This window comes from Fodinibius sp. Rm-B-1B1-1, assembly GCF_038594945.1.
Classification (GTDB): Bacteria; Bacteroidota; Rhodothermia; order Balneolales; family Balneolaceae; genus Fodinibius; species Fodinibius alkaliphilus.
The window spans coordinates 576717-634387 of sequence record NZ_JBCFYD010000001.1 but is presented as its reverse complement, the minus strand read 5'-3'; the positions used below and the strand labels follow the sequence as shown (position 1 = coordinate 634387).

Annotated in this window: 57 protein-coding genes (1 of these 57 only partly in view); 27 read left to right on the top strand and 30 right to left on the bottom strand. The window is 41.4% G+C overall.

Going from position 1 to position 57671, the window contains the following annotated elements; translation table 11 throughout:
• The first annotated feature begins 182 nt into the window (after positions 1–182).
• From AAFH98_RS02895 to AAFH98_RS02875, 5 genes are read left to right on the top strand one after another with little or no spacing between them, the layout of a single operon-like run.
• Positions 183–2918 carry an Npt1/Npt2 family nucleotide transporter gene (locus AAFH98_RS02895; RefSeq protein WP_342521169.1) on the top strand — a complete coding sequence of 912 codons (2736 nt, stop codon included), beginning with the start codon at positions 183–185 and terminating at the stop codon, positions 2916–2918.
• The gene (locus tag AAFH98_RS02890; protein WP_342521168.1) at positions 2918–4192 is read left to right on the top strand and encodes a BamA/TamA family outer membrane protein; all 1275 of its coding nucleotides are present in this window, start codon (positions 2918–2920) and stop codon (positions 4190–4192) included. The genes AAFH98_RS02895 and AAFH98_RS02890 overlap by 1 nt, the downstream gene beginning before the upstream one ends.
• Positions 4193–4196: 4 nt before the next feature.
• Complete coding sequence (locus tag AAFH98_RS02885; protein WP_342521167.1) at positions 4197–5873, top strand: hypothetical protein; 1677 nt, start codon at positions 4197–4199, stop codon at positions 5871–5873.
• A 12-nt stretch (positions 5874–5885) separates the two neighbouring features.
• Positions 5886–7040: a metallophosphoesterase gene (locus tag AAFH98_RS02880; protein WP_342521166.1), complete on the top strand. Its 1155-nt coding sequence runs from the start codon at positions 5886–5888 to the stop codon at positions 7038–7040.
• A 22-nt stretch (positions 7041–7062) separates the two neighbouring features.
• Positions 7063–7548: a GbsR/MarR family transcriptional regulator gene (locus AAFH98_RS02875; RefSeq protein ID WP_342521165.1), complete on the top strand. Its 486-nt coding sequence runs from the start codon at positions 7063–7065 to the stop codon at positions 7546–7548.
• A gap of 7 nt (positions 7549–7555) precedes the next feature.
• On the opposite strand, the gene lexA is transcribed toward AAFH98_RS02875, so the two are convergent.
• Positions 7556–8203: a transcriptional repressor LexA gene (gene lexA, locus AAFH98_RS02870; protein WP_342521164.1), complete on the bottom strand. Its 648-nt coding sequence runs from the start codon at positions 8201–8203 to the stop codon at positions 7556–7558.
• Positions 8204–8464: 261 nt separating this feature from the next.
• Between lexA and AAFH98_RS02865 the strand changes: the two genes are divergently transcribed.
• Together AAFH98_RS02865 and AAFH98_RS02860 are read left to right on the top strand one after the other, a co-directional pair.
• Entirely contained in the window at positions 8465–9613 is a 1149-nt protein-coding gene (locus AAFH98_RS02865; protein ID WP_342521163.1) for a sensor histidine kinase, read from the top strand.
• Positions 9614–9734: 121 nt separating this feature from the next.
• Positions 9735–10673 (top strand): NADP-dependent oxidoreductase, encoded by a 939-nt coding sequence (locus AAFH98_RS02860; protein ID WP_342521162.1) that lies wholly within the window; start codon positions 9735–9737, stop codon positions 10671–10673.
• Positions 10674–10780: 107 nt separating this feature from the next.
• Here AAFH98_RS02860 and AAFH98_RS02855 read toward each other — a convergent pair whose 3' ends face one another.
• From AAFH98_RS02855 to AAFH98_RS02835, 5 genes are all read right to left on the bottom strand, one after another.
• Complete coding sequence (locus AAFH98_RS02855; RefSeq protein ID WP_342521161.1) at positions 10781–11146, bottom strand: DoxX family protein; 366 nt, start codon at positions 11144–11146, stop codon at positions 10781–10783.
• 45 nt (positions 11147–11191) lie between these two features.
• Positions 11192–11686 (bottom strand): VOC family protein, encoded by a 495-nt coding sequence (locus AAFH98_RS02850; RefSeq protein WP_342521160.1) that lies wholly within the window; start codon positions 11684–11686, stop codon positions 11192–11194.
• 150 nt (positions 11687–11836) lie between these two features.
• Complete coding sequence (locus tag AAFH98_RS02845; protein ID WP_342521159.1) at positions 11837–12430, bottom strand: YceI family protein; 594 nt, start codon at positions 12428–12430, stop codon at positions 11837–11839.
• 18 nt (positions 12431–12448) lie between these two features.
• A complete protein-coding gene (locus AAFH98_RS02840; protein ID WP_342521158.1) occupies positions 12449–13303 on the bottom strand; it encodes an SDR family oxidoreductase in 855 nt (284 codons plus the stop codon).
• Positions 13304–13334: 31 nt separating this feature from the next.
• The gene (locus AAFH98_RS02835) at positions 13335–13889 is read right to left on the bottom strand and encodes an NAD(P)-binding domain-containing protein (RefSeq protein WP_342521157.1); all 555 of its coding nucleotides are present in this window, start codon (positions 13887–13889) and stop codon (positions 13335–13337) included.
• 191 nt (positions 13890–14080) lie between these two features.
• On the opposite strand from AAFH98_RS02835, the gene AAFH98_RS02830 reads away from it, so the two are divergent.
• On the top strand, positions 14081–14368 hold the full coding sequence (locus AAFH98_RS02830) for a GNAT family N-acetyltransferase (RefSeq protein WP_342521156.1): 288 nt from the start codon (positions 14081–14083) through the stop codon (positions 14366–14368).
• A gap of 292 nt (positions 14369–14660) precedes the next feature.
• On the opposite strand, the gene AAFH98_RS02825 is transcribed toward AAFH98_RS02830, so the two are convergent.
• Entirely contained in the window at positions 14661–15236 is a 576-nt protein-coding gene (locus AAFH98_RS02825; protein WP_342521155.1) for a Crp/Fnr family transcriptional regulator, read from the bottom strand.
• Between the two features lie 281 nt (positions 15237–15517).
• Here AAFH98_RS02825 and agaR point away from each other — a divergent pair, with 281 nt between their 5' ends.
• Entirely contained in the window at positions 15518–16282 is a 765-nt protein-coding gene (agaR, locus tag AAFH98_RS02820; protein ID WP_342521154.1) for a transcriptional repressor AgaR, read from the top strand.
• Positions 16283–16289: 7 nt separating this feature from the next.
• On the opposite strand, the gene AAFH98_RS02815 is transcribed toward agaR, so the two are convergent.
• Genes AAFH98_RS02815 through AAFH98_RS02790 form a run of 6 tightly spaced genes read right to left on the bottom strand, consistent with a single transcriptional unit; the run spans position 16290 to position 23002 of the window.
• Positions 16290–18080, bottom strand: coding sequence for a sodium:solute symporter family protein (locus AAFH98_RS02815; RefSeq protein ID WP_342521153.1), 1791 nt, complete (start codon positions 18078–18080; stop codon positions 16290–16292).
• 22 nt (positions 18081–18102) lie between these two features.
• On the bottom strand, positions 18103–19104 hold the full coding sequence (locus tag AAFH98_RS02810; protein WP_342521152.1) for an amidohydrolase family protein: 1002 nt from the start codon (positions 19102–19104) through the stop codon (positions 18103–18105).
• A 4-nt stretch (positions 19105–19108) separates the two neighbouring features.
• Positions 19109–19930, bottom strand: coding sequence for a class II fructose-bisphosphate aldolase (locus tag AAFH98_RS02805; protein WP_342521151.1), 822 nt, complete (start codon positions 19928–19930; stop codon positions 19109–19111).
• A complete protein-coding gene (locus tag AAFH98_RS02800) occupies positions 19914–20888 on the bottom strand; it encodes a carbohydrate kinase family protein (protein WP_342521150.1) in 975 nt (324 codons plus the stop codon). The genes AAFH98_RS02805 and AAFH98_RS02800 overlap by 17 nt, the downstream gene beginning before the upstream one ends.
• 1 nt (position 20889) lies before the next feature.
• The gene (locus AAFH98_RS02795) at positions 20890–21813 is read right to left on the bottom strand and encodes a 1-phosphofructokinase family hexose kinase (RefSeq protein WP_342521149.1); all 924 of its coding nucleotides are present in this window, start codon (positions 21811–21813) and stop codon (positions 20890–20892) included.
• 1 nt (position 21814) lies between these two features.
• Positions 21815–23002, bottom strand: a complete 1188-nt coding sequence (locus AAFH98_RS02790; protein WP_342521148.1) for an SIS domain-containing protein — start codon at positions 23000–23002, stop codon at positions 21815–21817.
• 229 nt (positions 23003–23231) lie between these two features.
• Here AAFH98_RS02790 and AAFH98_RS02785 point away from each other — a divergent pair, with 229 nt between their 5' ends.
• Genes AAFH98_RS02785 through AAFH98_RS02775 form a run of 3 tightly spaced genes read left to right on the top strand, consistent with a single transcriptional unit; the run spans position 23232 to position 29053 of the window.
• A complete protein-coding gene (locus AAFH98_RS02785) occupies positions 23232–26147 on the top strand; it encodes a SusC/RagA family TonB-linked outer membrane protein (RefSeq protein ID WP_342521147.1) in 2916 nt (971 codons plus the stop codon).
• A gap of 49 nt (positions 26148–26196) precedes the next feature.
• Positions 26197–27699: a RagB/SusD family nutrient uptake outer membrane protein gene (locus AAFH98_RS02780; RefSeq protein ID WP_342521145.1), complete on the top strand. Its 1503-nt coding sequence runs from the start codon at positions 26197–26199 to the stop codon at positions 27697–27699.
• Positions 27700–27718: 19 nt separating this feature from the next.
• Positions 27719–29053, top strand: a complete 1335-nt coding sequence (locus AAFH98_RS02775; protein WP_342521144.1) for a Gfo/Idh/MocA family protein — start codon at positions 27719–27721, stop codon at positions 29051–29053.
• A gap of 165 nt (positions 29054–29218) precedes the next feature.
• Here the strand turns inward: AAFH98_RS02775 and AAFH98_RS02770 are convergent, their stop codons facing one another.
• The 16 genes from AAFH98_RS02770 to AAFH98_RS02695 all read right to left on the bottom strand — a co-directional run bounded on the left by AAFH98_RS02770 (position 29219) and on the right by AAFH98_RS02695 (position 44594).
• Positions 29219–30454 carry a hypothetical protein gene (locus AAFH98_RS02770; protein ID WP_342521143.1) on the bottom strand — a complete coding sequence of 412 codons (1236 nt, stop codon included), beginning with the start codon at positions 30452–30454 and terminating at the stop codon, positions 29219–29221.
• 7 nt (positions 30455–30461) lie between these two features.
• On the bottom strand, positions 30462–32273 hold the full coding sequence (locus tag AAFH98_RS02765; RefSeq protein ID WP_342521142.1) for a hypothetical protein: 1812 nt from the start codon (positions 32271–32273) through the stop codon (positions 30462–30464).
• Between the two features lie 66 nt (positions 32274–32339).
• Positions 32340–33059: an iron-sulfur cluster repair di-iron protein gene (ric, locus tag AAFH98_RS02760; RefSeq protein WP_342521141.1), complete on the bottom strand. Its 720-nt coding sequence runs from the start codon at positions 33057–33059 to the stop codon at positions 32340–32342.
• Positions 33060–33079: 20 nt separating this feature from the next.
• Entirely contained in the window at positions 33080–34153 is a 1074-nt protein-coding gene (locus AAFH98_RS02755) for a COX15/CtaA family protein (protein ID WP_342521140.1), read from the bottom strand.
• Between the two features lies 1 nt (position 34154).
• Complete coding sequence (gene hemN / locus AAFH98_RS02750; RefSeq protein ID WP_342521139.1) at positions 34155–35519, bottom strand: oxygen-independent coproporphyrinogen III oxidase; 1365 nt, start codon at positions 35517–35519, stop codon at positions 34155–34157.
• 90 nt (positions 35520–35609) lie between these two features.
• On the bottom strand, positions 35610–36062 hold the full coding sequence (locus AAFH98_RS02745) for an RrF2 family transcriptional regulator (protein ID WP_342521138.1): 453 nt from the start codon (positions 36060–36062) through the stop codon (positions 35610–35612).
• Between the two features lie 129 nt (positions 36063–36191).
• Entirely contained in the window at positions 36192–36647 is a 456-nt protein-coding gene (locus AAFH98_RS02740) for a plastocyanin/azurin family copper-binding protein (protein ID WP_342521137.1), read from the bottom strand.
• 33 nt (positions 36648–36680) lie between these two features.
• On the bottom strand, positions 36681–37157 hold the full coding sequence (locus tag AAFH98_RS02735; RefSeq protein ID WP_342521136.1) for a cupredoxin domain-containing protein: 477 nt from the start codon (positions 37155–37157) through the stop codon (positions 36681–36683).
• Entirely contained in the window at positions 37154–37765 is a 612-nt protein-coding gene (locus AAFH98_RS02730) for an SCO family protein (RefSeq protein WP_342521135.1), read from the bottom strand. Before AAFH98_RS02730 ends, AAFH98_RS02735 begins: the two co-directional genes overlap by 4 nt.
• Positions 37765–38559 carry a formylglycine-generating enzyme family protein gene (locus AAFH98_RS02725; RefSeq protein WP_342521134.1) on the bottom strand — a complete coding sequence of 265 codons (795 nt, stop codon included), beginning with the start codon at positions 38557–38559 and terminating at the stop codon, positions 37765–37767. Before AAFH98_RS02725 ends, AAFH98_RS02730 begins: the two co-directional genes overlap by 1 nt.
• Before the next feature lie 34 nt (positions 38560–38593).
• Positions 38594–39727, bottom strand: a complete 1134-nt coding sequence (locus AAFH98_RS02720) for a multicopper oxidase domain-containing protein (protein ID WP_342521133.1) — start codon at positions 39725–39727, stop codon at positions 38594–38596.
• 219 nt (positions 39728–39946) lie between these two features.
• The gene (locus tag AAFH98_RS02715; RefSeq protein WP_342521132.1) at positions 39947–40696 is read right to left on the bottom strand and encodes a DUF2249 domain-containing protein; all 750 of its coding nucleotides are present in this window, start codon (positions 40694–40696) and stop codon (positions 39947–39949) included.
• 121 nt (positions 40697–40817) lie between these two features.
• A complete protein-coding gene (locus AAFH98_RS02710; RefSeq protein WP_342521131.1) occupies positions 40818–41642 on the bottom strand; it encodes a phosphosulfolactate synthase in 825 nt (274 codons plus the stop codon).
• Between the two features lie 63 nt (positions 41643–41705).
• Positions 41706–43073, bottom strand: a complete 1368-nt coding sequence (locus AAFH98_RS02705; protein WP_342521130.1) for an MmgE/PrpD family protein — start codon at positions 43071–43073, stop codon at positions 41706–41708.
• A 105-nt stretch (positions 43074–43178) separates the two neighbouring features.
• Positions 43179–43814, bottom strand: coding sequence for a helix-turn-helix transcriptional regulator (locus tag AAFH98_RS02700; RefSeq protein ID WP_342521129.1), 636 nt, complete (start codon positions 43812–43814; stop codon positions 43179–43181).
• A gap of 30 nt (positions 43815–43844) precedes the next feature.
• Positions 43845–44594 (bottom strand): hypothetical protein, encoded by a 750-nt coding sequence (locus tag AAFH98_RS02695; RefSeq protein ID WP_342521128.1) that lies wholly within the window; start codon positions 44592–44594, stop codon positions 43845–43847.
• A gap of 161 nt (positions 44595–44755) precedes the next feature.
• On the opposite strand from AAFH98_RS02695, the gene AAFH98_RS02690 reads away from it, so the two are divergent.
• The 13 genes from AAFH98_RS02690 (at position 44756) to AAFH98_RS02630 (ending at position 53831) form a co-directional block, all read left to right on the top strand.
• Positions 44756–45112: a ferredoxin family protein gene (locus tag AAFH98_RS02690; protein ID WP_342521127.1), complete on the top strand. Its 357-nt coding sequence runs from the start codon at positions 44756–44758 to the stop codon at positions 45110–45112.
• Between the two features lie 70 nt (positions 45113–45182).
• Positions 45183–45509, top strand: coding sequence for a metal-sulfur cluster assembly factor (locus AAFH98_RS02685; RefSeq protein WP_342521126.1), 327 nt, complete (start codon positions 45183–45185; stop codon positions 45507–45509).
• A gap of 21 nt (positions 45510–45530) precedes the next feature.
• Complete coding sequence (locus AAFH98_RS02680; RefSeq protein WP_342521125.1) at positions 45531–46652, top strand: hypothetical protein; 1122 nt, start codon at positions 45531–45533, stop codon at positions 46650–46652.
• 72 nt (positions 46653–46724) lie between these two features.
• The gene (locus AAFH98_RS02675; RefSeq protein WP_342521124.1) at positions 46725–48155 is read left to right on the top strand and encodes a cbb3-type cytochrome c oxidase subunit I; all 1431 of its coding nucleotides are present in this window, start codon (positions 46725–46727) and stop codon (positions 48153–48155) included.
• A 14-nt stretch (positions 48156–48169) separates the two neighbouring features.
• Positions 48170–49186, top strand: a complete 1017-nt coding sequence (locus AAFH98_RS02670) for a cbb3-type cytochrome c oxidase subunit II (protein ID WP_342521123.1) — start codon at positions 48170–48172, stop codon at positions 49184–49186.
• Between the two features lie 3 nt (positions 49187–49189).
• The gene (locus AAFH98_RS02665; protein WP_342521122.1) at positions 49190–49414 is read left to right on the top strand and encodes a hypothetical protein; all 225 of its coding nucleotides are present in this window, start codon (positions 49190–49192) and stop codon (positions 49412–49414) included.
• Positions 49415–49425: 11 nt separating this feature from the next.
• A complete protein-coding gene (locus AAFH98_RS02660) occupies positions 49426–50253 on the top strand; it encodes a c-type cytochrome (protein WP_342521121.1) in 828 nt (275 codons plus the stop codon).
• A 156-nt stretch (positions 50254–50409) separates the two neighbouring features.
• Positions 50410–50793: a group III truncated hemoglobin gene (locus AAFH98_RS02655; RefSeq protein ID WP_342521120.1), complete on the top strand. Its 384-nt coding sequence runs from the start codon at positions 50410–50412 to the stop codon at positions 50791–50793.
• 20 nt (positions 50794–50813) lie between these two features.
• A complete protein-coding gene (locus tag AAFH98_RS02650; RefSeq protein WP_342521119.1) occupies positions 50814–50996 on the top strand; it encodes an acetyltransferase in 183 nt (60 codons plus the stop codon).
• Positions 50993–51202, top strand: coding sequence for a DUF3565 domain-containing protein (locus tag AAFH98_RS02645; RefSeq protein ID WP_342521118.1), 210 nt, complete (start codon positions 50993–50995; stop codon positions 51200–51202). The genes AAFH98_RS02650 and AAFH98_RS02645 overlap by 4 nt, the downstream gene beginning before the upstream one ends.
• Positions 51203–51309: 107 nt before the next feature.
• Positions 51310–51648 carry a hypothetical protein gene (locus AAFH98_RS02640; protein WP_342521117.1) on the top strand — a complete coding sequence of 113 codons (339 nt, stop codon included), beginning with the start codon at positions 51310–51312 and terminating at the stop codon, positions 51646–51648.
• Between the two features lies 1 nt (position 51649).
• Positions 51650–52057 carry a hypothetical protein gene (locus tag AAFH98_RS02635; RefSeq protein WP_342521116.1) on the top strand — a complete coding sequence of 136 codons (408 nt, stop codon included), beginning with the start codon at positions 51650–51652 and terminating at the stop codon, positions 52055–52057.
• Positions 52058–53576: 1519 nt separating this feature from the next.
• Positions 53577–53831, top strand: coding sequence for a hypothetical protein (locus AAFH98_RS02630; protein WP_342521115.1), 255 nt, complete (start codon positions 53577–53579; stop codon positions 53829–53831).
• A 327-nt stretch (positions 53832–54158) separates the two neighbouring features.
• Here the strand turns inward: AAFH98_RS02630 and AAFH98_RS02625 are convergent, their stop codons facing one another.
• Entirely contained in the window at positions 54159–54932 is a 774-nt protein-coding gene (locus tag AAFH98_RS02625; RefSeq protein WP_342521114.1) for a phospholipase D family protein, read from the bottom strand.
• A gap of 206 nt (positions 54933–55138) precedes the next feature.
• Here AAFH98_RS02625 and AAFH98_RS02620 point away from each other — a divergent pair, with 206 nt between their 5' ends.
• Together AAFH98_RS02620 and AAFH98_RS02615 are read left to right on the top strand one after the other, a co-directional pair.
• A complete protein-coding gene (locus AAFH98_RS02620) occupies positions 55139–56761 on the top strand; it encodes a type I restriction-modification system subunit M (RefSeq protein WP_342521113.1) in 1623 nt (540 codons plus the stop codon).
• Positions 56754–57671, top strand: the 5' portion of a protein-coding gene (locus AAFH98_RS02615; RefSeq protein WP_342521112.1) for a restriction endonuclease subunit S. Its footprint extends 348 nt past the window's final position; only the first 918 of its 1266 coding nucleotides appear in the window; it begins with the start codon at positions 56754–56756; its stop codon lies off the right edge, out of view. The genes AAFH98_RS02620 and AAFH98_RS02615 overlap by 8 nt, the downstream gene beginning before the upstream one ends.

Sequence of the window (57671 nt, the reverse complement as noted above, 5' to 3'; positions counted from 1 at the left end):
AATATCCTAAATACCGTTGCTCAAGTTTTTGTAAAGCCTTACCTGATATACGGGTAGGGCTTTTATTATGCTGATAGGTAATACAAAACAACAGTATAAAGGAATACTATTAACTTTGTTTAGTGTTTTATAAACAAAGTTAATAGCTTTGGTCTTTACGAACTTAGAATTCCATTGTCAGTATGAGTATCGGAAACATCGGGAAGGATTTTAGGGCGCTCTTTACGCTTGAGCCTGAAATTAAAACACAAGCCCTATTAATGTTTGTGTACAATTTTGTACTGCTTAATACGCTGTACTTGCTCAAGCCAGTGCGTGATAGCCTATTTCTTGAGCAAGTGGGTGCATACAACCTACCGTTTGTATTTATGTTAACAGCTATAGCCGTTATTCCTATTTCTATTGGCTATTCACGTCTTTCCAAGCGGCACTCTGTGGGATGGGTCGTGTCAGCTATAACGCTTTTTTTAGCTGCTAATCTTATCGTGATTTGGTTCTTCATAGAAATGAGTAGTGCCTGGCTGTATTACGGTTTCTATATCTGGGTTAGTATTTACAGCGTATTGATCACCTCCCAGTTCTGGTTATTTGCCAATACCATTTTTAACTCAGTGCAATCCAAAAAGATTTTTGGCTTTTTAAGTCTTGGGGCTATTGCAGGGGGCTTCACGGGTGGAGAGCTAACAGCTGTATTCATTAACCAATTGGCATTGCGCCCCGAATCTCTGTTGTTAATCTCTGCTATTACGATGATTGTAACGATCCCAATGGTGTGGGTTATTCTGAAAAATAATAGCAAGAAAGGTGCCTTGGAGATAGACAAAGAGGATTATTCTAAGGTTGATGAATCAGTGTCTGTAAATCCGCTGAAAGAGATCTTGTCACATAATCATTTGCTGTTAATTGTGGCTCTTATCGCAGTTACGGTGATGGTAACAACACTGATTGACTACCAGTTTAAAACGGTGGCCGAGGCTGCTTTTACAACCGAAGCGGCTTTAACCAGTTTTATGGGAAAGTTTTACGGCCGGGTTAGCCTGATAGCGTTGCTCATCCAGTTATTTATAGGGACGATATTCACAAAAAAATATGGCGTTTCCGGTTCTCTGTTATTATTGCCTTTGGCCTTGTTGATTAGCGCCGGGGGTATGTTGCTTATACCGGGATTAGTGGCCGGTACTATGAGTCGTGGCATAGATCAAACGCTCAAGCATTCTATTGACCGTACGGGCCGCGAACTTCTGTTTGTCCCGCTGCCACGAAAGCTCAAAAACAGGGTCAAAGTATTTATTGATCTATTTGTAGATCACGGGGCGCAAGGCATAACGGGAATACTGCTCCTGGGATTGACGTTTGGTCTTAACTTAAATGTTCAGGGCATTTCAGTTGTCGTCATCATATTGTTGGTTGCTTGGGTTGTTATCGCCAAAATGGCGGGCAACTCGTATATTGATGTCTATCGAAATAATCTAAAAAGAAAAATTGGTCGCAAATGGGAAAAGCATAATAAGTCGAAAAGGGTGCCCGAAAAAACATCCGCAGAAACAATAAGGGAACTTCTCAAAAGTGATCACGAAGAGGATATTCTTTGGGCATTCGAAGCGATAATGAGCAAAGATGTACAGGTAAATTCGGATCTGTTGGTAGACCATGTTCATCATCCCGATAGTAAAGTGCGAATAAAACTGTTGGAGATGCTTCGCCGGAAAGGAAGGGGGGATTTTGTAGATGAGGTCATTGAATTGGTGTATGACGATAATCCTGATGTACGAATTGAGGCCCTGCGATATGTATATCAGTTTTATGAAGGAGAGGTCAGGGAAAAGCTTGAGGTAGGATTGCACCACGAAGATGCCCGAATTAGAGCGGTTGCTATAGGATTAATTGCCGAAGATGGAGAGCATAGTGAATATGAATTGATAACGGATGAGTTACTGCGAGAGGCCTTATCATTTGAGGGTGATTATGCTCATGAGCTTCGTAAACAAGCTGCTAAGGTTCTGGGAGTGGTATATAATTATGACCGAGCTCATTTTATTAAGCAGTTGCTCAATAATGAGCACCCATCAGTAGTGAAGCAGGCTATCAAAAGTGCTGGGAAGACGCAGGATCGCCGATTTGTTCATGATTTATTGTTGTTAATGGGAAATGGGATCTATCGCAAAACAGTAGAAAAAGCACTTAAAAAATACGGCAGTCGTATTTACGGAACGATGTACGACCACATGGTTGATAATTATTTGCCCAATTCCACGCGCCGGTATATACCTTGGTTATTTTCCCAAACAGTGACGGAAGATTCTTGGGATATACTAAAAATGAGTTTAAAATTCTGTTCTATTCCTATCCGTCATGGAGTTATTAAAGCCATGGTGCGTATGCGAAAGGAACGGGATGATCTGCGAGTATCTGATGAAATCATTTCTCAAAATGTGATTAGGGAAATCGGTCGATACTCAAAATTGGTAAAAGCACACGAAGTCCATCAGAAGAGCAGAGTTCCCCTTACAGAGAATGCGAATGAGATTCTTGAATACGAGGTAGACCAAACCTTTGAAAATATTTTTCGTCTGCTAAGTCTCAATAATGATATCAATGATATTGAAAATGCTTACAAGGCTATTGTAGGAAATGATGCAAACCTGAAAGCTAATGCTATTGAGTTTATTGAAAACCTTATCTCATGGGATATCCGGAAGGTATTGATTCCAATTTTGGAGGCCTACAATACGGGTCGCATTCCAGATAATAATTTTAATAGTTCGATAAATAGTGCTGAAAAAGCAATGCATTTTTTCCGTGAGATCTGCCATCCAGAGCTTGAAGAAGAGTTGGAGCACAAGGGCTTTTCAAAGATTTCAGTATCTGAAGAGCAACGCCCGGATCATGTAAAAATACCTCTTAGGTCAGAAAGATAATGAGTTTGTTAAGTACATATCATTTGATCAGAGGTAAGGAATGGGCGGTAATTCTTCTGCTGGCTATGGGGTTACTTTATCCGTTAAGTGCTTTTCCGCAATCAACGACGACTTCCAAGGCAGGTGATGAAAATCCCAATAAAGAACCTTATAAAACGGAACGAGGTATTGGCTATCATATTTTGGCATCCCCCTCGTATCTTCTGCATTGGGTTACGCGCCCTGTAGGATATGCTATAAAATATGCCGAGGATGAATATCCCCACTGGTTTGAGGGAAAACGCGGGCCGTATGGCTTCCTGCCACTGATTGAAATTGGAGGAGAGCAGGGCTTTGCTGCGGGAGTATTGCTTTATCACGATCACCTTTTTTTAAAAGATCACCGAGCCCGGGCAGAGATTTTATTTGGCTCACAGGTATATAATGAGTTTGACCTTCAGTATGATATGCCTGTAAAAGGGATACCGGAAGGTATATTGTCCTTGGAGGTAAGGTACGAAAATGATCCCGAACGCGCGTATTATCAAAATAATAATGATGAAGATTTAAGCTATGCCAGTGAATTTGGCAGTATTGATGTACAGTATAACCAGCGATTAAATAGCTGGTTGCACGCTGAGGTAAATCTTGGATATCGAGATCGAACAATTAAAACGAGTACTTATGAAGATGATTTTGATGAGCGGATTCCTTCTTCACTGCTTGGTAACACGCAGCTATTTTCGGTGGGTAGCAACTGGACGTTTAATTACAAGAATGGGCAAAAGCGCACAGTAAGTGGGACGCAGTATGAGGCAGGAGCAAGCTGGACACAGTCAACTACAAACGCCAATCTAAAATTTTTAGAATATCGAGGAGAGGTACACCACTTTTTGCCGGTGCCTATTTTGCCCAAAACACGCCGGGTAGGTGTAAAAGTGCAGTTACGGAAGCAAGAAAATATCGGATCGACCGATATCCCATTTTATGAGTTAGCCTCCCTTGGGGGTACGCGCGATCTGCGAGGCTTCCCAAGTAATCGGTTTCGAGGGCACGGTACGGTATTGGTGACAGCCGAATATCGTTACCCGATCTGGGATTTTATGGATATAGTCGTTTTTACCGATCAGGGGCAGCCGTTCATTGAATACAGCGATATTGCACTAAGTGACTTTCGTTCTTCTTATGGGTTTGGGTTTCATCTGCTTTCGCAACAAGGACTCGCTTTTCGATCAGAATTTGCATTCAGTAACGAAGGTGGGCGATTTATAATTAGTATAACGCCTAATTTTTAGTGTAATGATAAAGAGATCTACCTTATATATTAGTTGGCTTGTGATGTTGGTAGCGGGGGGGGCTATGCAGGGATGTTCAACCACAAAACCGTATGCCGAGAGTGCGATTAAAACCTTTGATCCTGATACGTCCCATATCGAGATGCCGCCGGAACAACCACAATACCAGTATTGGGATCGCATCGATAATACTATTTTCCATCAGCTTGAAAAGCCGTTAAACCTGAACCGGGTTGGACGCTGGTTGGGAATAAGTAACAAGCGTCAGGCCGATAATATCAATAAGTTGGATGAGGTTCCCGAGTCGAGCTGGTACACGTATCGGCATTATCACCAAGAGATGTCGCCAGAAGAGTTGGCAACGGGGCCCAGTACCGAGGCTCCTGATACGGACGGGAAATGGACAATTTTTAAAGCTAAGCTCGAAGGAGCCAATTCTGGATTTTTTATTAAGGATGAAAACGGAAATCGGTATCTCATAAAGTTTGACGGCTACGACTATCCCGAGCTTACCACGGCGGCTGATGCAATATCAACCAAGGTTTTCTACGCTGCGGGCTATACGGTTCCTGAATCCATAATTACTTATTTTGATCCCAATAAAGTGACTATTGGCGAAGGTGTGACAGTAGAAGAAAACGGAAAAAAACGAGTTATGACAATGGACGACTATCGTGAAATTGTTAAAGGTCGTCCCCAAAATGAAGATGGAAAAGTTCGAGCATTGGCCAGTAAATTTGTAGATGGTATTCCCCTTGGGCCGTGGAGTTTCGAAGGAACGCTAAAAGAAGATCCCAACGATCGGGTAGCGCATGAGCATCGGCGTGAGTTACGAGGTATGCGTGTGATTAGTTCGTGGCTTAATGACACCGACCGGCGCGATGCCAACACCATGGCGGTCTATAATGATGAGGGCTATATTGACCATTACGTGCAGGATTTTGGTAACACGTTGGGAGCAAATGGAACGTCTATTCATCAGCCTATTCAGGGGCAGGCTTATTTAATTGATCCCCGTTATATGTTGGTATCCGCATTTTCAATGGGTGGTTATGTAATGCCCTGGGAACAGATTGAGCCGGAAGTCCCGTATCCTGCGGTGGGTTATTTTCGCGCGGATGTATTTAAACCCGGGCGTTGGGTTCCCACGCATCCGCTCCCCCCCTTTGAGAATATGACACTTCGTGATGCGTTTTGGGGAGCTAAACAGGTTATGAGTTTTTCAGATGAAGATATACAAGCCATCGTAGCAACGGGCGAATACTCTAATCCTAAAGCCGAAGAATATGTTGCTCAAATATTGATGGAACGTCGTGATAAAATAGGACGCTACTGGTTTGCGAAGATTAATCCCCTGGATAAGTTTGAGGTCTTCGTAGACGGAGATGAGCTTCGATTCTCTTTTAGGGATTTGAGTGTGGATGGCAAACTTGTTGAGGAGTCGGATCATCAATACGAAATAAAGGTTAGATCAGAGAATCGTTCACTGTCAGTCATTGAAACGTTTAGCGAGCCGAAAATGATTGTAGAGCTCAACGGAGACATTTTTACGGATGATGTATTGCACTTTGACATAACAACGCTTGGTAAAGAGCTTGTCGGGAATAATAAAAGGGTCACCGTGTATATTGAATTGAAAGATGGAAATAGCCGGGTAGTAGGAATTGAACGTGAAGAATAAGAAATCAAAACAATGAAGAAATTATTATCCATATTTATAGTTATGGCTTTTGTTGGTGGATGTGTTTCCACAAAGCCTCCATCGGTGGATGAAGTGCCTGTAGTAGAGCAAAGTAGACAGCCTGATGAAAGTGAACGAATATATTCTGTGTTCTTAGTAGGGGATGCGGGTGATTCTTCACTCGATCCGCTCGAACCAAGTTTAGCTATTCTGCGCGAGCAGCTTCAAGAAGCGGGCGAACAGAGTGCGGTAATCTTTTTAGGGGACAACGTGTATCCACATGGTTTGCCACCAGAAGGTCACCGGAGACGGACAGAATCGGAAATGTTTTTGCAGGCACAGTTTAAAACGGTAGAAAATTATGCGGGACAAGTTGTGTTTTTGGCCGGAAATCACGACTGGAAATCAAGCAGCCGAGAGGGCTTGGAATATCTTCAACGACAAGAACGTTTTGTAGAAGAGTCACTAAATCGAGGTAATGTGTTTCTCCCGGATAATGGGCAACCAGGTCCGGCCGTGGTAAAAGCGGGTAACGAAAAGTTGAACTTATCTATTGTTGTGTTGGATACGCAGTGGTGGTTGCATCCCCATAAAAAACCGGGCGCTGAAACCGATAGTGCTTTTGAGGCATCGAGCAAGCAGGCGATCCAAAAATTGCGTGCAGCAGTGACGGATGAGGAGGTTGATCAGGTGCTGGTAGCAGGGCATCATCCAATATACTCGAATGGAACGAATGGCGGTAAATTTCCGCTAAAAACACATTTAGTTCCACCAGTAGGAGGATCCCTATATGTATTGTATCGCAATCTTGTAGGTACGGCACAGGATATTAGCTCAGGGAATTATGGTAAATTTAAAGCGCAATTAGCGTCCGTTTTTATGGAGCGAGATCCCCTCATTTATGCCTCAGGACATGATCACAACCTGCAATATATTACTTTTGGGGATAAGCGACGTAACCAATATTATATCGTCAGTGGATCAGCATCGGTTAGCAGTTATGTACGAACACCGGAGTCTCCCAACTTTGGTATCCAGCAAAAAGGTTTTGGGGTATTGCATTATTATAAAAACAGTATTTGGGTAGAATTTTGGAATGAAAAGGGTAATCGGCTTTTTGAACAACAAGTGAGTGTTCAGCCGAAGAATATTCCAGTAGCTAAATAATATAAATTTCGAGGTTAGGGTAATGGCAGAATTAGAATTGGATGACAAATTGTACAAGGAAAAGAAAGCGTTTGTAGATGAAGCGAGCCTTATTTTTGAGGAGCAAGGGCATTCTCGTATCAGCGGACAAATTTTGGCTTGGCTGCATGTTTGTAAGCCTGAGGCGCAATCATTCAATGACTTGGTAGAACACTTGAATGTAAGTAAGGCTTCTATCAGTAATATGACACGATTGCTTTTGCAGGCTGGATTTATTGAAAAGGTTCGGATGCCGGGCGAACGGCAGACCTATTTTAAGCTGGTTGATCATGCCTGGTGCAAGGTGATGGAACGACAGATTGAGATTATGAGTGAATTGCGCAATATTTCAGCAAAATATATTGAACTACTGAAAGCTGAGGGAGAGGACGATGTTGGCCGGTTAAGTGAGATGCACGACTTTTATGAGTTTGTTACCGATCATTTTCCCGAATCCATAGAGGCGTACAAAAAGAGTTGTGAAGGCTAAGCCCGCTTTACCCCGTTCGAAATATTAATCCCCAGTTGCCATTCTTTTTCCAGGCCTTTCCCACCAGGGTACCAAATACCTGAACCTCTTCCCATTCGTCAGGAGTAATATGAATGGGGTCGTAGTCCGGATTTTCGGGCTGAAGAACTATACGGTCTTTTTTCTTACGGATGGTTTTTAGGGTGGTTTCTCCATTGTATAAGATAGCTCCAATTTCGCCGTCCCGGGGTTCACGTGGGTCGATAATAATGTAGTCACCATCACTGATATCGGCATCGATCATACTGTCGCCATCTACGATAAGGGCAAAGTAGTGATCTGATTTGGCGGGATGTATTTCGACCGGAAGGTGCCCGAGATTTTCGCTAATAGCTTGATGCATGCCCCCGGCTGCAATACGTCCTTTTACAGGGATGCCGGGATCGATACCCGGTATTTGTTTGCGTTTAGAGGGATGAATGACATATTTACCCCAATCCACTTTCTGCAGATAATTTTTTTGTACCAGGGAGTTAATCTGCTGGGTTACGCTATTGGGAGAGGCGTATCCGAATTCGTCTTGAATATTGGCAAAGGTCGGGAACTGGTCATGATCTTTAATATGATCAATGATGTAGTCCCAAAGTTGTGTCTGTTTTTTAGTCAGTGATCTCATAAGGCAAGAGTATAATAATTTACATATAAAATTACATATATAAATTTTATAGCTAAGGTTTTGGTGTTAACCACGAAGAGAAGGTGGGCAGAGATAAAAAGAGCAGTTCATTAGTGGAGTGATCAACGAGAGATATGGGAGGATAAATTGTTGGCATGTTTGTTGTAGTAACGAAAGTGGTTAAAAGGAATTCACAATTTGTGTGCATTTGATAGTGCGCAAATGAAAAATCCATTCAACAATAAAATTGCTTTAGGAAAAATGAGAAAGATACAACAAGTAATAGGGGAAAAGCTCGACAATACGATTCAGACTTTGCAAAACGATGAGCCAATGACCGAAGAAGTTCGAAAAGAGCTTGTGGAACAACTTGAGACCACAAAAAGTGCTTTCAATAAATTACAAACATGGACTGATCTATCGCAAAAGTTTGCTGATATCGGACTTTGGGAGCATGATATGAAGAATAATGAGCTGATATGGTCAGATGAAACATTTCGAATATGGGGATATGAACCCGACGAAATTGTTCCATCTGATGCTATCTTTACCGAACGTATTCATCCCGAAGACCGTGATAAAGTACGAAAGAAGTTTCAGCAGTCGCTGGAAAATAATTCCGAATACCACACTACATACCGGCTTCTTTTTCCTGATGGAAAGATAAAGTTTGTTGAGGCTCATGCTGTTCATATCCAGGAAGAGGGACAGCCAGTTCTTACCATTGGAACGAATCAAAATATAACAGAGCACGAAATTGAAAAGCAGGAGATCGAAGAAATGCTGGAGTCGAATCAGGTTATTTTGGATGAGATTCACCACCGGGTAAAAAACAATCTTGCTGTGGTAGCGGGTATGTTACAGTTGCAGTGGCTTCAAGAAGATGATCCGGTTGTGACCGAAAAATTGCAGGACAGTGCAACACGCATTAAAACTATTGCAGGGATTCATCAGCATCTGTATCAGTCGGATAATTTTGGCAATATAGCATTAGGAGAAAATCTGGAAAAACTTGCCGAAGATTTAATTGAAACAATGCGGCCAAATGGTCAGATTGAGCTGAAAACACATTGTGATGAAATATATATGGATTTTGAGCGCACTCTACCCTGTTCGCTCATTGTAAATGAACTGGTTACCAATGCACTAAAGTATGCTTTTGAAGATCAGCAGCCGGGAACGATTACTATCGGCTTGGAGAGATTGGGTGACAAGGTAGAATTAGTGGTTAAGGATAATGGGAAAGGACTACCAGAGGATGTTGATGAAAAGAAAAATTCGTTGGGAATGCGGTTGATTAAAACCTTAAGTACTCAGCTTAACGGAGATTACGGATTTGAATCAGATGGAGAGGGAACAACTTTTACGATTACCTTTAGTCAACATGCAGAGTATAGCAAGACGGCATAGGAGGTTTCGGCAAGTACGAATACTAAGTGATATAATCATCTCCGCTTTTGTTGAAACGCGTTTCCAGAAATAGACGTTTTAATAGCCTTAATACAAAATGAAAAGTATTTCGAGGTTATTAATGAACGCATCATATTTTGAAGAATTTGGAGAACTGGATAATATTCAAACGGGAACGCTAAAAACACCCGAGCCGGGAGAAGGAGAAGTACTCGTTCGGGTGGAGGCAGCCGGGGTCAATCCGGTGGATGCAGCTGTTGCTCGTGGTATGTTGAATGAAGTAATTCCTGCCCAATTTCCTGCTATTCCCGGTTGGGATATGGCCGGTGTTGTCGAAGAATGTAGCTATGCCGCGCGACGTTTTGAGGAAGGCGATGAAGTGTATGCTTATGCGCGACGGCCTACTGTTCAACACGGAACGTTTGCTGAGTATGTGGCTATTCCGGAAAGTTATCTTGCGGAACGCCCCCAACAGGTTTCAATGGAAGCGTCTGGAGGGATTCCATTAGTGGGATTAACGGCGTATCAGTCTTTGTTCCAGTTTGGAAACCTTCAAGAAAATGATACCCTGCTGATCTTAGGTGGATCAGGTGGTGTTGGTACGATGGGTATTCAGCTGGCTAAGACGGTTGGAGCGACGGTTATTGGTGTAGCAGGTGAAGATAATCAGGATTACATGAAACAGCTTGGTGCCGACAAGACTATTGATTACAGTGCCGGTGATGTTGGTGAGGTGGTTAATGAGATTGCACCTGATGGCATTGACTTTATTTTTCACTGTTCTCGCGGTGACTCACTGAAACAATCCATAGGGAGCCTAAAAAGTGGCGGACAGTTAATATCGATTACCAACCGAAATCCAGATATTCCTGATGATATTGACTTTCGGTATGTATTTGTTGAGCCTAATGCCAAGCAGTTGAAACATATCCAAGAGTTGACTGATGAGGGCAAAATTAGTGTACCGGTTTCCAAAACCTTTGATCTTAATGAGGTGGATAGTGCGCTGCAAGAAATTGAATCGTTGCATTCCAGAGGAAAAACAGTAATTACGCCCTAAAATAAGTGGCGATTTGATAGAATAAAAAAGGCCGACCGGATTATCCGGCGGCCTTTTTTGTTTGCACATGCTACCTTGAGGGGTAACAATGTTGACAAATAAGAGTGCTAATTCACTTGGTTCAGCTTATATCGACTTACATAAGAAACAGCCAATACACCAAACAAGGCAATGGGGGTAAGAATAGCGGAGAATGGATCGCCAGTTGAGGCATGAGCAATAGCCGCAGAAATCATGTTGATGGTAAAGCCGGCATAAACCCATTCTTTAAGTCGTTTTGCAGTGGGAATAAGCAGAAGGATTACTCCTGCAATTTTTGCAATTCCAAGCTCAATGCGAAAATAATCGGGAAAGCCGAGGTGATCGAAAGTTTGGGCCATATCGGGATTCACAAAATACATGATCCCGCTAAAAAGCATCATGGCACTAAAAATTCCGGTTGTTATCCAATAAAGTATGTTCAGTTTTTTCATTAAGAAAAGATAAATCTAATCGTTAGTTAAGGTTAGTGATTGTTGTTAGTTGTTAAGTTCTTGTAAAAGGTTATCCAGATTTAGGGGCTTTGTTGTCATTTTAACCGAGCCATTCTCATCGAACTCCCACTCTTCTCTGGGGCGGTCTCGATAAAGCTCAACGCCATTACCGTCGGGGTCATCCAGATAGATTGCCTCCGATACGCCGTGATCACTGGCCCCGTTGATGGGGTACTCGTGATCGATAAGTCGTTGTAGTGCTTCGGCCAAATCTTTCCGCGTGGGATAGAGAATGGCGGTATGGTATAATCCCGGACTGCTTTTGGGAGCAGGCGATCCCCCTTTGCTGTGCCAGGTATTTAAGCCAATGTGATGGTGGTATCCACCGGCCGAAAGAAAGGCAGCATTTTCGCCATACATGGTAGTAAGTTCAAAGCCAAGCAGATCACGGTAAAATCCCAATGCCCTATCCAAATCAGAAACTTTTAAATGCACGTGTCCGATGCGTGTCTCGGCCGGCGTAGTATAATCGTTACTCATAATATTTTAGATTCAGTGTCAAGCTAAACTTGTTTCAGCATCTTTAGTAGTGGTAATCCGTTCTGATAGCCATTTTTTGAAGGTGCGCAATATTTGTTGATAATCTACGAGATCCCGAAAAGTCGGGATCTCATGCATCACCAAAAGAGGTTAGTTCTTTTGGATAAACTCACCGTCAGCTTTAATACGTACGTCATTGCTGATCATGGGCGGGGGAAATCCGTTACCAAGATCAAATTCAGACCGATCAATAGTACCTGTAATTTGTATGCCGGCTTTGGGATTACCGTCCGTCATTTCGTTGGCAATAGTACCGCGATGCACCATTGTTACCGTAACTTCGTTGGTAGCTCCGTGTAGACTCAAGTTGCCGGTAAGTTCGTATTTACCATCTGCAACTTTTTTGATATCCGTGCTTTTAAACGTCATGGCAGGATACTTTTCCACATTGAAAAAGTCGGCACTCCGGAGGTGATTGTTGCGCTTTTGAACACGTGTTTCAATCGAAGTGGTTTGTACGGTTAGTTCAACCTCTGCATCGCTGAAATCCTCTTCCGATGCTTTAATAGTGACATCGTAATCCCCAAAATGGCCGGGCACGTCAGCAATACCCAGGTGGGTAACGGTAAAGCCGAGCTTGGAGTGCGCCGGATCTTCAACCCAGGTATCCTGGGCAAAAATGCTGAGGGGCAAAAGAATAATAGATAATGAAAGTATTAGTTTTTTCATCTGTTTGGTATTCATGTTAATCGTGAGTTATGATTAGTTGGTAAAGTCTTCAATAAATTGGTCAACCCCGGTAGGCGTTCGTCCCAGCAGTTGCTTCATGTCATCAAAAGTGAAATTGAGTCCACCGTTCACAAAAGTCGTTGCCGTCACTACGCTCATAGCAATTTGTTCTTCAGGTAGGCCGGCTTTCTCCAGATTTTGTTCAAACTCCGAAATCGAAATATCGGTATAGGTAATTTCTTGGCCGGATGCTTCGCTCAGCATATCCGCAAGTTCATCAAGCGAATACGCTTTGGCGGAAGTGATTTCGTAAATCTTATCTTTGTGTTTTTGGGGATCTACGAGTCCATTAGCTAATGCTTCTGCCATTTCGCTGCGATAAGCCAGGTTGATTTTTTCTCCGTCGGATGGAAAAAACCACTGCCCGGTTTCCATGGCATTACCCAAAAACAGGGGAAGAAATTCCGTATAAAAGGTATGTCGAAAAATACTATAGGGGATGCCGGATTTTTTAATCTGTTCTTCTGTTTTAGCGTGATCAAGCACGAGGGGACTTAATTTTTTGTCAGCTTGCACCATACTGGTGTAAAACAACTGTGATACACCGGCTTCTTTGGCTGCTTTAATCACATTATTGTGTTGCTGGGTGCGCCCTTCCATCGAGCTGGATGATATAAGCAATAACGTATCAACGCCTTTTAGGGCTTTGGATATGGAGGAATAATCGGTATAGTCACCGATACGCAGCTCAACCCCCTTCTCTTTTAGTTCTGCTCCCTTTTCTTCACTGCGGACAAGTCCCGCAATGTCGGTATCGGGGTTGTTATCCAGTAAAAAGTCAATCGTTTGTGAACCTAAATGTCCGTTAGCTCCGGTTACAAGTATCATAATAAATGGATTTTAATAAGTTATATAGTAGTTAGATTTCTTCTTTGATATTATTTTTAACAAAGGGGTGGAAACCGGCTGTTTCAATGATTTCTGAAACGGTCTGTACGGCTTCGTTATCATCCCCGGAAATAAAAAGACTACCCGATTTTTTAGACTCATTTATACTGTCAAGGAGTTCGGTTGGCCCAAGGTGAATTATTTTAGAATGGGGCAGTTCCCTGTGAATTTTTTCTATGATATGTGTTCTGTTCTCCATCTCCCTTCGGGGATTGCTGGATAATTGAACGACAATCTTTTGAGTAGCTACGTCACGAATGTTAGGTAGTACCTCGTCAAGCTTATTATCTGAAACGTCGAGTATAATAACATCGGCTTCCCAGCTACATTCGTGGGCACATTCCAGAATGGCAATATCAGCATTTGGGGTGTTGCCTCGAATCTTTTTGGCTATGGGCTCGATTTCATCAGAATCACGACCAAAAAGTAATAACCGGTAATTTCCATGCGCTACGCCTTGGGCAAGGGATAAACCTATGTTGCTGGTGGCTCCGATAAAGCCGATGGATTGTTTAGTTACTGGCATGGTGATGGTTTTTGCTTGTCGAAATTTGTTATGCTAAATGTACTGATTGGCGCGACCATCACCATTGATATAACTCATAAAATAGGATTGATATATGTCAAGAATATCTGCTTGAAAGAGGTTTGATTGTGAATTCAATCTATTGTTGGTTACTATCTGGTACGTAAACTTTTTGGTAAATATTAAGCCCGATGAAAATGAATATTCAGCATACTTCCGGAGAATCCAAAGGCAAGTTTTTTATTGAACATGATGGGAAAGTGCAGGCAGAAATTACGTACTCTAAAGCTGGTGATACGCAAATTATTATTGATCATACCGAGGTTTCTGATTCACTAAAGGGAGAAGGAGTCGGGAAAGAATTGGTGGAGTATGCTATTAATTATGCTCGAGACAATGAGCTGAAAGTAATTCCCCTTTGCCCTTTTGCCAAAGCCGTTATTGAGCGGGATAAATCGTTGCAGGATGTGTTGAGGTAAGAAGAATGTCTGGAGAGAAGTATAATTTTGCTCAGTTTTAAAAATGGCATGGAAGTGTCCCTTTTGTCTTAATACAAAAGAGACTAAAAAAATCAGGGTTGAAGAATTGTGAAACAGACTTCGGTTTAGCAGAATGCGTGTATTTCGATGGTTTTTTTCTATCTCACCTTCTTCTTTTTAATTACCGGTGCGAAATATACTTCGCTTTCTTTTAACCTCAATCACACAATTCTTAGACCTGTTTGGAAACTGTGAAGCCGAGCAATTTATCTGAAACGTTGAAATTGTTGAATTAACCGCTATAATTACTGCGGATACGGCTCAGAGTTTCGGGACTCATTCCCAGGTAAGAAGCTACTAAGTTAAGTGGTACGCGATTCATAAACTGCGGACTGCGTTCGATAAGTCTACAGTAGCGTTCCTCTGCCGTTCGCCCCAACGCATTTTCGACTCGCTGCTGAAGTGCTACATATGCATTCTGCATGATAATTCGCTGATACTTTTCGTAGGCCGGAATCTCTTTGAGCAGTTTATTGTGGTTTTTGTGATCTATAAGCAACAGTTCAGCATCTTCGAGCACTTCAATATTTAGTGTCGAGGGTGTTTCTGTAAAAAAGCTGTGTAAATCAGCAATCCACCAGCCCTCAAAGCCAAACTGCATAACGTGTCGGGTGCCTTTTTCATCCATCGAAAACGAGTAGAGTGCTCCCTTTTCGATAAAGGCAATTTGCCGGCACACATCGCCCTCTTGGAGTAGGAACTGTCGCTTTAGCATACGTTTGGGACGAAAGCTGTTTTTACAGAACTTCCACTCCTCATCTGTAAGGGTTACATTTTCGTGAATGCTTTGGTACAGTTGCTCAAACATGAATTTAAATTCGATACGGTTTTTGAGCAATGTATAGGTTCTGAATTTGATTATCCATCCGCAGATAAATTGAGCTAAAAAGGTAGCGGTTAGTCTGTGAAGGATGACCCGTCTTAGATTAAGGAGGGTTATAGGGTTATAGCCTAACTTTCGATGGGAAATGGTATTTTCAATATGTAAGAATAGAACAACGAATTTTGGGCAATTAAATTAATAGAAAGTAAAGGAAAGCTATAAACTTTTTTTATCTTATAATTTAATGGTAAATAAAGCATGACCTTATGAAATCAACTGTAGATAGAAGAGATAAAATAATTCAAAAAATTCAGAAAGAGGGGTCGGTAAGAGTCGATGAACTTAGTGAGGAGTTTGAAGTTTCGACGGTTACCATTAGGAATGATTTGGACTTCTTTGAGAAGAAGGGTTTGATTGATCGAACGTATGGAGGAGCTCTACTTAGGAATAGTGTTTATAATGATCCATCAATAGAAGAAAAGAAGAAGATAAATATTGAAGAGAAAAAGCGGATTGGAAAGTATGCTGCTGGGCTTGTCCACGATGGAGAATCGATCATTTTAGATTCGGGTTCAACCACCCGAGAGGTTGCGCTTCGGATAAAAGAGAAAAAGGAGTTAACAATTATGACTAATGCTATCAACATTGGGTTGGAGCTGGCCGGCGCTTCTGATCTCAAAGTGATGCTAACAGGTGGCGTTTTACGTGATAAGTCTTATTCATTAGTGGGGCCTGAGGCAGAGCGAACAATGCAAAACTATTATTTTGATACTTTATTCCTTGGTGTAGATGGGATGGATTTTGAGCATGGACTTACAACTTCAAACCCTTTGGAGGCACAACTTAACCGAATTATGGTGGAAAGATCTAATAAAATTATTGCTGTAACGGATTCTTCAAAGTTTGGTCGACACAGCTTTTCTTATATTTGTGATTTAGATCCTATAAATACTATAGTTACAGATACAAATATATCACAGGAGTTTGAGGAAAAGTTTAAAATGCGAGATATCGAAGTGGTAAAGGTATAAAGCTATTTTAGCTGCGAATTTTTAATAACTTTTTCCAAGAAATTGTAAGCAAATAGCTACTGACTATGGTAACTATTGTCAGCGTAATAGCCGGAATAAGATTACCATAGATCCAGTATCCTGTTGATAGAAGAGTTCCATAAATTACAATAGTACCAAGTACCATACATAATATACCTTGTGGAACCATCCAGCCATCGGTTTCACCCAATGTTTGACCTTCTTTATTAGCTTTAAATCGTACTTTTTTCCAGCCGGGCCCGCCTGGTTTTACAAGTTTAATAAATTCGACCAATTTCTCTTGTTTGGTAGGATGTGTTAAATACATGGTTAATACCCATCCAATCGTAGTAACAATAACACCGGTAATCAACTCTTGCCAGCTTGTAAATTCTGGAAGAGGCGTGTAGCTGTGTAAGAATTGAAAATATAATGCTACTAAGAATGAAATAATCATTGCTGCTATTTCGCTGGCCGCATTAATACGCCACCAGAACCATCGGAGAATAAAAATTAAGCCAGTACCGGCTCCTATTTGTAAAAGAATTTGAAAGTTATCTAATGCTGATCGCATCATAAGTGCTAATGCACCGGCAAAAATCATGAGAACCAATGTTGAAATTCGTCCAGCTAAAACCAGCTCTTTTTCTGAAGAGTCAGGTCGGACAAAACGCTTGTAAAAATCATTTACTAAGTATGAGGATCCCCAGTTAAGGTGAGTCGAAATGGTTGACATATAAGCTGCTATAAGAGATGCGACTACCAAGCCTATAAGGCCTTTAGGAAGAAAAGTAAGCATAGCTGGATATGCCATATCATTAGCAGCAACCCCAGATGCCGATGGAAATGCTTCTTTCATGGCAGCTATGTCAGGGAATACGATAAGAGAGGCAAGTCCTACAATAATCCAGGGCCAGGGACGTAAAGCAAAGTGTGCAGCATTGAAGAAAAATACAGCGCCAACGGAATGGCTTTCATTCTTCGCGGCAAACATACGCTGAGCAATATAACCGCCACCACCAGGTTCTGATCCTGGATAATATACGCTCCACCACTGTACAGCAAGAGGAATAATCAAGAGTCCGATCATCTCAGAAGCATTACTAAAATCAGGAAAGATATTTAGTTTAGGGATGACATTAGCATTGGTTAGTAGACCTTCGAGTCCTCCAACATCAGGATGTTGGAGAGCATAGTAGGCCGCAGCGAATCCACCTAAGAGTGATAAGAAAAATTGGAAAAAGTCAGTAACCAAGATGCTCTTTAGGCCGCCCAGTGAGCTATAAATGACTGTAACAGTACCGGCTATTAGAATCGTTTGAAGTGGAGTGAGCCCCATTAAGACACTTCCGATTTTAATAGCTGCCAATGATACCGTAGCCATTACAATGATGTTAAAAATAAATCCAAGGTAAATAGCCCGGAAACCACGCAGAAAAGCTGCTGATTTTCCACTATAGCGGAGTTCATAAAATTCAACATCAGTAAGTACGCCTGAACGTTTCCACAGCTGGGCATAGACGAAAACGGTAAGCATGCCGGTTAATAGAAAAGCCCACCAGCCCCAATTTCCTGCAACGCCCTGCGTTCGAACAATATCCGCAACAAGGTTTGGAGTATCAGTCGAGAAGGTTGTCGCAACCATTGAAATACCCAGCAACCACCAAGGCATATTTTTGCCAGCTGCAAAAAAATGTTCGGAGCTTTTTCCCGCTTGCTTGGCATACCAAACACCAATTACAAGTGAAAAAACTAAATATGCAGCAACTATTATCCAGTCAACTGTAGATAAGAGCATGAATGGGTATAGTTTAGAACAGTTATTTTGTTAATTGATACCATCGAACAGCATTGGTACGATATATCTTTTCAAGGACGTTTTTAGGTAGGTTAAGCCCTTTAAAGGAATCTGCTATTTGAGAGGATGTGAGTGTTTTGTCTGTAGCGAAAAATTCCCAATGAGATTGCCAACGATCTTTGAGATCATTAGTAATTTTGTTGGAATCTAAATCCGGGCCATCAATGATATCAGTCCCATAAATAATGCGGTCCTGATATTTTTTTATAAAGCTAATAACTTTTTTTCGATCTTTAGCGGTGTGGTAGTATAGGTGAGATATGCGTTCCGCTAAGTCAACGGCCAGGTTGGGATATTTGTCAAGACGTCTGGATATTTCCTCAAGGCTCCACTCTAAACTGGCAAGATGTAACCCCACAAATTGTAGGTTAGGATGTTGTTCCAAGATGTTGTCTCGTGCTTCAATGTGTTTCCAGTAATCCGGGTATTCTTCATGTTTATACATGTGATATTGTGGATTATTGGCAAAGTACTCACGATCACTGGTAACGGTCATTTCATCTATTGGAAGCCAGCAATTTTTTGGTTCTCCCTGATGACCTAAAACCGGTATTTGTTTTTCCTCCAAAAAGTTAAAAACAGGTGTAAATATTGGATCATCAAGCATTAGGAAATTCCCACCAGGTTTTTTTATAGACATCCCAATATTCTTCCAGAACTTGACACCAGAAGCTCCTTTGGCTACATCCTGCTTGATTTTATTAATGGCTTTTTCTGTCCAGCTATCTACGAAAATATTTTCTGTACTAACTGTTGTTGCATAGTATAAATTACCATTTTTAAACTCATTTCGGTTGTTTAAAACAAGCTGTTGCTGTTGATCTATTGAAGGGAATTCCGGTACTTCTGTATTTATTGACAGGAGGTCAAAGTTAAAGTCTGCTGCAAGCTCAAAAATTTGGGAGCGGCCGGAATTGTAGTGAATATGAGCATCAATTTTTGGAAGATTATCAATAGCAAGCATATAACTAATCCTGGTTAATCATAGTTAGTTTATCTTTCAACAGATGTTGTACGTGATTGATGGCCGAAGGGAAGATTTTCCGCAGATCAATTTCATTGGTTTGTGGTAGTTCATTACGCAAGGTATTTATAAATCCGTTTTTTACTTCTGTAGCAACATTTATTTTACGTATGCCGTTACGGACTGCAGCTTGAATCTGTTGATCTGGAATACCAGACCCACCATGTAAAACAAGTGCTGCTGGAGTTTCTTTATAAATTCTACTTAATAATTCTATGTCTAAGTCCGGTTCTTTATCGTAAAAGCCATGAGCTGAACCAATAGCTACAGCTAAAGCATCAATGCCGGTATCTTCTGCAAATTGTTTTGCTTCTTCGGGCTGGGTAAAAGCCGCTTTCTCTTTCGATTGACCCAATTTTGCTATATACCCCAACTCGGCCTCAACATTAGCACCATATGGTTCGGCCATTTCAACAACTTTTCGAGTAATTTCCCGATTTTCTTCGATAGGTTTTTCGCTGGCATCAATCATTACAGAGTCGTAGCCGATATCCAGTGCTTGTTTAATGAGGTCAATATCTTGAGCATGGTCAAGGTGGAGCCATGCCTTAACTCCATACTGATTGATAGCTGTTCGAGCAAGATTAGCCGTTACTTCCAACCCTAAATAATCAATAGTGCTTTTGGTGGATTGTAGAATGATAGCTGTTTCTTGCTCGGCAGCTGCTTTTAAAACAGCAGAAAGGGTTTCAAAGTTATAAAAATTAACGGCAAGTAATGCCTTGTTTTGTTTGTCTAATTGCTGGAACTTATCCTGTAAGGTCATCTATCTGAAACTTTTCTTTAGCTATATTTTTAACATGTTCTAAGCTTTTAATTGCTTCTGTACCTCCTGCTGCGGTTGTTGATACAGCGCCAACGATATTACCAAAATAGGTTGCAGTTGAAATATCATTTCCTTGAATAATTTGATAGATAAAGCCGGCATCAAAGCTGTCGCCAGCGCCAACGGTATCTATCGGGGCCTCGTTTTTTATAGTTGGGATAGTTCTTACAATGCCATCATCTAAAAAAGAAGCCCCTTGTAATCCTCGTTTTACAATAACTGAACAACTTGAATTATTTTCGCAAATTTTTTGGAGCCCTTCCTCCACAGTAGAGGCATTTGTGAGAGCGATAAATTCTGTTTCATTAGGTGTAAAAAAGTCGATCTTGCTTAGTAGTTTTGGAAGAGCTATATCCCATTTCTCGCTGGGATCCCACTGTGGGTCAATTGACACAGTCATCCCGTGAGCTTTGGCTTTATCAATGATTGCGAAGAGATCCCGTTTTATTTTTGGTTGTAAGAAAATCGATGAGATGTGAAGGTGTTGTGCTTGTTTGAATGCCTTTTCCGAGATATCAGATAAGCCAAATTGTTCCATGGTGCCCGGGTAGGTAGTCATGGCACGATCATTATCATGGCGTAAAATTACAGTGATACCTGTTTTGTGCCTACTTGACTGCTTGATAAGTGACGTATCAACCTTATAGTCGCTTAGATCTTTCAAAACTTTTTTTCCAAAATCATCTTTACCTACCATCCCACAGAAACCTACTGAAAGCCCCAGACGAGCACTATTAGCAGAAAAAATTGCTGACGAACTACCCAATGTGAGAGCAATGTTGTGGGCAATTTTTTCTTTTCCTAATTCAGGAAATGAATTAAGGTTATTTAAAATGAGATCTAAATTTAGTTCTCCAATTACCAGTAGATCAAAGTTGTGCGATTCTTGCGTACCCATATTAATATTTTTCTACTGTTACCTGATTAAAAAACTTACTTACGTCTTCTTCGGAAAGCATTCCCAATTTGGGGTATACACAGTTAGCACTTCCGCATGCTACTCCCCATCGCACCCATGTTTTGGGATCTTTTGATTCGTTAATAGCTTTACAAAGTCCGGCAAGTAAACAGTCGCCCGAACCAATTGTACTATGTATTGCTGATTCTTTTAGTATGTGGTAGCCATGGTATATCTGATCGTCTACTGATAAGTAAAGTCCATCAGAACCTGCAGTTATAGCTGCAATATTACAATATTGTTGTAGCCACTGGCATATTTTTTGGGGATCCAGGTAGCCACTTATTGTTTTTCCTTCATGCTGATTGATATGAATAAGGTGAGGTTTGGTATCCAACGATTGTTTAAGCAAAGAGCCGCTGGCGTCTATATATGTAGGGGTGTTATGCTTCTGCGCTGTAGAGATCAATTTTTTATATGCAGAATCTTCAAAACCTGCCGGGGTTGAGCCCGCAATAACTACACCATTAGGTTGTTGTTCTTTTAGTGATTGCTCAAAAGTATAGTAGAATTCTTTTATCTGTTCTGGTGTAAGGGAAGGGCCGGAGCCCAAAAATTCTGTTTCATTCCAACTGTTGTTACTTTGGTTGGTGATGCAAATACGAGTCCATCCATTTACTATAGGGCCGGATATCTCGATACCTTTATCTTCACAACTCTTCTTAATCCAATTCCCCGTTACGCCACCCCAAACTCCTTGTAACGCAACTTTTTGGCCAAGTTCATGAAGAGCCATGGCAACATGTACTCCCTTCCCTCCGGCGAAAAAACGTTCTTTCGAAGAGCGATTCGTAGTTCCTTGTTGGATGTCGTTAATTGACCAAAATGAATCTACGGATGGATTGGCGCAAAGTGTTAATATCATATCACCGTTTGGACTTTAATTCTGGGCTATCATCATATATATGAACGCCCTCCACTACCCGCGAAATTGTTCCATCTGGTGAGGGGTTGTCGGGGTTATATCCCAAAAGAATAGATTTGTAAAACCCAATTATTTGACTGGGTAGGGTACAGGCAATGGCCCAAAATCCTTCTTCTAATTCTGATCTATTGTTAATAGATATATTAAAGTCCAGGTAATCAAGGTCACTATCTGTTTCTGATATGCCAATGGTGTGCAAGTTAATATTATGTCGATTTACTTGCTCTATTAGGTCATATTCGTATTGAGATGTATAATCCTCATTAGAAAGCAGGTAAACCAAGAGGGTATCATCATCGATTATAGCTTTAGGACCATGCCGAAAACCGAGAAATGAGTCATACTTGCCAATAACTTCACCGTTTGTTAATTCTTGCACTTTTAGATGTGATTCTCGTGCGATACCTAAAAGAGGGCCACTTCCCAAGAAAACAACTCTATCAAATTCTAATTTGGCTGCCTCGTTTAAATCATCATGAAAATCATTTATTAATCTTGTGCCATATTCGGACAGCGTAGACACTTGTTTTTGGAGATAATTTGATTTGCTATTTATGAGTTTTGGAATGAGTGTGGCAGATAAAGCCATACTGGTAAAACTATTAGTCATTGCAAGACTTTGATCCTCAGCTTCTGAGGGAAGTAGAAAAATGAATGTATTTTCTTGGTCTTTTAATTTAGCAAGTTTACCGTTTGGGTTGCAGGTAATAATAAGATGATATGCTTGCTCACAATACTTATTGGCTTTTTCTATAACAGCGGTACTTTCAGGGCTATTACCAGATCGGGCAAAAGATATTAACAATAAGGGATGATCTGTTAACACGTGATCTTTAAAGTGTGTAACAAGGTCGGTGGTAGGAATTGCTTCTGCTTTTCGGGATGTATTTCGTTGCCATTGTTTGGCTACTACATTGCCCATAAAAGCTGAAGATCCAGCACCGGTTAAGAGGATCTGTAAATCATCATGTGAGATAGGGTCACTTAAAAAATTGAGTATCGTATCCTGTCTCTTAAAAATCTGCTGCGCAACATTTTCCCACGTCTCCGGTTGTCTAAGGATCTCGGCTGAGGTATAACACTCACCTTTCGTTTTCTTTTTCGTATCGATACTTAGTCTGTCTTTCATTACTGCATAAGTTTATTAGTAACGAACATGCAATTCTAACTAATCATAAATCATATAAAATGCGAAAATATGAGTTCGTTATCGAAAGGTATAAAAATACATTAAGAAAGAAAATGAAAATTATATTCTTGCATTCCAGTATTATTATTTTAATTTATGGAAAATGAAGCGAAACAAAAGGTAATTTTGTTTTGTTTCTTAACTTAAATTAGAAATTGGGTGTTTAGCTATGGGAATAAAGTTAAAAGTAAGTGCTTTTAGTTTTGTTTTGTTTTTGTTTGGGGCTGTTGGTTTACAAGCTCAAAACATAACGGTTAAAGGTACTGTTACAGAAGCTTCAACGGGTGAGTCTTTGCCTGGGGTTAATGTAACAGTGCAAGGAACAACGAGTGGGACAACAACAAATGGTGAAGGACTTTACGAAATTACTGCTGGTTCTGATGCTACATTAGTCTTCTCATTTGTTGGATTTGAAACTCAGGAGGTTTCAATTGATGGTCGCAATACTATTGATATTGAACTTGTTGCTTCAACTGAAGCTTTGGATGAGGTTTTGGTTATGGGATATACCCAGCAATCCCGGGAGGAAAGTTCAAGTTCTGTTGTACAGGTATCCGGAGAGGATATAAACGATGTGACAGCAACTTCAGCAACAGAAGCCCTGCAAGGGAAAGCAACAGGTGTTTTTGTGACAAGTTCATCGGGTCAGCCTGGCTCAGATACTGAGGTTAGAGTGCGTGGAACCGGTTCCATATCGGCTGGTGCTGAGCCTCTATATGTTGTTGATGGGGTTATTGGGGGAACGTTTGATCCCAGTGACGTAGAATCGATGTCAGTACTTAAAGATGCGTCAGCCACTGCGCTATATGGCTCAAGAGCAGCAAATGGTGTAGTTGTTGTGCAAACTAAAAGTGGTTCGGTTGATGAGACGCAGATAAATATAAGTAGTACAGTTGGTTGGAATAAACGTTCGAATGGCAACTTTGAAATAATGAATTCTCAACAACTGTATCGGTATCATGAGCAAATTGGGAATCCCAATTTACAGAGTGACTGGCAAAATATTGATACAAATTGGCAAGACCTGGCATTTAGAACAGGGATGACCAATAAATATAATGTATCTGCATCGGGGGGTAACGAAGAAACTACTTTTTATGTATCTGGTAATTATTACAAAGAAGAAGGAACGTTGGTAGAAACTGGATATGAGCGATTTGGTGGAAGGGCCAATATTGATCATCAATTCAGAGACAATTTTAAAGTCAATGCTCAGTTATCTGGGCGATATACAAGTTCTGATAATAATCCCACGGGGGCTTTATATCAATCATATACAAATATGCCTTGGGATGAACCCTATAGTGATGATGGAGAATTAAGGACGGGAAAGGAAAATGATTGGATTGGTAGAGATCAATCAAACTTCTTGTATCCCCTCCAATACAACTATAACAATAGCAATAGTAAACAGCTTACTGCTAATGTGCGTGCTGAATATGAGATTGCTGATTGGATATACCTGTCTTCTACAAATAGAGTAACGTATTCGACATCAAGAAATGAGGTTTTTTCTGATGCGCAAACGTCGGCTGGTAGTACGAACAATGGAGAACTATATAACTACTACTCGCAAAATAGTTCTTTCTTGAGTTCAAACCTCTTTAATTTTGATCGAAGTTTCGGTGATCACAGCATAAGTGGGGTAGCCGGTTTTGAATATGAGTTCAATTATGCTGATGGCATGGGAGGAACGGGAGTTGGAGTTTTTTCCGGTCTTGAAGTTCTTGATGTAACAGCCGAGGCATTTTCGATTGGTGGTTTTAAATCAGACAGCAAGTTTGTTTCGGGGTTGTCTCAAGTTACTTACGATTACGATAACACCTATTACTTAAAAGCTTCTTTTCGTACAGATGGTTCTTCTCGGTTTGGCCAAGAAAACCAATACGGAAACTTTTATTCATTAGGTGGTTCTTGGATTCTGAGCAATGAAGAGTTTTTGGGTAATTATGACTGGTTAACAAACCTCAAGGTAAGAGCCAGTTATGGAACGACTGGAAATGCCGAGATCGGTAATTATTTAGCAAGTGGACTTTATACGTACTCGCTACAATACGCCGGCGACCCTGCAAGTCAGCCAGAGAGGTTGGAGAATCCAGACCTAACCTGGGAAATTGCTCGAATGACTAATATTGGTTTAGACATAGGTATAGCAGATCGCATTGATGTTACTCTGGATTTTTATAGGAAAACAAATGATGACTTACTACAAAATGTACGTCTCCCAGGTACAAGCGGAATTGAAAGTATAACCCGAAACATTGGGTCTGTCCGAAATAATGGTATTGAGTTGGGTATTAGTTCAACCAACATACAGGGAGCTTTTCAATGGACTACCGATTTTAATATTTCATTTAATGACAACGAAGTTCTGTCACTTAATGAAGGGGAAGATATCCCAAATGGGAACCAGCGCATTATGGAAGGATATGACCTTCGAACGTGGTATATGAGAGAATGGGCTGGGGTAGATCCTCAGACAGGTGATCCCTTATGGATCAAGCAAGAAAAAGATGGTCAGGGTAATGTGATCTCAGAAACGGAGACGAGCAATTATAGTGAGGCGACATTGATGTCTGTTGGAAATGCCAGTCCCGATTTTACGGGCGGTATAGGCAACACCTTCCAATATAAAGGCTTCCGATTACATACATTTTTTAACTTTGTGTACGGAAATGAGATCTATCACAGCGCTCGACAATTGTTTGATTCTGATGGAGCCTATGTTACCTACAACGCTATGGTTCTAAAAGATGATTGGAGTCGTTGGCAAGAGCCGGGTGATAAAGCAACCCATCCAAAACCTGAATTTGGAGGAAATAATAACTCAAACCGACCTTCTTCTCGGTATTTGGAAGATGGAAGTTACCTGAGATTGCGAAATGTATCCTTGTCTTATACGATGCCAAATGATTGGATTGCTAATTTTGGAATACGGTCTGCTCGATTATTCGTTAAAGGTGATAATTTGGCCACATTCACCTCATTTTCTGGGATGGATCCCCAGGTTGGCGTAGATGGTGATGCCAGTACGAAATATCCAATTAGCAAAAAATATCTTATCGGTATTGAATTAGGACTTTAACCTTGTGTTAACAAATTGCACAAATCAATTAAGCAAACTACTTAGTGCTATGAAATTTTCTCAATTACAATTCACGGCGATGCTTGGAATACTTGTATTGCTTATATCCGGGTGTGATATCAATACAAGTCCCTATAATGGAAAATCAAATAAAGAAGCTCTTGATACGGTACAAGGTTTAGAATCAGCTACACGTGGTAACTATCAGGGCTTCATTGGAGAAGGCTATTATTACTATATAAAGCACTTGTTCTATATGAACGAGTTTCCAAGTGATAATGCCTCTTTGAGTGGCTCTACAACTGACCCACTTTTTTATGCCTATAATTATGGGCACACGCCCAATATGGGAAATGCGGAAAGGTTATGGCGTGAAGGGTATTCGATGATTCAGGGAGCCAATAGGGTAATTGAAGCTATTGGAGATGAGTCCTCATCTGAACTCGATCAAATTAAGGGAGAGAATTTATTTTTAAGAGCACTTGTTCACTTCCAGTTGGTTAATACATTTGGGAGGCCATATCCCCAAAACCCAACCGAAAACCTGGGTATTCCTATCGTAGACTATACTGATGTGGATAAAAATCCTGAGCGAGCAACTGTTGCTGAAGTGTATGATTTTATCGTGTCCGATTTAGAAGATGCGGCTGAACTGATGAATGAATCAAAAAGCAGTAGTTTTGCATCCCAAGAAGTAGCCTATGCGTTGTTGTCTCGCGTGCATTTATATATGGAAAATAACGAGGAGGCTATAGATTATGCTGATCAAGTTATCGATTCTGGACGGTATCAGTTAGTAGATACCGAAACATTCAAAGAATACTTTACTATTGTTAATGAAAATAATCCAGAAACTATTTTTGCCATCAAGTTTACCCAAGAGGATGACAAGGAGTATGGCAATATAGGCTCAATGTATTTGAAAGGTGAAGATGGTGTTGGCTGGGGCGAAATGTATGCTTCGGAGTCGTATAGGAATGCTTTGAATCGATATGAGGATGACGCCCGCCATGCATTTATTGAACCACAGTATAAGCGCGATGAGGATGGAAACATTGAAACCGATGGGAACGGGGATCCCATAGTGCAGGAAAGAAATGGGTATCCAATCTATTACGTCAATAAATTTTCTTACCAGCAGGGAATCGTTTCTTTAAGCTCCCCAGTAATTTTACGACTTGCTGAAATGTATTTAAATCGTGCAGAAGCGAATGCAAAGTTAGGTAATGACCAACTTGCTATTGACGATGTGAATAAACTGCGAGAAAGAGCTGGTTTGTCAGGTAATGAATTGTACTCCACCAGTGATCTAAAACATCATAATACAGTTTTAGATGTAGTTCTGGAAGAGCGCAGGTTGGAATTCGCTTTTGAAGGGCATCGGAAATTTGACGTATTTCGTAACAACCGGACAATGGTTCGGGATTATCCTGGCACACACTTGTCAACTGGTGAGGCAAGTCAAACAATTGCTCCTGATAATCCCAGGGTAATCTACTATATACCGGAAAATGAAATTGAGTTAAATGAGAACTTAGAGCAAAACCCATAATCAAAAGAAACTTGGGACAATGAGTAACGAGATAAACCGTAAAGATTTTCTAAAAACGACTGCGCTAACTGGATTGGGACTTTCCATGGCACCGTTTTCAATTCTTCGAGGAAATGACGATCGAACTATTTCTTTAGGCTTTTTAGGAGTCGGGGCCCGAGGTTCCAGTCATCTTCGTGGAATTCTAAATCGGGATGATGTTGAGGTTAAAGCAATTCTGGATCCCAAAGAGAAAAATTTAAAACAAGCTTTAGATCTTGTAGAAGATGCGGGACAGGATAGGCCTGAGGGATATTCCCAAAAAGAAGATTACAAAAAGCTCTGCAAAAGAGATGATCTTGATGGTGTAATCATTGCATCACCTTGGAAGTTTCACACACCTCAGGCTATAGCAGCAATGGAAAATGGTAAATATGTTGGAGTTGAGGTTCCAGCTGCATTAACGGTAGAGGATTGCTGGGATCTGGTGGAAACTTCAGAGCGAACAGGTATGCCCTGTATGATGCTGGAAAACGTTTGCTATCGCAGAGATGTGATGGCTGTATTGAATATGGTTCGTGAAGGGCTTTTTGGAGAGATGATTCATGCCCGGTGTGGTTATCAGCACGATCTAACACCATTTATGCTAAATAAAGATTTAGACTTTGGGCCGGGTACTGGTAGCGTGTCCAGCTGGAGAGCTGAGCACTATCGCAAACGAAATGGTGATTTATATCCCACCCATGGTATTGGACCTGTTGCCCATTGGTTAGATATCAATCGAGGTAACAGATTTGTGAAGTTAAGTTCCAATGCTACGAAGGCGAAAGGGTTAGAAAGCCATATTAAATATCATGGTGGAGAAGATCATCCCAACGCTGATGTGGATTGGAAAACCGGGGATATCATTACTACTACATTGACAACTTCGAATGGGGAGACAATAATAGTAACTCTTGATACTACCTTGCCGAGACCCTATTCGCTTGGATTTAGAGCACAGGGAACTAATGGCATTTGGCAAAAGGATAATGACTCGATCCATATACGAGGACGCAGTGAGCCTCATCGATGGGAAGATTTTGAAAAATACCAAGATGAGTTTGATGCTGAGTTATGGAAGCGTTATGAACGCGAAGCGGAAGGAGCTGGTCATGGAGGGATGGACTACTTTGTAAGAAATGCCTTCGTAGAGTCAATTAAAAATCAGACGCAAACTCCGCAAGATGTGTATGATGCGGCTGCCTGGAGTGCAATATTTCCACTATCAGAAGATTCAATTGCCCAAGGCGGTGAACCTGTTGAATTCCCTGATTTTACAAGTGGAGAATGGCTTGATAATAAGCAGATCTTTGACCCGAATGGGGAATACTAATTTTATTAAGAGCTCATAGTTAAAAGCCCTTGCTTAAAGATGGCAAGGGCTTTTTTAGATTACTGTAGTAGTATTGGTTAAGAATATCATTATGGTTTGGTCGTATTAACTTTTTGTTGGGATTAGCCATTTTATATTATGCCATTCGCTTAACGCAGGGATGATTTAGACGTGTTTTGAATGATCAATAGAGACCTTAACCCATTCAACTAAAACAGCTACCACAGGAAAGATGGCCGTTATTGCCAAGGCGTAAAATACCCACAGTCCACTCCAGTCCGTTGGCCAAAGAGGACTGGGTAATAGCAAGCTAATCAAGACCGCACATACCGAGAGAACGACGCCATAATAATATGAGGTTGACACCCGGCTATTAATATGCACATAGCCAATTACTCCAAGCGTAAAACCTCCCAAGAGGAGAATATGCAGGTATAAAATGCGAAGAGCGTGATCGGATAACCAGAATGAGGAAGGCATAACAGAAGCTATTATCTGTATGCCGGCTTTAATGCTTAATAACAAAATAGGCCAGATCCAGATGCGGTTTTTTGCCATGGCAGATGAGATCAGGGTATATAATATTGCGATCAGTCCAATAGCCGTTAGGAGTCCTCCTGCACGTGCTACAATTAGGAGTATGGGTGATAATAGTGATTCAGAGATTCCGTAGGGAAAAGTGAGCGGAGCGCCAATAGCAATACAGGCAAGTGAAAGATTTTGAGAAGTAAGCGAATCGGAAGAAGTCGTAGATGATTGCGTTATCAGTATGGTTATAAGCGCTAATACAACCCAGCCCTCGGTAAAAGTAGCGAGAAAGAAGTGTGTTAAACCCTCCATAAAAAGATGACTTGATGGACCAACGGCCTGAAGTATTGCTATGCCCCATGCCCCCAAAGAGCTTACAACAAGCATTAGGAGAGCCCCGTCGAACCAAGCTTGCCAAGAAGTCTTTTTCAGATAGGATCGGACATGCAAGTACCCCCACAGGTATATATACCAGCAGACCATTACAAGTCCCGATATAATAACAGACAGGGGTAAGGATAGAGATCCAATTTGAACAGGACGATATCCGTAAAAAAGGAAAAAGGGATAAGCCAATAGTCCCAAAGTTAATTCTGCAGCCAAAGCATAGTACATCAGTTGTAGCCAGTTTTTGCTTTGATCTGTTATAGAAGAAATCTGGTATAAGAAAATATATAATGGAAGAGGTACAGCCCATCCAAAAAACATGAGGTGGGAATGGGCATGTCTGATATTGCCAAGAGACAGATTGCCAGGTACCCATCCCAGCATTCCTACCCGGTATAGGAACCCCGTTAGCACGGCTATTAGAAAACAGGCTATAGAAGCATGCCACAAAAGTGAATGTGTAAGCCAACTGTTTTTTGGATTCATTTGATGATTACGTTTGTCCAATGGGTTTCTTAAAATTTTGGATGACTGCTCGTAACCTTGGACGTTGTTTATTAACTACATCTTTTATTGAGGCAAGGTTTTCATCCTGATAGGGTTCAGTTTGGGCAATATCTATGCAGTATTCCATTCCTTTTTCCAGGTTCTGCTGAAATTTTTGTAACTTCTTCAGTCCAGATTTCCCGTCCAGCTGCTCTGCCAATTCTTCTACATAATCTACATACATGGTAATCTCCTTGGCAAACATATGGGGACGATCTTGATCTGCAAGCGATTCGCTGCGGCCGTAGATATGATTGACCATTTCGTGAAGCGTATATTCACCGTTATAATAGGCGATATTTGGTCCGGGGCAGATGGCCTGCGGCGCGCGGTGTTCAGCTAAAATTCCTAAATTGATGAGTGCCCCATTACCAAGGTGGTCACACAGGCAAGCCTTGCTCAGCACTTTTTCACGCTGTTCCTCTTTTTTATCCTTGGCCATCTCACTTTGTGCAATTTGATCGAGTTTGAGCAGTTGATACTGGGTCGAGGCTGTACAGATAGGCTGTTCAGTGAATTCGGTATTCGATTTCAAAAATCCTTTGGGGCAAGGTGATCCGGGTTTGCCGTTGTTAATCCGTTCTTTATGCCACTGCTCGGAGCCCGTATCGCGAATATTATTGAATGGCACGCCCAGCGGAGATACACCGCTGAGATACAGCTCCTTTTCACCGGCATTTTCCAACAGTTGACGTGTGGGTTTATCTACGGTAGTTGCTTCGGGTACCAGTAAAAACGGACTGCCCCATCCGGTGGCATCCATCTCAAAATCATTGAGCAAACGATTGGCCTCACCGCTAACGCCAATTCCACCCTGAACCGTTAAACGCGGTTCGGTAATTTCCCAGTTATCCCAAAAACCATCGGAATTTTCTTTGTAATACTTATTGATTAACGGCTGAATGGCTTTCGTAAGCTTATCACGTTTCTCTCTAAATTCCCGCAGCAGACTTGGCATTAGGTGTCCGTCGGATGGAAAAGCATGTCCTCCGCAATTTAACCCGGATTCAATACGATATTCAAAAACTTCAAGTCCTTTTTTAGCCAGATACTTGCCTTGAATGAGGGCAGAACGAAAATCACTGACTTTCAGAATGATTTTCTTTTTAATTTCTCCAGCCGCATTTCGATAAAAGTCTTTAAACTCGGTGATATAATTATAGAGCCGTGGGTTAAATCCGGCAGACAAAATAAGACTTGATGATACGCTGCTTTTGGCATAGCCGCGCAAAGCAGCACTGGCATCGCTGAACTCTTGGCTCATCGGGGTCCCGCCTTTAGTGTAATTGAGCTTGTCCACTTTGGCCATAATGTTTACATCGATAGATCCAGGTTTCATCATCCGTGAAAGTTCGCATGACAGGCGATCCCGTGAGCTCCCTTTTTCGGTGTTCATCAGTTGATTGTATTTCTCTTTGATGGTACTGCCATCAGGAAGCATTTCGAAATATTTTGCTTTATCATTGTCTTCGAAAAATGGCTGATTTTTAATTGCCGAAAACTTCTTGTGGACAATGTTTTTTACAGTATCCAGGTAAGCAGTAATACGCCGAGCACGACCGTCTTTGGCATTGCGAGCAATATTTTCGTATTCGAAATCGTATTTTTGGCAGTAATATTTACGAATTTTTTCTACCAGCAGATCGTCTACAATAGAGATTACGGAATTAATGCCATAGGGGCCGACGCGAATAGGTGAATCGATAGAGTGACCAGTTCCCATAACGGGAATTGAAAAATTGTGGAGAGAATCAGGCATAGATATGATGCTTAAATTTTTAAAGTCTGCGGAATATCTTATCGGATAGCGTTTTTATCTTTAATCTCAGTTCAATCTTTTTTCTAAGTTGATTGCTTTTGGAAACAGGATATTATTTTCGAGGTGAACGTGTTTATGCAGGTCTTTTTCGAAAGCTTCCAGGTTTTGATACAACAACCGGTAGGTGGTGCAGGCATCTTCCGGAGGAGTAAAATCGTTACTTAGTCGCCGGATTTTTGCTATGGCTTCTCCGGAATCGTCATGTTCTTCTTCCATCATTGCAATGGGATTAGCCGCATTTCCAAATTCCGGTTTTTGAGGTTTCTCTCCTTTTTCTTTTGCCTCTACAAGGTGTTTGATATAAGGGAAAAGTATCCGCTCTTCTTTGTCAAGGTGATTAGATATTTCGCCGTGAAGCATAGTAAATTCATAGTAAATTTCTTTAAGTTCCTCGTGCCGTTCGCCGTGAACGCTGGCAACCTTTTTCGCATATTTACCGATTTCGGGCAGTTTGTTACGGCTAAATTTATGGTGATTGTTGACAATATAGTCCACTAAGAAGTCCAGTGACCATTGATCATAATTATCATCTTTGGTTCCGGATTGATCCAGTTCTTCCAACGCCTTATAAACCTGTTGGGGGTCTATACTTTTTTGCTGACAAGCTTCATCGATGGTACGATTTCCACCGCAACAAAAATCGAGGTTATACTCTTGGAAAACCTGTGCTGTTCTGTAATCATCTTTAACAATTTGTCCTATTGTTCGTTGTTGTAATGTATCCATAATGTTATTTGAGTTGAGTATTAATAAATATGATTAAGGCTATTTTCAGTGTGAATATGTTCTGAAGATTGCCTGTTGGATGTTAGATCGTGGTAATACCAGATCCAGAAAAAGAGTACTGCCATGGCTCCTGCTTGATGCACGACAGCAATCACAAGTTGGACGTGAGTTAGAATCGTTAGAATGCCGAGCACGTATTGGGTGAGGATAATCCCTAAGAGCATGTATGCCTTTTGTTGTAGCGAGGGACGAATGCTCGTATTGTAATTCTGCCACCAGAATCCGGCTGTCGCTATTGCAAGTAAAGTCCCCCAAATTCGGTGCATCCACTGAACTGTCTCGGGACTTTCAACCAAATTGATGAAATCTGTCGGAAGCGTACCTATGTTTTGGGGTATCCAGTTGCCATTCATAGTGGGAAATGTGTTATACATATACCCGGCATCAAGTCCGGCCGTAAAGGCTCCCCAAATAACTTGAACGATAAAAAGGATAATCAAACCTATTGACCAACGTTTTAAGACGGGCTTATTGGAAGAAAATGTGATATGTTTTTGCTGATAGAGATCAAGGGCATACCACGTACAAAATCCAAATAATAGCATTGCCAGCAGAAGGTGAATGGCCAATCGGTAGTGGCTAACGTAGGGGGCATCAACAAGACCGCTTTTAACCATGAACCAACCCATGGCACCTTGTAGGGCTCCCAATCCCAGTAATATTAATGAGCGGCGAAATGTTTTGGTGTTGAAGAACCCACGGATCCAGAAAAAAGCAAAAGGAATCAAAAAGACGAATCCAATTAGACGTCCAAGCAGACGGTGCAGGTATTCCCAGAAGAAAATGTTTTTGAATGCGGCCAGTGACATACCGGCATTTAATTGTTGGTACTGTGGAAACTCTTTGTAGCGTTTAAAAGCTGCCAGCCATTCGGCATTATTCAAGGGGGGAATGGTGCCCATAATCAAGTTCCAGTCTGACATCGAAAGGCCGGAATCAGTTAGTCGGGTAATTCCACCTACAATAACCATCAGAAAGATGAGGATTGCCCCCGACCAAAACCATCTGCGAATATATTTTGGTGCAGTATCCATATCAAACAGTTTTTGAGAATGTTTGCTTCTTTTTGCGGGTCATATATCGATCAAAACACATGGCAATATTGCGGAGAAATAGTCGACCTGTTTCGGTAATTCGGAGGCTATTTTGAGAAAAGCGTATGAGCCCATCTTCAGCGAGTGGACGTAATCGACGAATGGCTTGAGAGAAGTAGTTATCAAATTGAATACCCCATTCGTCTTCAATAGAACGGATATTTATATCCATACGACACATAATTTCCATGATGATTGATTTACGAAGTTGGTCATCACGATTTAGCGATAATATCTTTGCTACCGGCGGGATACCGTTATCAAGTTGTTTGTAGTATTGGGTTAACTCTTTGGGGTTTTGCCAATAATAATTTCCCACTGTTGAAATCCCTGACATACCAAAAGCATACAAGTCGGCCCCGGCCAGGGTACTGTATCCCTGAAAGTTACGTTGCAGCGTTCCGTTATCCATCGCCTGGGTCAACTCTGCCCCCTCACGCGAAAAATGATCCATCCCAATAAAACGATAACCGTTATTTGTGAGGTGCGAAATGCTCAGCTGTAGCATGGATAATTTCTCATCCGTGGTTGGCATATCGGATTCATTGAGCAGTTTTTGCACAGGCATCATACTGGGAATATGAGCGTAACTGTACACGGCCAGCCGATCGGGTTGAAGGCTTAATACATCATCCATCGTTTGCTGAAAAGTGTCAGTGGACTGGAGAGGAAGCCCATAAATAAGGTCGAAGTTGATGGAGTTAATGTCAGCGTTCCGTAGCCATTCGGTAGTCTGTTGAGTTTGCTCAAAGGGCTGAATACGGTGAATCGCTTTCTGTACGTCTTCGTTAGTATCCTGCACGCCCAGCGAAGCACGATTGCAGCCAATGCTGGCCAGCGTTTGAACATGATTTTGATTGCATCGACGGGGATCGATCTCTACGCTAAATTCTGTCCGATCCGTTATGTTAAATTTTGCATGGATCAGTTTTCCCAGTCGCTCTAACTGCTTGGGACTTAAAAATGTAGGAGTGCCGCCCCCAAAGTGAATCTGTATGACGTCAGAATTTGGGTGTAGCATTTCTGCCACCTGATTGATTTCCTTTTCCAAATAGTTGAGATAATGATCTCCCCGATTTTGATCCTTAGTAATTACCTTGGTACAACCGCAATACCAGCAGAGCGAAAAGCAAAAAGGGATATGAAAATAAAGTGATATGGGTTGAGGGTTTTCGTTTCGTTCTTTCAGGTATTGGTGCAGTGATTTTATTTCATCCTCATTAACTTCTTCGAATTGTACCGCAGTGGGATATGAGGTATATCGCGGTCCGGAGGTGTTATATTTTTTAATAAGTGATGAGTTCATCGTAAATAACTGAAATCATTTATTGACAATTAGTGGGATAGCTCGATTTATAGTTTCTCTTTCTATGACGCCTCCAACTATATCTGATTGTTAATTCCATATAAAATTACCGTCGGCCGTGATACGTAAATTTTCTGCTTTTCCTTTTTTAGCCACTTCGATCAAACTGGTAGTTTCGAGCATTGTTTTTATTTGATGGCGTGTATTTTGCCACATATCATGTAATGGGCAAGGTTTTGCTTTCCCGCAGCCGGGTAGTCCTAATACACAACTTGTAAGTAAATCGTCACCATCAATGGCCACGACAATATCTCGGAGTGAGATTTCATTGGCCGGTTGCGCTAATCGGACGCCTCCTTTAGGGCCTTGAAGGGATTCCAGCAAATTGGCAGCTGTTAATTGTTGGAGAATCTTTGTCAAAAAATGAAAAGAGATATCAAGCTTTTCGCTGATTTTTTTAATAGAAGTGTATTCTTCATTTCGATTGGTAGCCAGATAAAGAGTGGCCCGTAAGCCATATACACAAGATTTTGACAGAAGCATATGTTAGGGTCAGCAGTAATTTAAGAGATAAAATTCTTTAGTCTGTTTGCTTAAGAATCAAGAACTTGCGAAGAAGGAGGTCGATTCATCGCTTTCTCCGCAAGTCTTGATGATGGTCATTTAACTGTTTTAATTTTTTACAGAAAGAGTCCCTTTCATCCCTGCAGCATAGTGGCCTGGGAACGAGCAAATGTATTCGTATTCACCAATTTCTTTGGGGACTGTAAATGTTACTTCAACCGTTTCGCCCCCGCCAGCAAGATTGGTGGCCGCAATAATATCTTCCTCATAATCGGAGGCGATATATTCGTTATCACGAGCTCGGGCTGATGCATTAGCAAAGGCATCCATATCCACATCATTGTCAACGACAACAACATTGTGCGCCATAGCCTGTTTAGGGAGATTACTTTTTGTAGTAAGCTTAATGGTAATCTCTTCACCAGGTGTAGCTTCGATATTGGTTACATCGAATTTCATATTATCGGTACCAACTATTTCGATGGTACGTTGTGCCATTGTTGTTGACACAAATCCAGTGAAAATGAGTGCTAATATCAGAGTTATTTTTGTTAGTGTTTTCATAATAGGTAACCTTGTAGGTTTGTTTTTGGTTGTTTATTGATTTAAAAACTTTTCCATTTCAGAGTTTAATTTTTGGACTACAACAGCAGGCATATTTTCATCAGGATAATTTAAGGTGGTGTCTATAGCTCCCGTTATAATACGTCCCACATGTCCCACTTTTTCGTGGGGCAGGCAAAAGTAGTCGTATATACCTTCTGTTGATATGGTTAAAAACCATTGATCGCCTTTCTTCATCAGTCCTGAATTAAATGATTGGGCTGATGTAGGAATTCGTTGGGGACGACGGTTATCAGGATGGTATGCCGTTACCGTGTGTATGCCTTCGCGGACGATGAATTGGATGACATCTCCGGTATTAACTTCTATAATGACCGGGTCAAATCGAGCATCTGTATCTGTGCCTTTGATTTCTACTATAACGGTATCGATCTTGGTCAGATTAGTATCTGCGGCAATTGCATCCAGCGTTCCCAAAACAGTTAATAATATGATAGTCAGGTATTTCATCGCTTATCTTTATTGCTGATAATTGATTCAATCATTTTAGTAGCTTTGTCCATCGGTTGATTTAATCCCTCAATCCGCTGGGCAATTCTGCCTTCTTCATCCAACACTGTTATTAAATTTGAGTGGGCAAAATGCCCGTCACTTTTTTTCGAATACTGGACGCCCAGCATCATGGCAAGTGTTCGTACGTTGGCATTATCCGCCGTCATAAAGTGCCAGCCAGGAATATCCAGCTGCTCATATTCTGCATATTCTTGCAAAACTTTGGGGGTATCATTTTCGGTATCGAAGCTGACGGCCAACACATTAACATCCTTTTGAACCGATTTCTCCAAGCTGCTGTATAATCGCCAGGCATCCTGAATCAAGATGGGACAAACGTCGGTACAATTTCCGTAAAACATCACCACAATCACCGGGGCACCTCTAAAATCTGTAAGGGATAGCGTCTCACCGCGATGGTCCGTCCACTCAGCATTCAAGTGATATAGGGAGTGCTCGGAATTAATTTCTGTGGTACTTAGGGCACTATCCGAACTATGATTGTGCTGGGCTAACAAACTCGTAGCCGCAAGTGAAAACAACGCTATGAGAAATATTTTTTTCATTATAAACTCGCTTCTTTTTCTGTAATCTTTTCTACATCGTAAGCACATCGAAATCCCACAGTGCTGTTAGTGCTTTTTGGGGTAAAACTCATGCGCGTGATATACCGGATAGAAGCGGCATAGCTATAGGCGTTGCCAAGCTGTTGCATGCGTCCCACTGTGCCGCAATCCAGCGAAAGATCATTTGCGATGACCGGTTTAAAATCTTCGACCCATTCCATGATTAATCCAAACTGATCCTTAATTCCATGGCTATTTTCAATGCCAGAAGAGCCTACTGCACCAATATTTTCATTGTCTACCGTTGAATACCAACTCATTAACCTGCTGGCAAATTCTTGGGCGTCGGAGGGAGAATCAAAATCCATAAGCTGCGCCGAATACTCCCATTCATTGAGGGTTGGTAGACGCCCACCTATCGACTGGCAGTAGGTATTAGCTGCATACCAAGAAACATTTGTTACTGGATGATCCGGATTTACAATATCATCAGAATTAGCATTTTTCCAGCTTTTTAGATATCCCTTGTGAGCAAAGATGCTCGGAATATTTTGGGGTTGCCAATCCTCATGATCTTGTAAAAATTCGTTGTACTTTTTATTCGTTACAGCCGTGGTGTCTAAATAAAATGAATCCACCTTGACTGGTTCGCCCTTTACTTCAGGCATTACAGAATGAAATGATCCCGACGGAACCAGCACCTGTGCTCCTGCCATTGCTGGCAAGAGTACTATTCCGGCAGCCAAAGTTGCCAGCATGATTTTCACAGGTGCTATGTTCGTCAGGATGTTCATTTCAATACGTTGTTATTAATTGATGAGTATGAATTTATTTCTTGCGTGGACCAGCTTTCAGAGTGCCTGTTGCACCTTTTTCAGCATCAGCGAATTCGTGATCAATCAGGATGTATTTTCCTTCTTCAGGTACGATAAGATCTATTGTTGCTGAACTTGAGGCACCAAGCAGTACCGTTTGCATGCCACGCATTTCATTAAAGGGGTGGCCTTCTAACCACACGCGATCGAAGATGGCACCAATAACATGGAAGCTCGAGGTTCCGCTTGGACCATTATTTGAAAAGTGCAGTCGAACACGGTCTCCGGCATTTGCTTTCAGCGGCTGATCGTGCAGGATCGTCTGGTGTCCATTAAATACTACGTGCGAAGGATTTCTATTCTGAGCTGCTTCATAGTCATATTGAAACAATTCGCCGGATCCCTTTTTCAAGTAATATTCTGATTGAACAACCACGTATTCTTTGTCTATTTCATAGCCAGTGTCATACCCATCCTTTGGTGAAACAACGACTACTCCGTGTTGTCCCATGGCTGTGTGCATAAGCACGCTGGGGGTACCACAGTGATAGATGTATGAGCCGGGATAGTTGGCAACCCAGTCAAATTTTATGGATTCTCCCGGAGCAATAGTTCGCCATTTATCGTTTTTGGCTACCGTACCCGCGTGGAAATCCATGGAGTGTGGCATGGGCATGGTGGCTTCCTTGGCCTTCATGAAGTTATTCTGAGCCACTTGCTGCATAAAAGGAGATCCTTCTTTGGTTGGCTGGGTAATTGTGACCTCTTCATCAGAGCGATTTTTCATCGTAAATGTGATGCGATCACCTTCTTTGACGTGGAGAACAGGTCCGGGTACGGTTCCTCCAAACGTCCATGCCTCGTACTTTACTCCGTCAGCGACTTCAATTTCTTGGGCGATGATATCGATGCGAACATCATGTGTTTTGTTACCCTCATAATCGAGCGGCTCCAGATTTGGCAGCATACTTAAATGATCACCAACTACCGGTGGACCATCATAATCTTCGGTAAACACCTCTGCTTCAGGCATGCCAAAGGTCATTCCATCCATTTTATATTCATCGGTTTGAGCATAGCTCATGTTTGCAATCCCCGATAAAAGCAATCCTATTAATATCGTATATGTAAGTGTTAGAGGTTTCATAGCAGTATAATTTTTGGCTATTTAAGAATTAAGACAATTTTATCTTTAATTGTTATTGAGATAATAGTATCGCAAGGGTTGTGCCAAATTTGTTAGTTGCTCGGGAATACTTCGAAAAGCTTGATTTAGGTCGATTTTTTTAAATCTGATAGGAGTGTATTCAGTCCTTTATTGCATCTGTGCAATACTATGTCGAGAAATAACTGCAACATTGCAATATTATTCTTGCCGAAGTTTCATTACTTTTACTTTCCATTCTTTGGGCATCGTTTCCAAGTATTCCCATTTGAAGGGTTCTTCACTTTCAACCTCCATTTGGTAATACAGCGGTTTGGGATCGTGATCATTTATAAATACAAATGCTTCGCCGGGATTCAATTCATCAAACGCATCAAAGACCATATCATGACGCTTGGCAGGTGGGTGGGGGCGCACGTCAAATGCATTGACGATGGAAACATCTTCAAGCGCCAGATCGGTTTCCTCTTTTTTGGTCACATGAATCACGTAATCTCCCGGTAAATCCTTTTTATAAGTCCAGGTATATTCCCCGTCAAATTTCTTCTTGAAAATCTGGCGAATTTCTTCCGGATCTTTTTCAGCGATAATTTCCATGGTATCGCCTTGTAGCATCATTCCGTATCGATGAAATACGGAATACTTCCAATCCTTGTGATCTACTTTTCGCAGATCCATTAGCGTTGATACATTTTCGAATTCACGTCCTCGGGAAACCTCAGTTCGTGTTACGCGCACCTTCCATTCCTGTCCACCGCGCTGCAGGTATTCCCAGCCGACTACGTCACCATAAATCGATCGAAATTCATGATACAGGGGCTTGGGGTCATGATCGTTGATAAAGACAAAACTTTCTCCCTTCAGCAATTCTTTAAATAAAGCCAGCAGTTTTTCGTGCCGCTTTATAGGGATGAGGTTACGGACATCCAATTCTTGTTCAGTAGTTTCCATATGTTTTGTATTGAGTTATTTGTCTGTAAAATCTATTACGTATAAATTCTATCATATATAAAAACCATAGCCCACCATATAAGCGGGCTATGTCGATTTACAAGGCATTGCTCATGTTATATCAATCCTTATAGGTCAATACACGTCCCCAGAGGCTTTTGGTGCCCCAGATGCCACGGCGCAGCGTTTCGAGCTGTACAATCTGGCTGTGATCTACAAACATATTCACTTCGGGACCGTAGTTTTTGATGTACCAGGCAAAGACCTCCGGATCGGCCGCTTCAAACATCAACTTTTCTAAACCGATCTCGTTAATAAAGGCGGCTGGGACATCCGTTCTCCACGGATCAGCATTTTCAGTGATGCCTTCCGATTCAATCATAATCATATAGGCTCCGGCATCCACAAATCGTTTTGCCTGTTTGATGGCATAGCTGGTATCGAGCGTACCTTCGGATTCCAGCTCACCTTTGGTCGTATCACCGCCAGCCCCAAATTGGATGCCGATTTCAGGTTTCGCTTTGAGTCCGGCTTCCTGCACTTTTTCAATTAGACGCAGCCAATCGTCGGTAGGCAGGGTGATGAATCCCGCTGAAAGCTCAATAATATCGAAACCGTAATCTTTACAGGTATCGATATATCGGTCGACAGCATCTTTACCCTGCGTAAGTACGTACTCCATAAATCCACCGGTGGATACCAGCGCATCGTGATCGTGGGCGATACCGATAAGCTCCTGCACCGATTTTTTAGGCATAATCGAGAATGATCCGCCGGAAAACTTAAGCGAATCCACATGTTCGCCCATTGTTTCCATGATATCATTGAGGTACCGCTTGCCCATGATCGCGTAATATGGTCCGCGGATTTCGGTAATGCCTGTTTTACGTGGTTTGGATTCTCGTTCGTTTTTATTCAGGAAATCGAATGTTTTTTCGTCGGCCATAATAGCCACCTTTTATTTTTTTGTTAGGATACGGGAGCCGTATCCGCACAGTTCAAATATTCTTTAAGATTCTAACTTTACTTTTGTTAACAGTTGCATTAGGTCAGGAACCGAGTGCTGCTCAAACTCCTGTACCATATCTATAATTTTATTTCGTGATTCCTTCGTCGTATACGGTTCGGTAAGTCCTTCAAATTTATTGATAATGGTATGCCAGCTCATCGGACGCGTATGGAATCCTTCGTAATCACACTTTTTGATAGAGTGAGTTTTTCCGTTTTTGAGATATAACGTCAGTGTTGTCGGCATTTCATCGGGAAAGCGATCGGTGTACTCTTGCTTGGGAAATACTTCTATTTTTTTTAACAACGACTGAATGTCATCAGCTTCAATGCGACTTCTATCATATTGTTCAGGCATCACTTGTCCATCAAGCAAGGCCGCCGAAACCATATACTGTAGGCTGTGGTCGGCCTCTTCTTTAGTGCGGACAATTGTCTTGTCACCTTCTTCACCACCGCCGATTATGTGATAGGCAACGTCAAAGATATCAATCTCAACTTTATCAACTTCATTAGCAGTAATTCCGTGCTTCTCCTTAAGTTCAATCATCCCTTCAATAGATGATTGGGAATGGATCTCAGCGTTATATTTCTTGATGATGGTATCAGTAACACGCTCCAGACCTTCGTTTTCCCAGTCAATAGAAAATTCACCTGCAATGGAGTCCATAAAACCTTTGTTACCTTCAAAAACCGCGGGCGGGCCGGTGATACCATATTTGGCTAACATAGTCGCATGAGTTCCTCCGAAGGCAGTATGTGGATAAGCCAATCCTTTCCAGTTCGAAAGGGCACCGGTTCGGGTTACGCGCAGGGCGTTTAGTGCTGTACCTGCAATCGAAATAGCATTGGCCGTTTTATCTTCATCTAATCCCATTGCTTTGGAAGCGCCGGCTGCTACGGCGTATGATCCTTGGGTGGTATGGTCGAATCCTTTGTCACGTACTGGGGCTTCGTCGCTAAGCCGACATTGTACTTGGTAGGCAACGCCAAGTGCTGTGAGAAAGCCTTTGCCACTGAGATTAGTAGTTTCTCCAGCTGATAAAATAGCACCAATATTATCACTTGGATGACAAGTTTCTCCCTTAGCGAGGTAGCTGTCATTAAAGTCGAGATAGCGAACCAGTCCACTGTTGTAGAGTGCCGCGCGATCAGGCGTTGTTTTACCACCACCGATGAGCGTGCTTTGTTTTGTGCCGCCAAAATTATCCAGCATTTTTCGGATATGTCTCATGGGTGGTCCTTCGATCGCACCAATAGCTGTACCCAGTGAATCCAATAGCCTTATTTTAAGTTGTTCAGTAGCTTCTTTTGACAGGTCATTAAAAGAAGTGTTTTTAACAAATGAGGCCAGATCGTGTACAATCATAGCAAATGGATTTTCAATTAGAATATATAAGAGTATTTTATCTTAAATAGATCGGTCAAAATTTCCTTTAGGTTCTAAACTAATTTCAAGTTGGAATATTATTGGTCAGGAGGTTTCTATTGGGATATCATAGGTGCAAGAGAAATCTCCTTCAGCAATATGGCTGGTTCGTTCAGCCTTATCATTAAATAGCTTTTTATAAAACATAGCCTCCAGTTTACATGGAAGCCTGGTTTCTTTTACCACTTCGCTAAATGGGCAGTTGCATTCTTTAATAGTGAGGGATTTGGTGTCCTCATCTAAATTAAATTCAGGCATAAACCCTTCTTCTTCCAGCATGTGGGTTAGGGTCTCAATCCTTGCCTGAAGATCCTTTTTTGAGGATTGATCCATCCGATATTGAGCTTTTTCAATACGTTCTTCCCAAAAGGCGCTAAAAAACTCTTTGATAGTTTCTTCATCACCTTTGGATTTTAAAAAGTTAAGCAATTCTTTAATTAAGGCCGACTCATAAGAGGGAAACAGGCTATTGCCTTTTTGGGTTAGTTGGTATTCAAGACTTGGCCGACCTGGTCCAGAGCGTACGTAATCTCGCTGTATATATCCATCTCTTTCCAGTTGCAAAAAGTGTTCACGAAGGGTTGTTTTTGCCAAGTTGGTGTTTTCTACAGCCTCATCAATAGAGATTGTTCCTTTTCTTTTGATAAGGTCAAGTAGTTGTTTTTTCGAACCTGTAAACATGGTCGGTAGAATTAAATAGGAAGCGTTAGCTTATCCCGATTCTAATTTTTGTTTGGTTAATGGGATAAGGATATCCTGTTCGGTTTTTATTTGTTTCCGCAATGAAGAAAATAACGTTTTAACATTGTAATTTAGAATACGAAGTGTAGAGCATGCCTCTTCCGGATTTTTAAATCCTTGCCCTTTCTTTGTAATTACATTTGTTAACTCTAAAATTTCATGGTGATCCTCTTCAAGGATAAGAATACCATTTTCAACCTTATTAATAATACCATGCAAAGTATTTCTTTTAGAATCTTTTAGCTTTCGGAGAAGGGGAAAGAGTTTATGGCGTTGAAAATTGAAGTAATAATTTAGTTTTTCTTCCAGTTTTTGAAGATGCCAATGCATGTTCTTGAGCCACTCGTATTGATTGCCATGTATTTTTCGGACTTGGGGAAAATCACGGTTAATATCGTCGAGTAACTTTCTATTTTTTGTCAGGTAATACTTTTCGAGGTAACTACACCACTTATTTAGATTGCTACCAAAATTAGGTAGTCTTTCCTCATCATTTCCATTTTGTAAGCTATTATTTTGCTGGTTCTTTTTTAGCCACTTTAGGACTTCCGCCTCACTCCATTTTTTTTGCTGGCATACCGAGCGCAAGGTTTCTGATTCATGATTTTTGGGATTTAAGCCAATGGAAGAGAGTAGTGATCCAGCATTATTCTCTGAGGTAATTATTTGTCCAATGGTAGCTTCAGGGGTTAGACCTTTAAGTGACTGACCGTTACTCATAATTATTTGCCTTTGTGTTATCAACTCAAGCAGTTAGAAAATAGGTATCTATTTGTATTAAATCAATTAAATTGGTAAAAACCGTTTTTAAGGTTGAAATTAGTTTTGCCTACTCATACCTTTGGGCTGAAACAAAGAAAAAATCATAAGCGGTAGTAACGATGGCATACGTAGTAACCGATCCGTGTATTCAGTGTAAGCACACTAACTGTGCGGCTGTTTGTCCGGTGGATGCCTTTCGGGAGGGACCCAACTTTTTGGTGATTGATCCTCTCGAGTGCATTGATTGTGATGCTTACGTCGCGGAATGTCCCGAGGAGGCCATTTTTCCTGATGATGAAGTGCCCATAGAATGGGTGGATTATATTGAACTAAATGAGCGTCTTGCCGAAGAATGGGCCGACCATGTGATCAATCAGGCAAAAGATCCGCTACCTGAAGTTCATAAATGGAGCGGTCGCGATGACAAACTGGATTTCCTTATTGAAAGCTGGGACGATTTGAAAATTGCAAAGTAATTGTATGTAAACAGTGACAGGATTTTAGCATGCTAATAATCATCTGCAAATAGGTAAAGAAGATTGTGTGATGAGTAAATCTTCCATAGATCGGCGCAAGATAGCCCGGAATCTTCGAGAAGTGATTGATCCCGAACTGGGAGTAAATATCGTAGATCTTGGTTTGGTCTACAACATTCTGTGTGACGATGGCAGAGTAGTTGTAGAATTTACGGCTACGACTCCGGGCTGTCCCATGCGTCGGTTTTTGCAACAGCAAGTTGAAGAAAAGCTCGCAGCTATTGAGGAGATAGACGAGTATGAAGCACGGTTAGTTTGGGAACCGGAGTGGAATGTCGACATGATTAAGAAAGACGTAGAGTTTTTTGCGTATCCACCGCCTCAACAACGTGCATAAATAAAGGCATAATAGGCAAGAATGAATAGTAATATAAAAGTACCCACATATATTTTGGTCAGTCTACTTTTTGTAGCTGCAGTAGGGTTGCTTACAGGATTATATTCGGGGTTGGTACGGTTGGGATTCTTGCCAGAAACTAATCATGCTATTTCTCCTTTAGCTCATGGGCCTCTGATGATTAATGGTTTTTTAGGTACGCTTATTGGGTTAGAAAGGGCGGCAGCTCTTGACAAAAAGTGGGCATTTGTTGGACCCGTTTTTATGGCTGCTTCAACTGGGTTTTTGTTAACTGGTTTGCAAGTGCTGGGAGAGTGGAGCCTTATTTTGGGTTCAGTAGGACTCACTGTAGTTATGGCTTTTCTATACTACCTGCAGCCTAAAATGTATCATCTCATTATGGCGTTGGGAGCAGGTTCCTTATTAGTGGGAAACTTGTTCTATGTGTTTAACTATCCGATTTATATGCTTGTTGGTTGGTGGGCCGCTTTTCCGGTGCTTACGATCTTTGGAGAAAGATTGGAGCTGAATCGCATTATGCGTCCACCTAAGCAAGCCCAACAAATTTTTGTGGGACTTATCTTAGGATGGATTATTGCATTAGGAATCACTCATTTTGATCGAGTAATAGGTTGGAGTACAGCCTCATTATTATTGATTATCATTGCTGGCTGGCTTGTTCAATATGATGTAGCCCGTCGGACCATAAAATCAGTAGAGTGGACACGATACAGTGCTGTTTGTCTGCTTACGGGTTATGGATGGCTTATTTTAGCGGGATTGTTTGGGCTCTGGTATGGCTTTCCAACTGCAGGACCGCTTTACGATGGGTTGCTTCATATGATTTTTGTAGGGTTTGTGTTTAGTATGATCTTTGCCCACGCATCGGTCATCATCCCATCATTATCTGGCAAAATAATACCTTGGCACCGCTATTTTTATCTCCCCCTGTTGTTACTGCATGGCTTTTTAGCTATACGAATTTTGGGTGATTTATTGTTGCTTCCAATGGTAAGAAAAGTGGGAAGTCACGGTAATGTCTTGGCAATAATTCTCTTTCTGGTTGGTGTGTTATACCAGCTAATGTCAAGGTCACTTAAGAAAAAGCCTGAACCCCCAAAAGTTGAAAAATCACCCGCATGACTAATGATGCTTTTGCAAAGCAATGGATAACGAAGTTAACATGAAAACTGACGTTAAAAATATAAATCAAAGATGAATAAACCTTCTGCTGTACGTTCTGTGGAACGGCCACTAACGGTCGAAAAGGCAAAAGTTGAGGAGCGGATAGATACCTCTCCCAAATCAGTTAAGTTGATATTTACGTTTATCGCCTGTTCAGCTTTTTGGCTGGTATTTGGCACTCTCGTTGGTGAATACCTCGGATTCAAATTTGTCTGGCCGGAACTGGATTCCATCTCCTGGCTTTCATTTGGTCGACTTCGTCCGGTACATACGAATGTGGTATTTTGGGGATTCCTTTCCCAAGCCATGATTGCATTAGCACTCTATGTGGTTCCCCGTACCAGTCAGCGTGAGTTGTTTAGCTACCGGTTGGGATGGTTTAGCTTAGGTCTCATGAATCTATCTATTATTACTGGTGTGATTGCTTTGATGGCCTGTATTAATAACGGTGCGCAGGAATATCGCGAATTTATCTGGCCGATATTTGCTCTGTTTGCCTTTGGGCTCATATTGGTTGCTTATAATTTGTATAAAACCATTGCAGATCGGAATGTAAAAGAGATTTATATATCCAACTGGTACATTCTGGCAGCCTGCCTGTGGACAATTATTTTGGTGTTGATTGCCTATTTGCCCGGTTATCAGCAGGACGGAATCAGCCAGACAGTTATTCAGGGATATTACATGCACCAAGGCGTGGGACAGTGGTTTACCCCCATGGTGTTAGGTCTTACATATTACTTTTTGCCCAAATTATTAAATAGGCCTATCTACTCATATTCGCTGGGTGTACTGGCCTTTTGGACGCAGATGGTATTCTACACCATGATTGGGTCACATCACTTTGTGTTTAGTCCCATTCCCTGGTGGATTCAAACGGTAGCCATTGTTTTTAGTGTAGGAATGATCGTGCCAGTGACGGCCGGTACCGGTAACTTTTTGCTTACGATGCGGGGTAAATGGCGTTCTATAGCTCGTAGTTATTCCTTACCCTTTATTTTAGCAGGGGTCATCTTTTATGCAATCGTGTCTTACCAAGGTACGCTTGAGGCCTTCCGATCCCTTAATAAAGTATGGCACTTTACGAATTTTACCATTGCTCACTCACATATGAGCATGTATGGATTTATATCATTTCTGGTATGGGGTGGAATTTATGGGCTGATTCCAAGAATGACCGGCAATGAACCGCCCCAGTTTGCCGTTGGTGCTCATTTTTGGCTGGCGCTTATTGGGGTGCTGGTATACAGTATTCCTTTGATGATTGGTGGAACTCTGCAGGGGCTCAGCTGGATCGCCGGAGAATCATTTATGGAGTCGGTTACTTTGATGACGCCGTATTGGGTTTGGAGAGCTGTCGGAGGTACTATGATGTTTATTTCACACCTGGTATTTGCTTACAACGTCTGGAAAATGAGACCCGGAAATAAAAATGAAGTTGTTGAATCTACAAACTCCTAAAGTATTTAACTGTCATGAAGCTTAATTTTCATAAAAATCACAAGTTGCTATTTGGCGTAGTGTTTTGGGGCTTTGTGTTCCTCAGTCTAATTATTGCCGTCTTTCCGGCTCTTTGGGTACAGCAAGAGAACGAGCCATTGCCTGCCAGTGAACCGATGACCGAACTGGAACGGAAGGGGATGAAAGTCTTTATTAATGAAGGGTGTGCTTATTGCCATACCCAGCAGGTACGTCCTATTGAAATGGATAAAAACTGGGGGCGTCCATCAGCTCCAGGGGATTATGCGAGGGTCAATCGTCCGAGTGTATGGAGGCAAACGCCTGCTGTTTTGGGAAGTGAGCGTACCGGTCCGGATCTAACCAATATTGGTAAGCGGCAGCCCAGTGCTGTATGGCATTATATGCACTTGTATAATCCGAGAGCTGTGGTTGAAGAGTCAATTATGCCCTCTTACCCGTGGCTTTTTGAGGTTAAGAATGATCCTGGATCTGATGAAACTGTAGTATCAATGCCGGATGACTATGGCTCAGATGAAGGCCAAATTGTAGCTACCGAAGAGGCTAAAGCTTTAATTGCTTACCTGCAATCGCTTGAGCAAGTCGCTATGAATGCTCCAGCGACCTCAGATTCTGAAGAGGACACGAGTGAGAAGATATCAGAAAACCAACAAAAAACGATTGATGGAGCTTCTATATACGCCAATAATTGTGCCTCATGTCATCAAAATAATGGTCAGGGCGTTCAGGGAGCTTTTCCTTCTTTAGTCGATGATCCGGTAGTTATCGATGAAGATCCTACTGATCATATTCGTGCTGTGCTCTATGGTATGCAGGGCGTGTCCATTAAGGGGGAGGCTTACAATGGAATCATGCAGCCTTTTGAACAGACATTATCGGATGAAGAAGTTGCTGCTGTAATAAATCATGAAAGAACCAACTGGGGTAATGATGCGCCAACGATTACTGCAGAAGATGTAGCAGAAGTTAGAAATAATGATGAACTCAATGAAATTACCGCCGAGGAGGAGTAGTGTATGTTTACAATACTTTTAATGCTGATTCAACAAGTGAATGAGTTTTCGACCTCGAGTGAGGGACGTGAATATGCCCCGCCCGATGGACCTCTTTACTACTTGGTACTAATTGTTTCATCTCTAATAGTTATTGGGGTAGTCTACTATACCGTTAAATGGTTTATATGGCCCGGAGAGCAATCCGAGGATCATATAAAGCGCAAGATTTTAAATGACGAATCTTAATATTGAGTACAATGTCTGAAGATAACAGCAATTTGATACATGTTTATTTGGATGACGGAGATGAGCCTATTGTATCATACCGGCCGCCTGTTCGTTTTGAGTTGGATACAACGCAGCTGGAGGATGGGCCTCATACATTAAAAGTGGTGGCTACCGATGCCAGTGGTCACAAGGGGGTCCGTACTATCCCGTTTGAGGTAAGGAACGGCCCGGGCATCGATGTAGAAGGCTTGCAAGACAATGATATGCTGGAAGGGAAAGTCCCCATACTATTGAATGCGTATGGTGGGGCTAAAGAACCTTTTTGGGAACCGTCACGCGCTGAAACGCCTGCTCCGGTCCCAACCTGGGCATGGGTCCTGCTTTTGGTAGTCGTAGCTTGGAGTGCTTTCTATATCGCCCAGCAATGGAATGCCCCGGATGAATTTGCCAGTTCTCCAACATATAGCTTATTTACGGGAGAGGGAGAATATGCACAGCCTGCTGGTGAGGCTCCTTCAAGGTCCCGGGCGAATATTGGGGCAACCCTTTACCGTACCAGTTGCTCGAGTTGTCATCAGGGTAATGGAGAAGGAGTAGCCGGAGCGTTTCCTCCTTTGGCGGGTGATCCTGTAGTCACAGACGAAGATCCTACCCGACACATCGAAATCATCCTATTTGGTATGCAGGGAAAAGCTATAGAGGGGGTAGAGTATTCGGCAGCGATGCCTCCTTTTGCAAAGCAACTTTCGGATGAAGAGGTGGCAGCCATCATTAATCACGAGCGTACCAGCTGGGGTAATGATGCACCAACGGTTACAGCCGAGGAGGTTCAGAAAGTGCGGGCTGAAGGCGACTAAAAGATATTTAATCTAAAAACACACTTAATTACAATACGTGATATTCCTATTAGAGATTCCCAGCTCGTTTATGAAATATAGGTCTTTTAATTTTATGAACGAGTTATCAAATTGAAGATGTGGTATATCTGAATTTTTATTAGTCAAGTTTCATATATGTGTGATATAGAAAATGAGCAGGATGTAGCTATACTTGTTCATAGTTTTTATGAAAAGGTACAGAATGATGAAAGGCTGGGATATATCTTTGACGATTATGCCCAGGTTGATTGGGACAAACATCTACCGAAAATGATTGATTTTTGGTCGAACTTGCTGTTCCAGACAGGAAGGTATACGGGACGTCCTTTTCGACAACATATACCTCTGCCTATTAAAAAGGGAGATTTTGATCGATGGTATGGGCTTTTCGAGAAAACAGTAGATAAGAATTTCAGTGGAGAAAAGGCTACACTTGCAAAAGAATTAGCCCGTAATATAGCTTCTTCGTTTGAGTTCCGAATGGAAAAGGGTGGTTTAATACAACGGGAACAGGAATGAATGATGAAACCAAAGGTGGTATGAAGAAAGAAGAAGCTGAAGAAGTGCGAAAGGCATGTATACGTGCAGCTAAGGAAGGGTTTCAAGATGCTGCTTTAAGTGGACTTTGTATGGATGGGGCCATTGAGGCAGCAATTGGTGCCATGCAGTCGATAGACCTTGAGAATATCCTCCGTGAACAAGCTGATAATAGCACGAAATGAAACAATCTATTATTGGTTTTCACAAAGATGTAGAGGACGATTGGGTGGCTGAGCTGGAATGCGGACATAATCAGCATGTGCGTCATAATCCACCTTGGCAACTTCGTCCCTGGGTTACAACAGAGTCTGGAAGAGAATCCCGTAAGGGAATGCAATTGGATTGCAAGAAATGTGATCGCAGCGAACCTAAAGATAATGAAGCCTAATGCCGAGAATTACCCGTACATTTATTAAAACAGGGCTAATATTCTTTCTGATATCGCTTTTACTGGGAGTTTTGGTAGAAGTTAACTCTATAAGTTCACCAGTTTTAATGCCTCTGTTCTGGCACACGTTGATGGTTGGATGGATAACGCAAATCATTTTTGGGGTGTCTATGTGGATGTTTCCGGGTCGAACCAAAAAGGAGGGATTCAAAGCGCAATTATGGGGTTGGCTCACTTACATTTTTCTTAATGTAGGACTGACGCTTCGTCTTGTGGCCGAGCCAATGTTACCATACTCTGATTTAGCTATTTGGAATATGTTGGTGCTTTGTTCTGCTATGTTACAAGTATCGGGTGGGATAACCTATTGCATTGAAATGTGGCCACGTATCATGTCTAAGGAGCAGCGTCGTCGCAAACGCAAGAAAAAGCGAAATAAACAATAGTATGCCCATATCAAGCCGCTGGTTAATACGATCCTCGTACGTGTGTCTTTTAGTTGGGATAATTATTGGAGCTTTTATGCTGGTGCATAAAGCCTATGCTTTGCATCCGGCTATTTGGTCGCTCCTACCTGTTCATATAGAGCTGTTGGTTATGGGCTGGATTGTACAGTTTACAATGGGTACGGCCTACTGGATTTTACCTCGTTATTTGGAAGGTTCATCTCGTGGTAACACTCGATTGGCCCAATTGATGGTGTTGTTATTAAATGTGGGGATAGCGGTAGTAATTATCGATCGACTTACGGTTTCAAGTGTACCATTGGGAATCATTGGTAGAACTTTCGAAGTAGCTGCGGTGGTATTATTTGTTGGACTACATTGGCAGCGGGTTGTTACATACAATAGCTAAGTATGATACCTGAAAATAAATGATGTTTAATTCCTTCTCCCTTTATTGTCTGCTATAAGCTAAAGAAATCTGTGATAGCATCATGTTAGTGGAATTTATTTAGTTAATATTAGATGCTTGTTCCAAGAATTTGGGAATTATCTCTAAATCTTGTGGTCATGTCTAAAATATACTGTGTTCCATACTGAGAAGAGGCGATAATATAGATCAAAAATAAAAAAGCCTTTGAACAGCTGTGAGTTGTTTTTATTCAAAGACTTAGCAGAGGTTTCGCCTACAAGGTAAAGTTATTGAAAAGAGTAAGTGATAATAACTGGTATGTTTATGTATTAAGGCTATAAGTAAAAAGGTGGTGGGGATGCTTCTGAATGGTGTAAAAAACACAAACCCATTGAAATCATAGAAACGATTGACACTGGTACAAAGAAAATGATAGAAGCTACTTATTATGAAGATGTTAAAGCCTTAGAGTATATATTAAGATTTGGCCATACCAACGTAAATGGAGGCCAGTATGCAGGGAAAAAAGTAAGAAAGCTTATACACATGATGAAAGGGGTTATATTACATTTCCCCACTTCCTTTGTACAGAATGTGATATAAGTTTTGAAGAATTGGAAGAATTGAATTTATATCATCGATTAAAGCATTTTAGTAAACCTAAAAAGGTAAAACGTGTTATTAATGAAATAAATACAAAAGAATTGAATAAAAAAGACATTCTTAGAATGTCGATAAATATTGCTCAAAAAATAGATGACAAGGGTAAGTTAGAGAAATAGTGGGGTTCTCAATGGATGTTTCAGTACTATGAACTTCGTCTTTTGGATGGATATATAACGGTAATTCATTTTTTTTATTGGATAATTATAAATCCTATGTATACATTCACTCGTTGTTCTAGCTATACTCATGGTTAGGACATTTAATTAGGGCCGGTTCGGTGGCCTATTTTGTTGCCGGGCCGGTTTTTATTTTTAGAAAAGTAGCTCAGCCAACCTATTTTTCTCCCTTTACAGCCATTCGTAATAGTTCGTCCTTTAGGGTCTCTTTGTCTTTGTTGATTTGGTCCATCTTATTGATTTTGCAAAGGAGCCTTTCCCATTAAAATACTCCATAGAAAACTTCTTACAATTTTCCATAGTTCCGGGCCTTTTATAGGTATTTATTTAAACTTGAAAAAACCGGCTTTCAAATTTCGTTTCTAAGGCGGTTAAGTTATTTGACTGGTATATCCTCTCTTTATTAGGTCGTTTTTGGGCATACTCAGAATTCTGTGTAGTGGCAGATTAGTCCACCACGTTCAATATCAAGGAAACAGGTAAGCCTACCCTAAAGTTTTTGCTGTTACCGTCGATACCTATCTCGGATGTATTTATCAATTTGTGTGTGGCCAGATGTAGATTGGGTTTACCTGTTATCGAATAAGATAAGTTCATTTTTATAGAGGCTGACAATCACAAATATAACCTTAAAACCAAGACCGGAATAAATACAAGGTGGATAAACCAGTTATTAAATGGATTTTTTTAAGAGTTTTAATATTACGATAAAAAACATTGTATATACTTTTATAGTAATATTGGTAATTGGAAATATTATTACTTCAGGTATACAGCTGTCTCCCCAAGAATTTAATGTTGGTAAGTTAGAAGCTAATTTATCTGAAGAAATAGATGCTAATATTCGTATGTGGTTAACTTATGGTGTCACTGGAATTTATTTTGTGGGTATTTCGCTTTTCATTTATTTCGGAAATAAACATCGGCCCTAATGTTTCGCAGACTATTATCAGTTATTGGTCTTATTACGTTAATATTTCGTCTTATCCCATTTCTGTTTACACTTTTCAAATATTATCTCATCGCACATTTCCTCTTAATAATATTTGTTGTTCCCGGGATATTGGCTACCATTGGATCAGTATATACGCTGAACCCTCTACATAGGATTGCTTTAACGTTGCTACTTTTGGGAGCATTTATCTACTGGGTAAAAGGAAAGTCTCCAAAAAAGAGTAGGAAAAAGAAATTATATGCTAAACAATCCCTTGACAGATCTGAAATGAAAGATCTCTGGCAGTCATGATAATACAGAGTAATTAATTGATAGGCTCAGGATAAAGTCTGCTTCCTATTTTTTGGATGTCTGCTTCTTTGATATTTGGATTGTTAAACAGGGCATTAAACTCATCATTTATTTTGCGAACTACTGTCGGGTCTTCAATTTTGACACGCGTTTCATGATTATCTTCAAATCCACTTTTTGTGAAGTTTAGTGACCCTAAAAAAGCGGTCCTGTTGTCGATGATGAATATTTTACTGTGGATGGTAAAACTGTTGTTTGCATAACTATCGGGCAGACAGACTTTAAACGGGAAGAGCTTTTCATAATGATAGTTGTATATTTTCGTATTCTTAGCCTTGCTCCTATACATATTATATACCAATAGTAATATTAAGATGGGTACCAGGCCAACTGCTACTTCAGCCTTAGCAGTAAAATAATAAAGCCCTAAAAGTAGTAGAATAAGCCCACCGGTGACATATAATAATATCTGCGAAGTGTTCTTATATTTCTCCTGCCGCTTAACGGCATCCTTGTCGGTCGTTTTAACCTGATGGATAAGCTCATAAATATTCCTTTTGGAAACTGAGCCGTAAAAATCTTCAATTTCTGTATTTGTGATAAGGGAAATCTCTCTACCCTTACGTTTTAAATGTATCAGTTTTTCCACTAAGTGGGGATTAAGGTAGGGCGAAACGATCTTAATAGATTTATTAGCATTCTTTATATGCCTGTCGATCATAGAACCGGCTCCCGTGCCGATATAAACGTCACAGTTTACCCCATTGTGAAACATAGAAGATGACATTAGGTAGATTGTCTTGCTTTTCGATTAGTTAAGAAGTTTTTATCGGGCTTATTCAAGAAATCTTGAGTATTAAATCGGATGTAAAGTGTCTGTTGTGAAAAACTTTTGTTGATAGTCATCTCGTTTGCTTTATCCCACCTGTTTTTCGTATTTAACACTTCTTTAATCATCCACAGAAAAACCAACCAAGAGAACTTCGGGATCACATGTCCACCAACCTCAATAAGCTTGAAAACCGCCTGTGGGAAGTTGCCAATAACCTTCGGGCCAACTCCACGCTCAGTTCCTTTGAATACTCTACGCCCGTACTGGGACTCATTTTCCTGCGCTATGCCTGGCACCGTTTTAAGCCCCTGCACGAAAAGAAGGAAAAAGAAAGCAGTGGTCGTGTAACCATTGGTCCCGAGCACTACAAGGCTGAAGGCGTGATGTACCTGCCAGAGAAAGCGCGATACGATTACCTGTTACAGCTCCCCGAAAGCGAAGATATTGGTAAAAAAGTGAACGAGGCGATGGAAGCCATTGAGAAGGAAAATCGTGAACTGGCCGGTGTGCTACCGAAGGAGTACAAGCGGTTTGACGATTCCATGCTCAAAGACCTACTCAAGAACTTTTCCAATATAGGTACCGACGTAGAGGGAGATGTCTTCGGACAGATTTATGAGTATTTCCTCGGGCAGTTTGCCATGAACGAGGGGCAGAAGGGCGGTGAGTTTTTTACGCCCACCTCTATTGTAAAGCTGATTGTAGAAGTGCTGGAGCCCTATGGCGGCAAGATTTTAGATCCGGCCTGTGGTTCGGGCGGTATGTTTGTGCAGTCGGAGAAGTTTCGGCAGCGCCACCGCGATCAGGCCAAGCAGAATCTTTCGATATATGGTCAGGAGAACAAGGAAGCCACCGTTCGCCTTTGCAAGATGAACCTGGCGGTGCATGGATTGGAAGGGGATATTAAGGCCGGCAACACCTACTACGAAAATTTGCACAATTGCGTCGGACGCTTTGACTACGTGATGGCCAATCCGCCCTTTAATGTAAGCGGGGTGGACAAAGAAACGATCGAAGGCGATGAGCGCTATCCCTTTGGCATTCCCAGTACCGATAACGCCAACTTTCTGTGGATGCAGGAGTTTTACAGTGCCCTTAAAGATCCTGAAACAAGTTCAGGACAGGGCGGACGGGCCGGTTTTGTGATGGCGAACTCCGCCGCCGATGCCCGCCACAGTGAGCAGGAGATCCGCAAGCAGCTCATAAAAGAGGGCGTGGTGGATGTGATTATCTCTGTCGGCTCCAATTTCTTTTATACGGTAACCCTGCCGTGTACGCTCTGGTTCTTTGACAAGGGCAAGCAAGGCACCGACCGCGAAAACGAAGTGCTTTTTATTGACGCCCGAAACATCTATCGGCAGATTGACCGCGCCCAGCGCGACTTTACGCCCGACCAGATTGAATTTATATCCAGTATCGTCCGCCGATACCGCAACGAAGAGGAAGTACACTTTGAAGTAGCTGCTGAGCCGGATACCGATTACGAAGCCAACGGCTCATCTGTTACCCAGCCGGATGATATGGACGAGCTGTTTTTAAATGGCGAATACCAAGACATTCCCGGACTCTGCAAGGTGGCTACGGTTGAAGAAATTGAGGAGCAGGGTTGGAGCCTAAACCCGGGCCGGTACGTGGGCGTAGCCGAGCGGGAAGAGGATGATGTGGATTTTCAGGTGCGTCTTGGAGAACTGTACGAGGAGTTGGAGTTGCTAAATGCTGAGTCCAAAGATTTAGAACAGAAAATATCTTCAAATATTCAAAAAGTGCTCAATACCAATGATTAAAAGTATAAAGACTAAAAAATTGGATGAGCTCTGTGATGTTACTTCAAGCAAAAGAATATATGCTTCAGAATATAAAGATGAAGGAGTTCCCTTTTATCGGGGAAAAGAAATAATTGAAAAGCAAAAAGGTAATTTAGAAGTATCCACAGAGATATTTATATCCGAAGAGAGATATAAAGAGATTAAAGAAAATTATGATGTTCCTAAACCTGGCGACTTACTCTTAACCTCAGTTGGAACATTGGGAGTACCTTATGTTATTGACAATGGTGAAAGGTTTTATTTTAAAGATGGTAACCTTATATGGTTTAAAAATTTTGATGGGCTAAATAGCAAGTATCTCTATTACTGGTTCTTATCACCACAAGGTGAGGCCCAATTAAAAAGAAGTACAATTGGATCATCACAGTCAGCTTTTACCATAACATTATTGAGAGATGTAGAAATAGAACTGCCATCATTAGATACTCAAACAAAAATTGCATCTACTCTCTCCGCCTTTGACAACCTAATCGAAAACAACAGCAGACGCATCGAAATCCTGGAGGAGATGGCGCGGCGGATCTATCGCGAGTGGTTCGTGCACTTCCGCTATCCCGGCCACGAAAATGATGATCTGGTGGATTCGGGTACGGAGCTGGGTGATATTCCTGAGGGGTGGGAGGTGAAGAAGTTTGGAGATTTAGTTGAGTATGATAGAGACCGAGTAAAAAATGAAGATGTCGAAGAAGAAGTGTCTGTTTTAGGATTGGGGGACATGCCCAAGGAGTCAATCAATTTATCCGAATGGGAAAATACAGATGATATTGGCAGTACAAAGTTAAGGTTTAAAGAAGATGATATTCTTTTTGGGAAAATTCGACCTTATTTTCATAAAGTAGGATTTGCACAAGTAAATGGGGTTTGTTCT

Excerpts from the sequence above, each read along its gene's own strand:
- AAFH98_RS02660 (WP_342521121.1), top strand. The coding sequence starts at position 49,426 with ATGTCTGAAGATAACAGCAATTTGATACATGTTTATTTGGATGACGGA.
- AAFH98_RS02865 (WP_342521163.1), top strand. The coding sequence starts at position 8,465 with ATGAGAAAGATACAACAAGTAATAGGGGAAAAGCTCGACAATACGATT.
- AAFH98_RS02830 (WP_342521156.1), top strand. The coding sequence starts at position 14,081 with ATGAAAATGAATATTCAGCATACTTCCGGAGAATCCAAAGGCAAGTTT.
- AAFH98_RS02895 (WP_342521169.1), top strand. The coding sequence starts at position 183 with ATGAGTATCGGAAACATCGGGAAGGATTTTAGGGCGCTCTTTACGCTT.
- AAFH98_RS02755 (WP_342521140.1), bottom strand. The coding sequence starts at position 34,153 with ATGGATACTGCACCAAAATATATTCGCAGATGGTTTTGGTCGGGGGCA.
- AAFH98_RS02640 (WP_342521117.1), top strand. The coding sequence starts at position 51,310 with ATGCCTCTGTTCTGGCACACGTTGATGGTTGGATGGATAACGCAAATC.
- AAFH98_RS02850 (WP_342521160.1), bottom strand. The coding sequence starts at position 11,686 with ATGAGTAACGATTATACTACGCCGGCCGAGACACGCATCGGACACGTG.
- AAFH98_RS02770 (WP_342521143.1), bottom strand. The coding sequence starts at position 30,454 with ATGAATCCAAAAAACAGTTGGCTTACACATTCACTTTTGTGGCATGCT.
- AAFH98_RS02735 (WP_342521136.1), bottom strand. The coding sequence starts at position 37,157 with ATGAAATACCTGACTATCATATTATTAACTGTTTTGGGAACGCTGGAT.
- AAFH98_RS02785 (WP_342521147.1), top strand. The coding sequence starts at position 23,232 with ATGGGAATAAAGTTAAAAGTAAGTGCTTTTAGTTTTGTTTTGTTTTTG.
- AAFH98_RS02780 (WP_342521145.1), top strand. The coding sequence starts at position 26,197 with ATGAAATTTTCTCAATTACAATTCACGGCGATGCTTGGAATACTTGTA.
- AAFH98_RS02790 (WP_342521148.1), bottom strand. The coding sequence starts at position 23,002 with ATGAAAGACAGACTAAGTATCGATACGAAAAAGAAAACGAAAGGTGAG.
- AAFH98_RS02650 (WP_342521119.1), top strand. The coding sequence starts at position 50,814 with ATGAAGAAAGAAGAAGCTGAAGAAGTGCGAAAGGCATGTATACGTGCA.
- AAFH98_RS02635 (WP_342521116.1), top strand. The coding sequence starts at position 51,650 with ATGCCCATATCAAGCCGCTGGTTAATACGATCCTCGTACGTGTGTCTT.
- AAFH98_RS02700 (WP_342521129.1), bottom strand. The coding sequence starts at position 43,814 with ATGTTTACAGGTTCGAAAAAACAACTACTTGACCTTATCAAAAGAAAA.
- AAFH98_RS02815 (WP_342521153.1), bottom strand. The coding sequence starts at position 18,080 with ATGCTCTTATCTACAGTTGACTGGATAATAGTTGCTGCATATTTAGTT.
- AAFH98_RS02715 (WP_342521132.1), bottom strand. The coding sequence starts at position 40,696 with ATGGAAACTACTGAACAAGAATTGGATGTCCGTAACCTCATCCCTATA.
- agaR (WP_342521154.1), top strand. The coding sequence starts at position 15,518 with ATGAAATCAACTGTAGATAGAAGAGATAAAATAATTCAAAAAATTCAG.
- lexA (WP_342521164.1), bottom strand. The coding sequence starts at position 8,203 with ATGAGATCACTGACTAAAAAACAGACACAACTTTGGGACTACATCATT.
- AAFH98_RS02795 (WP_342521149.1), bottom strand. The coding sequence starts at position 21,813 with ATGATATTAACACTTTGCGCCAATCCATCCGTAGATTCATTTTGGTCA.
- AAFH98_RS02665 (WP_342521122.1), top strand. The coding sequence starts at position 49,190 with ATGTTTACAATACTTTTAATGCTGATTCAACAAGTGAATGAGTTTTCG.
- AAFH98_RS02825 (WP_342521155.1), bottom strand. The coding sequence starts at position 15,236 with ATGTTTGAGCAACTGTACCAAAGCATTCACGAAAATGTAACCCTTACA.
- AAFH98_RS02745 (WP_342521138.1), bottom strand. The coding sequence starts at position 36,062 with ATGCTTCTGTCAAAATCTTGTGTATATGGCTTACGGGCCACTCTTTAT.
- AAFH98_RS02800 (WP_342521150.1), bottom strand. The coding sequence starts at position 20,888 with ATGGGTACGCAAGAATCGCACAACTTTGATCTACTGGTAATTGGAGAA.
- AAFH98_RS02765 (WP_342521142.1), bottom strand. The coding sequence starts at position 32,273 with ATGCCTGATTCTCTCCACAATTTTTCAATTCCCGTTATGGGAACTGGT.
- AAFH98_RS02725 (WP_342521134.1), bottom strand. The coding sequence starts at position 38,559 with ATGAACATCCTGACGAACATAGCACCTGTGAAAATCATGCTGGCAACT.
- AAFH98_RS02845 (WP_342521159.1), bottom strand. The coding sequence starts at position 12,430 with ATGAATACCAAACAGATGAAAAAACTAATACTTTCATTATCTATTATT.
- AAFH98_RS02730 (WP_342521135.1), bottom strand. The coding sequence starts at position 37,765 with ATGAAAAAAATATTTCTCATAGCGTTGTTTTCACTTGCGGCTACGAGT.
- AAFH98_RS02630 (WP_342521115.1), top strand. The coding sequence starts at position 53,577 with ATGGATTTTTTTAAGAGTTTTAATATTACGATAAAAAACATTGTATAT.
- AAFH98_RS02710 (WP_342521131.1), bottom strand. The coding sequence starts at position 41,642 with ATGGCCGACGAAAAAACATTCGATTTCCTGAATAAAAACGAACGAGAA.
- hemN (WP_342521139.1), bottom strand. The coding sequence starts at position 35,519 with ATGAACTCATCACTTATTAAAAAATATAACACCTCCGGACCGCGATAT.
- AAFH98_RS02890 (WP_342521168.1), top strand. The coding sequence starts at position 2,918 with ATGAGTTTGTTAAGTACATATCATTTGATCAGAGGTAAGGAATGGGCG.
- AAFH98_RS02775 (WP_342521144.1), top strand. The coding sequence starts at position 27,719 with ATGAGTAACGAGATAAACCGTAAAGATTTTCTAAAAACGACTGCGCTA.
- AAFH98_RS02840 (WP_342521158.1), bottom strand. The coding sequence starts at position 13,303 with ATGATACTTGTAACCGGAGCTAACGGACATTTAGGTTCACAAACGATT.
- AAFH98_RS02620 (WP_342521113.1), top strand. The coding sequence starts at position 55,139 with ATGTCCACCAACCTCAATAAGCTTGAAAACCGCCTGTGGGAAGTTGCC.
- AAFH98_RS02680 (WP_342521125.1), top strand. The coding sequence starts at position 45,531 with ATGAATAGTAATATAAAAGTACCCACATATATTTTGGTCAGTCTACTT.
- AAFH98_RS02880 (WP_342521166.1), top strand. The coding sequence starts at position 5,886 with ATGAAGAAATTATTATCCATATTTATAGTTATGGCTTTTGTTGGTGGA.
- AAFH98_RS02695 (WP_342521128.1), bottom strand. The coding sequence starts at position 44,594 with ATGAGTAACGGTCAGTCACTTAAAGGTCTAACCCCTGAAGCTACCATT.
- AAFH98_RS02675 (WP_342521124.1), top strand. The coding sequence starts at position 46,725 with ATGAATAAACCTTCTGCTGTACGTTCTGTGGAACGGCCACTAACGGTC.
- AAFH98_RS02655 (WP_342521120.1), top strand. The coding sequence starts at position 50,410 with ATGTGTGATATAGAAAATGAGCAGGATGTAGCTATACTTGTTCATAGT.
- AAFH98_RS02705 (WP_342521130.1), bottom strand. The coding sequence starts at position 43,073 with ATGATTGTACACGATCTGGCCTCATTTGTTAAAAACACTTCTTTTAAT.
- AAFH98_RS02685 (WP_342521126.1), top strand. The coding sequence starts at position 45,183 with ATGAGTAAATCTTCCATAGATCGGCGCAAGATAGCCCGGAATCTTCGA.
- AAFH98_RS02740 (WP_342521137.1), bottom strand. The coding sequence starts at position 36,647 with ATGAAAACACTAACAAAAATAACTCTGATATTAGCACTCATTTTCACT.
- AAFH98_RS02810 (WP_342521152.1), bottom strand. The coding sequence starts at position 19,104 with ATGCTTGCTATTGATAATCTTCCAAAAATTGATGCTCATATTCACTAC.
- AAFH98_RS02855 (WP_342521161.1), bottom strand. The coding sequence starts at position 11,146 with ATGAAAAAACTGAACATACTTTATTGGATAACAACCGGAATTTTTAGT.
- AAFH98_RS02720 (WP_342521133.1), bottom strand. The coding sequence starts at position 39,727 with ATGAAACCTCTAACACTTACATATACGATATTAATAGGATTGCTTTTA.
- AAFH98_RS02860 (WP_342521162.1), top strand. The coding sequence starts at position 9,735 with ATGAACGCATCATATTTTGAAGAATTTGGAGAACTGGATAATATTCAA.
- AAFH98_RS02835 (WP_342521157.1), bottom strand. The coding sequence starts at position 13,889 with ATGCCAGTAACTAAACAATCCATCGGCTTTATCGGAGCCACCAGCAAC.
- AAFH98_RS02690 (WP_342521127.1), top strand. The coding sequence starts at position 44,756 with ATGGCATACGTAGTAACCGATCCGTGTATTCAGTGTAAGCACACTAAC.
- AAFH98_RS02805 (WP_342521151.1), bottom strand. The coding sequence starts at position 19,930 with ATGACCTTACAGGATAAGTTCCAGCAATTAGACAAACAAAACAAGGCA.
- AAFH98_RS02625 (WP_342521114.1), bottom strand. The coding sequence starts at position 54,932 with ATGTCATCTTCTATGTTTCACAATGGGGTAAACTGTGACGTTTATATC.
- ric (WP_342521141.1), bottom strand. The coding sequence starts at position 33,059 with ATGGATACATTACAACAACGAACAATAGGACAAATTGTTAAAGATGAT.
- AAFH98_RS02670 (WP_342521123.1), top strand. The coding sequence starts at position 48,170 with ATGAAGCTTAATTTTCATAAAAATCACAAGTTGCTATTTGGCGTAGTG.
- AAFH98_RS02875 (WP_342521165.1), top strand. The coding sequence starts at position 7,063 with ATGGCAGAATTAGAATTGGATGACAAATTGTACAAGGAAAAGAAAGCG.
- AAFH98_RS02645 (WP_342521118.1), top strand. The coding sequence starts at position 50,993 with ATGAAACAATCTATTATTGGTTTTCACAAAGATGTAGAGGACGATTGG.
- AAFH98_RS02885 (WP_342521167.1), top strand. The coding sequence starts at position 4,197 with ATGATAAAGAGATCTACCTTATATATTAGTTGGCTTGTGATGTTGGTA.